Annotated in this window: 54 protein-coding genes and 8 tRNA genes; 43 read left to right on the top strand and 19 right to left on the bottom strand. The window is 73.0% G+C overall.

Annotated elements, in window-relative coordinates; translation table 11 throughout:
• The first annotated feature begins 147 nt into the window (after positions 1-147).
• The 5 genes from ACWCWD_RS19375 to ACWCWD_RS19395 all read left to right on the top strand — a co-directional run bounded on the left by ACWCWD_RS19375 (position 148) and on the right by ACWCWD_RS19395 (position 5724).
• Positions 148-1386, top strand: coding sequence for a cytochrome P450 (locus tag ACWCWD_RS19375; RefSeq protein WP_450774024.1), 1239 nt, complete (start codon positions 148-150; stop codon positions 1384-1386).
• 25 nt (positions 1387-1411) lie between these two features.
• Entirely contained in the window at positions 1412-1609 is a 198-nt protein-coding gene (locus tag ACWCWD_RS19380) for a ferredoxin (protein ID WP_450774025.1), read from the top strand.
• Positions 1606-2823, top strand: a complete 1218-nt coding sequence (locus ACWCWD_RS19385; protein ID WP_450774026.1) for an NAD(P)/FAD-dependent oxidoreductase — start codon at positions 1606-1608, stop codon at positions 2821-2823. Before ACWCWD_RS19380 ends, ACWCWD_RS19385 begins: the two co-directional genes overlap by 4 nt.
• A gap of 264 nt (positions 2824-3087) precedes the next feature.
• A complete protein-coding gene (gene argH, locus ACWCWD_RS19390; protein WP_450774027.1) occupies positions 3088-4527 on the top strand; it encodes an argininosuccinate lyase in 1440 nt (479 codons plus the stop codon).
• Positions 4528-4752: 225 nt separating this feature from the next.
• Entirely contained in the window at positions 4753-5724 is a 972-nt protein-coding gene (locus ACWCWD_RS19395) for an aldo/keto reductase (protein ID WP_450774028.1), read from the top strand.
• 39 nt (positions 5725-5763) lie between these two features.
• Here ACWCWD_RS19395 and ACWCWD_RS19400 read toward each other — a convergent pair whose 3' ends face one another.
• The 3 genes from ACWCWD_RS19400 to ACWCWD_RS19410 form a co-directional block, all read right to left on the bottom strand.
• Entirely contained in the window at positions 5764-6273 is a 510-nt protein-coding gene (locus tag ACWCWD_RS19400; protein WP_450774029.1) for a hypothetical protein, read from the bottom strand.
• Positions 6274-6372: 99 nt separating this feature from the next.
• The gene (locus tag ACWCWD_RS19405) at positions 6373-7113 is read right to left on the bottom strand and encodes a class I SAM-dependent DNA methyltransferase (protein ID WP_450774181.1); all 741 of its coding nucleotides are present in this window, start codon (positions 7111-7113) and stop codon (positions 6373-6375) included.
• 156 nt (positions 7114-7269) lie between these two features.
• On the bottom strand, positions 7270-7941 hold the full coding sequence (locus ACWCWD_RS19410; RefSeq protein ID WP_266702446.1) for a lysophospholipid acyltransferase family protein: 672 nt from the start codon (positions 7939-7941) through the stop codon (positions 7270-7272).
• Positions 7942-8182: 241 nt separating this feature from the next.
• Between ACWCWD_RS19410 and ACWCWD_RS19415 the strand changes: the two genes are divergently transcribed.
• The 3 genes from ACWCWD_RS19415 (at position 8183) to ACWCWD_RS19425 (ending at position 10729) form a co-directional block, all read left to right on the top strand.
• Positions 8183-9382 carry a glycerophosphodiester phosphodiesterase gene (locus ACWCWD_RS19415; protein WP_450774030.1) on the top strand — a complete coding sequence of 400 codons (1200 nt, stop codon included), beginning with the start codon at positions 8183-8185 and terminating at the stop codon, positions 9380-9382.
• A 292-nt stretch (positions 9383-9674) separates the two neighbouring features.
• Positions 9675-10184 carry a sigma-70 family RNA polymerase sigma factor gene (locus tag ACWCWD_RS19420; protein ID WP_450774182.1) on the top strand — a complete coding sequence of 170 codons (510 nt, stop codon included), beginning with the start codon at positions 9675-9677 and terminating at the stop codon, positions 10182-10184.
• A gap of 38 nt (positions 10185-10222) precedes the next feature.
• On the top strand, positions 10223-10729 hold the full coding sequence (locus tag ACWCWD_RS19425; RefSeq protein WP_450774031.1) for a GNAT family N-acetyltransferase: 507 nt from the start codon (positions 10223-10225) through the stop codon (positions 10727-10729).
• Between the two features lie 109 nt (positions 10730-10838).
• On the opposite strand, the gene ACWCWD_RS19430 is transcribed toward ACWCWD_RS19425, so the two are convergent.
• Complete coding sequence (locus ACWCWD_RS19430; RefSeq protein WP_390965551.1) at positions 10839-11288, bottom strand: hypothetical protein; 450 nt, start codon at positions 11286-11288, stop codon at positions 10839-10841.
• A 1-nt stretch (position 11289) separates the two neighbouring features.
• Positions 11290-11649 (bottom strand): hypothetical protein, encoded by a 360-nt coding sequence (locus tag ACWCWD_RS19435; RefSeq protein WP_387371947.1) that lies wholly within the window; start codon positions 11647-11649, stop codon positions 11290-11292.
• A 695-nt stretch (positions 11650-12344) separates the two neighbouring features.
• On the opposite strand from ACWCWD_RS19435, the gene ACWCWD_RS19440 reads away from it, so the two are divergent.
• The 8 genes from ACWCWD_RS19440 to ACWCWD_RS19475 all read left to right on the top strand — a co-directional run bounded on the left by ACWCWD_RS19440 (position 12345) and on the right by ACWCWD_RS19475 (position 23521).
• Positions 12345-13409: a methionine ABC transporter ATP-binding protein gene (locus ACWCWD_RS19440; protein WP_450774032.1), complete on the top strand. Its 1065-nt coding sequence runs from the start codon at positions 12345-12347 to the stop codon at positions 13407-13409.
• Complete coding sequence (locus ACWCWD_RS19445; protein WP_450774033.1) at positions 13406-14074, top strand: methionine ABC transporter permease; 669 nt, start codon at positions 13406-13408, stop codon at positions 14072-14074. The genes ACWCWD_RS19440 and ACWCWD_RS19445 overlap by 4 nt, the downstream gene beginning before the upstream one ends.
• Positions 14075-14197: 123 nt before the next feature.
• Positions 14198-15061, top strand: a complete 864-nt coding sequence (locus tag ACWCWD_RS19450; RefSeq protein WP_450774034.1) for a MetQ/NlpA family ABC transporter substrate-binding protein — start codon at positions 14198-14200, stop codon at positions 15059-15061.
• A gap of 134 nt (positions 15062-15195) precedes the next feature.
• A complete protein-coding gene (locus tag ACWCWD_RS19455; protein ID WP_450774035.1) occupies positions 15196-15834 on the top strand; it encodes a GNAT family N-acetyltransferase in 639 nt (212 codons plus the stop codon).
• Between the two features lie 259 nt (positions 15835-16093).
• A complete protein-coding gene (gene cbiE, locus ACWCWD_RS19460; RefSeq protein WP_450774036.1) occupies positions 16094-17350 on the top strand; it encodes a precorrin-6y C5,15-methyltransferase (decarboxylating) subunit CbiE in 1257 nt (418 codons plus the stop codon).
• A 334-nt stretch (positions 17351-17684) separates the two neighbouring features.
• Positions 17685-21092: a nicotinate-nucleotide--dimethylbenzimidazole phosphoribosyltransferase gene (cobT, locus tag ACWCWD_RS19465; protein WP_450774037.1), complete on the top strand. Its 3408-nt coding sequence runs from the start codon at positions 17685-17687 to the stop codon at positions 21090-21092.
• Positions 21093-21395: 303 nt separating this feature from the next.
• Positions 21396-22631: a uroporphyrinogen-III C-methyltransferase gene (gene cobA / locus ACWCWD_RS19470; protein WP_450774038.1), complete on the top strand. Its 1236-nt coding sequence runs from the start codon at positions 21396-21398 to the stop codon at positions 22629-22631.
• Positions 22632-22708: 77 nt separating this feature from the next.
• Positions 22709-23521 carry a TrmH family RNA methyltransferase gene (locus tag ACWCWD_RS19475; RefSeq protein WP_450774039.1) on the top strand — a complete coding sequence of 271 codons (813 nt, stop codon included), beginning with the start codon at positions 22709-22711 and terminating at the stop codon, positions 23519-23521.
• A 99-nt stretch (positions 23522-23620) separates the two neighbouring features.
• Here ACWCWD_RS19475 and ACWCWD_RS19480 read toward each other — a convergent pair whose 3' ends face one another.
• Positions 23621-25012: a protein kinase domain-containing protein gene (locus tag ACWCWD_RS19480; protein WP_450774040.1), complete on the bottom strand. Its 1392-nt coding sequence runs from the start codon at positions 25010-25012 to the stop codon at positions 23621-23623.
• Positions 25013-25594: 582 nt separating this feature from the next.
• Here ACWCWD_RS19480 and ACWCWD_RS19485 point away from each other — a divergent pair.
• From ACWCWD_RS19485 to ACWCWD_RS19495, 3 genes are all read left to right on the top strand, one after another.
• Complete coding sequence (locus tag ACWCWD_RS19485; protein WP_450774041.1) at positions 25595-25801, top strand: hypothetical protein; 207 nt, start codon at positions 25595-25597, stop codon at positions 25799-25801.
• A gap of 188 nt (positions 25802-25989) precedes the next feature.
• Positions 25990-26949 carry a phosphotransferase enzyme family protein gene (locus ACWCWD_RS19490; protein ID WP_450774042.1) on the top strand — a complete coding sequence of 320 codons (960 nt, stop codon included), beginning with the start codon at positions 25990-25992 and terminating at the stop codon, positions 26947-26949.
• A 66-nt stretch (positions 26950-27015) separates the two neighbouring features.
• Positions 27016-27300, top strand: coding sequence for a TFIIB-type zinc ribbon-containing protein (locus ACWCWD_RS19495; protein WP_327174743.1), 285 nt, complete (start codon positions 27016-27018; stop codon positions 27298-27300).
• A 156-nt stretch (positions 27301-27456) separates the two neighbouring features.
• On the opposite strand, the gene ACWCWD_RS19500 is transcribed toward ACWCWD_RS19495, so the two are convergent.
• The 6 genes from ACWCWD_RS19500 to ACWCWD_RS19525 form a co-directional block, all read right to left on the bottom strand.
• Positions 27457-27531, bottom strand: a tRNA-Val gene (locus tag ACWCWD_RS19500).
• Between the two features lie 23 nt (positions 27532-27554).
• Positions 27555-27626, bottom strand: a tRNA-Val gene (locus ACWCWD_RS19505).
• Positions 27627-27649: 23 nt separating this feature from the next.
• Positions 27650-27721: transfer RNA gene (locus tag ACWCWD_RS19510), tRNA-Val, on the bottom strand.
• 21 nt (positions 27722-27742) lie between these two features.
• Positions 27743-27814: transfer RNA gene (locus ACWCWD_RS19515), tRNA-Val, on the bottom strand.
• Between the two features lies 1 nt (position 27815).
• Positions 27816-27889, bottom strand: a tRNA-Cys gene (locus tag ACWCWD_RS19520).
• 38 nt (positions 27890-27927) lie between these two features.
• Positions 27928-28000, bottom strand: a tRNA-Gly gene (locus tag ACWCWD_RS19525).
• Between the two features lie 164 nt (positions 28001-28164).
• Here ACWCWD_RS19525 and ACWCWD_RS19530 point away from each other — a divergent pair.
• Both ACWCWD_RS19530 and ACWCWD_RS19535 read left to right on the top strand, forming a co-directional pair.
• Positions 28165-29187, top strand: coding sequence for a chorismate-binding protein (locus ACWCWD_RS19530; protein WP_450774183.1), 1023 nt, complete (start codon positions 28165-28167; stop codon positions 29185-29187).
• A gap of 77 nt (positions 29188-29264) precedes the next feature.
• Positions 29265-30107 carry a GNAT family N-acetyltransferase gene (locus ACWCWD_RS19535; RefSeq protein ID WP_450774043.1) on the top strand — a complete coding sequence of 281 codons (843 nt, stop codon included), beginning with the start codon at positions 29265-29267 and terminating at the stop codon, positions 30105-30107.
• Positions 30108-30137: 30 nt separating this feature from the next.
• Here ACWCWD_RS19535 and ACWCWD_RS19540 read toward each other — a convergent pair whose 3' ends face one another.
• Entirely contained in the window at positions 30138-30653 is a 516-nt protein-coding gene (locus ACWCWD_RS19540) for a DsbA family protein (protein ID WP_450774044.1), read from the bottom strand.
• A gap of 226 nt (positions 30654-30879) precedes the next feature.
• Between ACWCWD_RS19540 and ACWCWD_RS19545 the strand changes: the two genes are divergently transcribed.
• From ACWCWD_RS19545 to ACWCWD_RS19555, 3 genes are all read left to right on the top strand, one after another.
• Complete coding sequence (locus ACWCWD_RS19545) at positions 30880-31344, top strand: hypothetical protein (RefSeq protein ID WP_450774045.1); 465 nt, start codon at positions 30880-30882, stop codon at positions 31342-31344.
• Positions 31345-31544: 200 nt separating this feature from the next.
• Positions 31545-32564 (top strand): LacI family DNA-binding transcriptional regulator, encoded by a 1020-nt coding sequence (locus tag ACWCWD_RS19550; protein ID WP_450774046.1) that lies wholly within the window; start codon positions 31545-31547, stop codon positions 32562-32564.
• Positions 32565-32724: 160 nt separating this feature from the next.
• The gene (locus tag ACWCWD_RS19555) at positions 32725-32880 is read left to right on the top strand and encodes a hypothetical protein (protein ID WP_450774047.1); all 156 of its coding nucleotides are present in this window, start codon (positions 32725-32727) and stop codon (positions 32878-32880) included.
• A 191-nt stretch (positions 32881-33071) separates the two neighbouring features.
• Here the strand turns inward: ACWCWD_RS19555 and ACWCWD_RS19560 are convergent, their stop codons facing one another.
• Both ACWCWD_RS19560 and ACWCWD_RS19565 read right to left on the bottom strand, forming a co-directional pair.
• Positions 33072-33644 carry a CGNR zinc finger domain-containing protein gene (locus ACWCWD_RS19560; protein ID WP_450774048.1) on the bottom strand — a complete coding sequence of 191 codons (573 nt, stop codon included), beginning with the start codon at positions 33642-33644 and terminating at the stop codon, positions 33072-33074.
• Between the two features lie 240 nt (positions 33645-33884).
• On the bottom strand, positions 33885-34298 hold the full coding sequence (locus ACWCWD_RS19565; RefSeq protein ID WP_003987206.1) for an SsgA family sporulation/cell division regulator: 414 nt from the start codon (positions 34296-34298) through the stop codon (positions 33885-33887).
• Between the two features lie 190 nt (positions 34299-34488).
• Between ACWCWD_RS19565 and ACWCWD_RS19570 the strand changes: the two genes are divergently transcribed.
• The gene (locus tag ACWCWD_RS19570; RefSeq protein ID WP_450774049.1) at positions 34489-34944 is read left to right on the top strand and encodes a TIGR02611 family protein; all 456 of its coding nucleotides are present in this window, start codon (positions 34489-34491) and stop codon (positions 34942-34944) included.
• A 54-nt stretch (positions 34945-34998) separates the two neighbouring features.
• Positions 34999-35070: transfer RNA gene (locus ACWCWD_RS19575), tRNA-Val, on the top strand.
• 72 nt (positions 35071-35142) lie between these two features.
• Here the strand turns inward: ACWCWD_RS19575 and ACWCWD_RS19580 are convergent.
• Positions 35143-37644, bottom strand: a complete 2502-nt coding sequence (locus ACWCWD_RS19580; RefSeq protein ID WP_450774050.1) for an SCO7613 C-terminal domain-containing membrane protein — start codon at positions 37642-37644, stop codon at positions 35143-35145.
• Between the two features lie 106 nt (positions 37645-37750).
• Here ACWCWD_RS19580 and ACWCWD_RS19585 point away from each other — a divergent pair, with 106 nt between their 5' ends.
• Complete coding sequence (locus tag ACWCWD_RS19585) at positions 37751-38197, top strand: SRPBCC family protein (RefSeq protein WP_450774051.1); 447 nt, start codon at positions 37751-37753, stop codon at positions 38195-38197.
• Positions 38198-38282: 85 nt separating this feature from the next.
• A tRNA-Val gene (locus ACWCWD_RS19590) sits at positions 38283-38354 on the top strand.
• Positions 38355-38435: 81 nt separating this feature from the next.
• Here ACWCWD_RS19590 and ACWCWD_RS19595 read toward each other — a convergent pair.
• Complete coding sequence (locus ACWCWD_RS19595; protein ID WP_450774052.1) at positions 38436-39167, bottom strand: exonuclease domain-containing protein; 732 nt, start codon at positions 39165-39167, stop codon at positions 38436-38438.
• Positions 39168-39405: 238 nt separating this feature from the next.
• Between ACWCWD_RS19595 and ACWCWD_RS19600 the strand changes: the two genes are divergently transcribed.
• The 3 genes from ACWCWD_RS19600 (at position 39406) to thrS (ending at position 43422) form a co-directional block, all read left to right on the top strand.
• On the top strand, positions 39406-40002 hold the full coding sequence (locus tag ACWCWD_RS19600; protein WP_450774053.1) for a DUF4365 domain-containing protein: 597 nt from the start codon (positions 39406-39408) through the stop codon (positions 40000-40002).
• Entirely contained in the window at positions 40002-41312 is a 1311-nt protein-coding gene (locus ACWCWD_RS19605) for a hypothetical protein (RefSeq protein WP_450774054.1), read from the top strand. The genes ACWCWD_RS19600 and ACWCWD_RS19605 overlap by 1 nt, the downstream gene beginning before the upstream one ends.
• Before the next feature lie 133 nt (positions 41313-41445).
• On the top strand, positions 41446-43422 hold the full coding sequence (gene thrS / locus ACWCWD_RS19610; protein WP_450774055.1) for a threonine--tRNA ligase: 1977 nt from the start codon (positions 41446-41448) through the stop codon (positions 43420-43422).
• A gap of 37 nt (positions 43423-43459) precedes the next feature.
• Here the strand turns inward: thrS and ACWCWD_RS19615 are convergent, their stop codons facing one another.
• Positions 43460-44179 (bottom strand): potassium channel family protein, encoded by a 720-nt coding sequence (locus ACWCWD_RS19615; RefSeq protein ID WP_450774056.1) that lies wholly within the window; start codon positions 44177-44179, stop codon positions 43460-43462.
• A gap of 67 nt (positions 44180-44246) precedes the next feature.
• On the opposite strand from ACWCWD_RS19615, the gene ACWCWD_RS19620 reads away from it, so the two are divergent.
• Positions 44247-44807 (top strand): HIT family protein, encoded by a 561-nt coding sequence (locus ACWCWD_RS19620; protein ID WP_450774057.1) that lies wholly within the window; start codon positions 44247-44249, stop codon positions 44805-44807.
• A 67-nt stretch (positions 44808-44874) separates the two neighbouring features.
• Here the strand turns inward: ACWCWD_RS19620 and ACWCWD_RS19625 are convergent, their stop codons facing one another.
• Positions 44875-46545 (bottom strand): hypothetical protein, encoded by a 1671-nt coding sequence (locus ACWCWD_RS19625; RefSeq protein WP_450774058.1) that lies wholly within the window; start codon positions 46543-46545, stop codon positions 44875-44877.
• A 345-nt stretch (positions 46546-46890) separates the two neighbouring features.
• Here ACWCWD_RS19625 and pgsA point away from each other — a divergent pair, with 345 nt between their 5' ends.
• The 11 genes from pgsA to yajC all read left to right on the top strand — a co-directional run bounded on the left by pgsA (position 46891) and on the right by yajC (position 56028).
• The gene (gene pgsA, locus ACWCWD_RS19630) at positions 46891-47577 is read left to right on the top strand and encodes a phosphatidylinositol phosphate synthase (RefSeq protein ID WP_450774184.1); all 687 of its coding nucleotides are present in this window, start codon (positions 46891-46893) and stop codon (positions 47575-47577) included.
• Entirely contained in the window at positions 47574-48572 is a 999-nt protein-coding gene (locus ACWCWD_RS19635) for a phosphatidylinositol mannoside acyltransferase (protein ID WP_450774059.1), read from the top strand. The genes pgsA and ACWCWD_RS19635 overlap by 4 nt, the downstream gene beginning before the upstream one ends.
• Positions 48569-49792, top strand: a complete 1224-nt coding sequence (locus tag ACWCWD_RS19640) for a glycosyltransferase family 4 protein (protein WP_450774060.1) — start codon at positions 48569-48571, stop codon at positions 49790-49792. The genes ACWCWD_RS19635 and ACWCWD_RS19640 overlap by 4 nt, the downstream gene beginning before the upstream one ends.
• Before the next feature lie 108 nt (positions 49793-49900).
• A complete protein-coding gene (locus tag ACWCWD_RS19645; protein WP_450774061.1) occupies positions 49901-50446 on the top strand; it encodes a hypothetical protein in 546 nt (181 codons plus the stop codon).
• 205 nt (positions 50447-50651) lie between these two features.
• Entirely contained in the window at positions 50652-51581 is a 930-nt protein-coding gene (gene pdxS, locus ACWCWD_RS19650; protein ID WP_450774062.1) for a pyridoxal 5'-phosphate synthase lyase subunit PdxS, read from the top strand.
• A gap of 6 nt (positions 51582-51587) precedes the next feature.
• Positions 51588-52190 carry a pyridoxal 5'-phosphate synthase glutaminase subunit PdxT gene (gene pdxT, locus ACWCWD_RS19655; RefSeq protein ID WP_450774063.1) on the top strand — a complete coding sequence of 201 codons (603 nt, stop codon included), beginning with the start codon at positions 51588-51590 and terminating at the stop codon, positions 52188-52190.
• Positions 52191-52250: 60 nt separating this feature from the next.
• Positions 52251-53006 (top strand): YebC/PmpR family DNA-binding transcriptional regulator, encoded by a 756-nt coding sequence (locus tag ACWCWD_RS19660; protein WP_386890906.1) that lies wholly within the window; start codon positions 52251-52253, stop codon positions 53004-53006.
• A gap of 130 nt (positions 53007-53136) precedes the next feature.
• The gene (gene ruvC / locus ACWCWD_RS19665; protein ID WP_450774064.1) at positions 53137-53670 is read left to right on the top strand and encodes a crossover junction endodeoxyribonuclease RuvC; all 534 of its coding nucleotides are present in this window, start codon (positions 53137-53139) and stop codon (positions 53668-53670) included.
• Complete coding sequence (gene ruvA / locus ACWCWD_RS19670) at positions 53667-54290, top strand: Holliday junction branch migration protein RuvA (RefSeq protein WP_450774065.1); 624 nt, start codon at positions 53667-53669, stop codon at positions 54288-54290. The genes ruvC and ruvA overlap by 4 nt, the downstream gene beginning before the upstream one ends.
• A gap of 33 nt (positions 54291-54323) precedes the next feature.
• A complete protein-coding gene (gene ruvB / locus ACWCWD_RS19675; protein ID WP_450774066.1) occupies positions 54324-55418 on the top strand; it encodes a Holliday junction branch migration DNA helicase RuvB in 1095 nt (364 codons plus the stop codon).
• Between the two features lie 166 nt (positions 55419-55584).
• Positions 55585-56028 carry a preprotein translocase subunit YajC gene (gene yajC, locus ACWCWD_RS19680; RefSeq protein WP_450774067.1) on the top strand — a complete coding sequence of 148 codons (444 nt, stop codon included), beginning with the start codon at positions 55585-55587 and terminating at the stop codon, positions 56026-56028.
• Positions 56029-56044 lie beyond the last annotated feature (16 nt).

The raw sequence follows: 56044 nt of genomic DNA on the forward strand, positions 1-56044 counted from the left end.
CATCCAGTATCGGGGCGACCCTCCGCCTTGCGATCGCACGCACCGGACGCCGCCGGACCCGCCCTCCGGGCGGACGGCGCCACTTCCGACACACGACCTAGTTCCGCGAGGGATTCCGTCCGACGTCCTTCTGCCGAGGAGGCAGGCATGACCGAGACCGTGACCACCACCGCGACGACGCCGACCCCCCACACCGAGTATCCGATGGCCAGGGCGACCGGCTGCCCGTTCGATCCGCCCCCCGCGCTGCGGGAACAGCGGGACGGCGGGCCCATCTCGCGGGTGCGCCTGTGGGACGGCAGCACCCCCTGGCTGATCACCCGCCACGACCAGGTGCGCGCCCTGCTCGGCGATCCGCGCATCAGCGCCGACCCCGCCCGTCCGGGGTATCCCCACCGCGACGCCGGGGCGAAGGCCCGGGCCGGGACCCGCCAGACCTTCATCACCATGGACGACCCCGACCACGCCCGGCTGCGCCGGATGGTGACGGCCCCCTTCGCGATCAAGAAGGTGGAGGCGATGCGGCCCGCGATCCAGCGCATCGTCGACGATCTGCTGGACACCATGCTGGCCGCCCCCGGGCCGGTGGACCTCGTCGAGGCGTTCGCGCTGCCGCTGCCCAGCCTGGTGATCTGCGAACTGCTGGGGGTGCCCTACGAGAAGCACGACTTCTTCCAGAAGCACACCAAGGTCCTGGTCCGCCGCAACGGTGATCCCGAGGAGGTGATCGCCGCATCCGAGGCGCTCATCGACTACCTGGAGGGCCTGCTGACCGACAAGCTGGCCGAGCCCGGCGACGACATCCTCTCCGACCTGGCCACCAAGCGCGTGGCCACCGGGGAGCTGACGGCGCGCGAAGCCGCCGAGATGGGCTCGCTGCTGCTCGCCGCGGGCCACGAGACCACCGCCAACATGATCGCGCTGGGCACGGTCGCCCTGCTGCAGCACCCGGACCAGCTCGCCCTGCTCCGCGACAGCGACGATCCCAAGGAGGTCGCCGCCGCGGTGGAGGAGCTGCTGCGCTACCTCACCATCGTCCACTTCGGCCGCCTGCGCGTGGCGGTGGAGGACATCGAGATCGGCGGCGTCACCCTGCGCGCCGGGGACGGCGTGATCTGCGCCGCGGACATCGCCAATCGCGATCCGGAGCTCTTCCCCGACCCCGACCGGCTCGACCTCACCCGCGACGCCCGCCGTCACGTCGCCTTCGGGTTCGGCGTCCACCAGTGCCTCGGCCAGCCGCTGGCCCGGGTGGAACTCCAGGTCGTCTACAGCACCCTCTACCGGCGCATCCCCACCCTGGCCCTGGCCACCGGAGTCGACCAGCTCCGCTTCAAGCACGACGGCGTCATCTACGGCGTCTACGAGCTGCCCGTCACCTGGTAGTACCGACCACAGAAACGAGAAGCGCATGCGCGTCAAAGTCGACCAGCCCAAGTGCGTCGCGTCCGGGCAGTGCGTCCTGGCCGCCCCGGCCGTCTTCGATCAGGACGACGACGGCATCGTCCAGGTCCTCGTCGACCGGCCGGAAGCCGTGCACCACGAGGACGTGCGGGAGTCCGTGGCCGTCTGCCCGGCCGCGGCGATCTGGCTGGAGGAAGAGGAGTGACGTCGGCGCCGCCGCGCCGCATCGTGGTGGTGGGCGCCTCGGCGGCAGGTCTGTCGGCCGCCGAAACCCTGCGGCGCGAGGGGTTCGACGGCTCCCTCACGCTCGTGGGCGAGGAAGCCCACCCTCCCTACGACCGGCCGCCGTTGTCGAAACAGATCCTCACCGGGGAATGGCGGGCCGACCGCCTGCGGCTGCGCCGCCCCGAGGACCTGGAGGCCCTCGGGCTGGACCTGCGGCTCGGGGTACCCGCCGCCGCCCTGTCCCCGGCCGCACGGACGGTGACCCTCGCCGACGGCACCGAACTCCGCTACGACAACCTGGTCGTCGCCACCGGGGTCCGGCCCCGCCGCCTGCCGGAGTGCGGCACCCCGGGCGTCCACGTCCTGCGCGACCTGGGGGACGCCCTGGCGCTCCGTGACCGCCTGACGGCGGGCGGCCGGCTGGTCGTGGTGGGCGCCGGGTTCCTCGGTACGGAAGCGGCCGCCGCCGCCCGTTCGCTCGGCGCCGCGGTCACCCTCGTCGAGCCCGCCGACGTCCCGCTCGCCCATGTCCTCGGCCGGCGGATGGGCGCCCGCCTGGCCCGGCTCCACCGGGACCACGGCGTGGACCTGAGAACCGGTACGAGCGCCACCGGGATCAGGACGGTCGCGGGCCGGGCCGCGGGGGTACACCTGTCCGACGGCACGGAGGCCGAGGCCGACGACGTACTGGTCGCCATCGGCACCCGGCCCAACACCGAGTGGCTCGCGGGCAGCGGCCTCGACCTGACCGACGGGGTGGGATGCGACGCGTACTGCGCCGCGGCCCCCGGCATCCACGCCGCCGGGGACGTGGCCCGCTGGCACAACCCGCTCTTCGGTACCGGCATGCGGGTCGAGCACCGTACGAACGCCGCCGAGCAGGGCATGGCCGCGGCCCGCAACCTCCTGAACCCCGGCCGTCCCCGGCCGTTCGCACCCGTCCCCTACTTCTGGTCCGACCAGTACGGGCTGAAGATCCAGGCGTACGGGCACCTCCGCGACCACGACGAGGCCCGCCTCGTCGACGGGGACATGGCCGACGGCTCCTTCGTCGTCGCCTACCGCACCGGCCCCTTCCTGACCGGGGTGGCGGCGGTGGGCACGCCGCCGAAGGCGCTGCGCCCGTGGCGGGCGGCGATCGCGGCCCGTACCCCCTGGCAGGCATGGGCCGTTGAACCAGCGCCTGCCGCCTGAGGCATCCCGCACCTCCACCACCGGGGTGAGCGCCCGCCGTCGGCCGCGTTGACAAAACATACGGAGGATTGCATAGTTATACCGACGGTGGGTGCACCGCGGAGGATCTCCAACCCCCTCCGCGAAGACCGCCGCCGCCCGGCGTGACCCCGCCCCCTACGGCGCGCGCCACGCCCGCACCACGCGTACGAAACCGGCCTCCCCGATCCTCCGCGGCGGGGAGGCGGTCGCACATCCACCCCCTTGTTCTTCGAGGAGCACGCAGTGAGCAACGCCAACGGCAACGGCAACAGCGACGTACGCCTCTGGGGCGGCCGTTTCGCCGACGGACCGGCCGAGGCGCTGGCCAAGCTGTCCGCCTCCGTCCACTTCGACTGGCGGCTGGCTCCCTACGACATCGCCGGATCCCGTGCCCACGCGCGTGTCCTGAACAAGGCCGGCCTGCTCACCGAGGACGAGCTCACCCGCATGACCGGCGGACTCGACCAGCTCGAAGCCGACGTCGCCGACGGCTCGTTCACCGGCACCGTCGCCGACGAGGACGTCCACACCGCACTGGAGCGCGGCCTGCTGGAGCGCGTCGGCAAGGACCTCGGCGGCAAGCTCCGCGCCGGCCGGTCCCGCAACGACCAGGTCACCACGCTCTTCCGGATGTACCTGCGCGACCACGCCCGGATCATCGGCGGCCTGCTCGCCGAGCTCCAGGACGCGCTGGTCGGCCTCGCCGAGGCCCACCCGGACGTCGCCATGCCCGGCCGTACCCACCTCCAGCACGCCCAGCCGGTGCTCTTCGCCCACCACGTCCTCGCCCACGTACAGGCGTTCTCCCGGGACGCCGAGCGGCTGCGCCAGTGGGACGAGCGGACGGCCGTCTCGCCGTACGGCTCCGGCGCGCTGGCCGGTTCCTCCCTCGGGCTCGACCCGGAGGCGGTCGCCGCCGACCTCGGCTTCGAGCGCGGCTCCGTCGCCAACTCCATCGACGGCACCGCCTCGCGCGACTTCGTCGCCGAGTTCGCGTTCATCACCGCGATGACCGGGATCAACCTCTCCCGGATCGCCGAGGAGATCATCATCTGGAACACGAAGGAGTTCTCCTTCGTCACCCTGCACGACGCGTTCTCCACCGGTTCCTCGATCATGCCGCAGAAGAAGAACCCGGACATCGCGGAGCTGGCGCGCGGCAAGTCGGGGCGGCTCATCGGCAACCTGACCGGCCTGCTGGCGACCCTCAAGGCCCTCCCGCTCGCGTACAACCGCGACCTCCAGGAGGACAAGGAGCCCGTCTTCGACTCCTGCGACCAGCTGGAGATCCTGCTCCCCGCCTTCACCGGCATGATGGCCACGCTCACCGTCAACCGGGAGCGCATGGAGGAGCTGGCTCCGGCGGGCTTCTCGCTCGCCACCGACATCGCCGAGTGGCTGGTCAAGCAGGGCGTGCCGTTCCGGGTCGCGCACGAGGTCGCCGGCGAGTGCGTCAAGGAGTGCGAGCACCACGGCATCGAGCTCGACGAGCTGACCGACGAGCAGTTCGCGAAGATCTCCGAGCACCTCACGCCCGAGGTCCGTACCGTCCTCGACGTGCCCGGCGCGCTCGCCTCGCGCAACGGCCGCGGCGGCACGGCCCCGTCCGCCGTCGCGGTCCAGCTCGCCGAGGTCAAGCAGGACCTCGCGGTCCAGCACGCCTGGGCGACCGCCCGGAAGTAACCGGCCCCCCGTCCGGACCGGGCCCGCCCGCCCGGTCCGGACGCGTGGTCGCGGGCCGTCCCGGGGTTCTCCTGGAGTGGTCCCGGGCGGTTCCGGGCGGTTCCGGGTGAGGCAAGAGGTGTACGAACGGCACCGCGGGCTACGTTGACGGGGGAGGGGAAGCACCGCCCCCCCGCACAACACCGCCCCCGCACAGCACCGCCCCCGGACCACGAGGAGCCCGCGATGCCGTTCGACCGCCTGACCGCGGCCACCGCCTCGACCGCCCACATCGGGCTCGGCCTGGCCGCCGTCGGCAGGCCCGGCTACATCAATCTCCACCGCGACCTCGACCTGCCCGAGGACCGCACCCCCGACGCCCTGCGCGACCGCACCCATGAACTCCTGGACGCGGCCTACGCCCAGGGCGTCCGCTACATCGACGTGGCCCGCTCCTACGGCCGCTCCGAGGCGTTCCTCGCCGAGTGGCTGACCGCCCGCCCCGCCCTCACCGACGTGGTGGTCGGCAGCAAATGGGGCTACACCTACACCGCCGACTGGTCCGTGCGGGCCGAGGCCCACGAGGTCAAGGACCACGGGGTGGGCACCTTCGACCGCCAGCGTGCCGAGACCCGCGCCCTGCTCGGCGACCGGCTCGACCTCTACCAGATCCACTCGGTGACCGCCGACAGCCCGGCCCTCACCGACAAGGAACTGCACGCCCGGCTCGCCGACCTGGCCGCCGAGGGCGTCACGATCGGCCTCTCCACCAGCGGCCCCGGCCAGCGGGACGCCATCCTGGCGGCCCTCGCCGTCACGGTCGACGGCGAGCCTCTCTTCCGTACCGTCCAGGCCACCTTCAACGCCCTGGAGACCTCGGCGGGCCCGGCGCTCGCCGAGGCCCACGAAGCCGGACTCACGGTGATCGTCAAGGAGGGCATGGCGAACGGGCGGCTGGCCGGTACGCAGGCCCCGGCGCTGATCCGCGAGATCGCCCTCGACCGGGAACTCGGCAGCGACGCGGTGGCCCTCGCCCATGTGCTCCACCAGCCCTGGGCCGGGGTCGTCCTCTCCGGCGCCGCCACGGTCGGCCAGCTCTCCGGCAACCTGCACGCCGTCACGCTCGACCTCGACGAGGAGGAGCGCGCCCGGTTCGGCAGCCTGGTGGAGGACCCGGAGGCGTACTGGCGGTACCGGGCCACCCTCCCCTGGAACTGACGCCCCCGGAGCTGACGGCCGCCCCGGGCCCGACGCGCCTCAGGCCGCCCAGGCGGCCAGCGCGTCGAAGTCCGGCCGCTCCAGGCCGACGGCCGGATCGATCCGACGCAGCAGCGCCGGGCCGGGGTGGTGGGCCGCCACCCAGGCCCGGTCCGGCTCGCCGACCTCGTCGTCGATCCAGGCGAACGGCCGCCCGGCCGCGTACGCCACGACGTGCGGGGTCTTCCAGAAGACCCCGTCGCCCGCGGTCCCGCCCACCACCGGCCAGTCGACGAAAGGCAGCGGCGGCAGCCCCAGCGGCGGGCCGACCCACTCGTTGGCCTCGTCCTTCCAGGTGGTCGCCCAGACCAGTTCGTACCGGTCGGCCAGCGCCAGCAGCTCGCCGCCGTGCGCCGGATTGAGCAGCACCGGCAGGCCCTGCCCCATCTCCCACCCCGTCGGACGCATCCGCAGACGCCGGTACCCCTCCGGGTTCCGCGCCCCGGCCAGCGCCATGTACGGGTTGAGCGGACCATCGATGTCGATCAGCAGCAGCGGCTTGGTGCCCATGCCCCCATGCTGCCGCCCGGCGGCCCGGAGCGGTAACGAAGTACGGCCGTCGGGTCCCCCGGGGCCGCCTGCCCCGGGGTGTGTCCCGGGGCGGCGCGGTCAGCCGGCCGGCTTCTCCCACACCGAGACGTGCCGGGAGCTCTCGTTGCCGAACGGGCTCCGGTCCCAGTCCTCGAAGCGCTCCCGCAGCCGCATCCCCGCGAGCTGCGCCATCAGGTCGAGCTCGGCCGGCCACACGTAGCGGAACGGGATCGAACGGAAGTCGCCCCGCCCGTCCACGACGTCCACGTAGTTCGAGCTCACCGACTGGGTGGCGACGTCGTACTCGTCGTACGCCCAGCGCGTCGGACTCGTGTGGAAGGGCACGATCCGCTGACCGGGCGGGAGCTTGCGCAGCTCGGGGACCATCACCTCGATCACGAAGACGCCGCCCGGTTCGAGATGGTCCGCGACGTTGCGGAAGCAGGCCACCTGATCCGCCTGGGTCGTCAGATTCATGATCGTGTTGAAGACGAGGTAGGCGAGGGTGAAGGTGCCGTCCACCTTCGTCCCGGTGAAGTCCCCGAAGGTCACCCCGATCGCGTCGCCGCCCGGCTTGGCGCGCAGCCGCTCCACCATCGCCCGGGACAGGTCGATGCCGTGCACCGGGACCCCGCGCCGCGCCAGCGGCAGCGCGATCCGCCCGGTGCCGATGCCGAGTTCGAGCGCCCGGCCCGTACCCGCCAGCCCGGCCAGGAACTCCGCCGTCGCCGCCACCAGATCCGGCGCGAACATGCCGTCCGAGGGATCGTCGTACCTCGCCGCGATCGGCTCTCCGAAGTAATCCGTCTTGTCGGTCACGTTCTTGTCGGACACGTTCTTGTCGGTCACGCCGGGACCGTACCGCCCGGCGGCCCGCCGCGCCCGCGATTTTCCCCGCGGGCGTCCGGGCATGCGAAGGGCCCGCCGCCCGGGAGAGGAAGCTCTCCCGCCCGGCGGGCCCGGAAGCCCGTACCGCTACGCGGCCTTCGCCTTCGTCGCGTACATGTCCACGTACTCCTGGCCGGAGAGGCGCATGACCTCGGACATCACCGAGTCCGTCACCGCGCGCAGCACATAGCGGTCGCGGTCCATGCCCTCGTACCGGGAGAACTCCATCGGCTCGCCGAAACGGACCGTCACCTTGCCGGGGCGCGGGATCCCGGCGCCGCCCGGCTGGAGCTTGTCGGTGCCGATCATCGCGAACGGAACCACCGGCGCGCCCGTCATCAGGGTGAGGCGCGCGATGCCCGTACGGCCGCGGTACAGCCGGCCGTCGGGGGAGCGGGTGCCCTCCGGGTAGATGGCGAAGGCGCCGCCCTCGTCCAGCACCCGGCGGCCCGTCATCAGCGCGGCGACGCCGCCCCGGCCACCGTCGCGGTCCACCGGGATCATGCCGCTGCCGGTGAAGAACCAGGCCATCATGCGGCCCTTGATGCCCTTGCCGGTCACGTACTCGTCCTTGCCGATGTAGTACACCGGCCGGTCGCAGCAGATCGGCATGATCAGCGAGTCGATGAAGGTGAGGTGGTTGCCCGCGAGGATCACCGGACCGGTTCCGGGGATGTTCTCGGCGCCCTCGATCTGAGGCCGGAACATCAGGCGCAGGATCGGTCCGAGCACTGCCTTGATGACCGTGAGTCGGGACAACGGTTCCTCCGGTGTCGTGGCCGGGCCGGCCGGGGCGGTGACGCGATGGTCTGTGCAGGTGAGGACGATACTCGCGGCGACCCGCCGACCGCACATCGGGTTCACTCACTGGATACGCAGTGTTGACATGTGTTCGCCGTGCGTTGGCCCGCCTGCCGCCCCCGGTACGGCACCGCTGCCTACGCTCGGGGCCGCGCCGGAGCCCGGTGCCGCCGCCGAACATCACATGCGAGGAGCGTCCATGACAGAGCGTACGCGCAAGAGCCCCGGCCGCCGGGCCCTGCTCGGAGCCGCGGTGCTCGGAACGACCGCTGTCGGCCTGTCGGCCGCCGGTACCGCCGCGGCCGCCGACCGCGGCCGTGACGACGACGCGCGCGGGAACGCCGGGCACCAGGGCGAGGGCCGCGGCGCCGGACGCTCGCTGCGGGACCTGCCCGTCCCCACCGTCGTCGGCCACCGGGGCGCCAGCGGCTACCGCCCCGAGCACACCCTCGGCTCCTACCAGCTCGCCCTGGACCTCGGTGCGGACATCGTGGAGCAGGACGTCGTCCCGACCAAGGACGGCCACCTCGTCTGCCGCCACGAGAACGACATCAGCGGCACCACCGACGTCGCCTCCCACCCCGAGTTCGCGGGCCGCAGGACCACCAAGACGGTCGACGGGACCGCGCTGACCGGCTGGTTCACCGAGGACTTCACCCTCGCCGAGCTGAAGACCCTGCGCGCCACCGAGCGCATCCCCGGCAACCGCCAGAAGAACACCCTCTACGACGGCCGCTGGGAGATCCCCACCTTCGAGGAGGTCCTGCGCTGGGCCGACGCCGAGGGCCGCAAGCGCGGCAAGCCGGTCTGGCTCTACACCGAGACCAAGCACCCCTCGTACTTCCGGGGCCTCGGCCTCGCCCTGGAGGAGCCGCTCGCCAAGCTGCTGCGCAGGTACGGACGCGACCGTGCCGACGCCGCCCTCATCCTCCAGTCCTTCGAGCCCGACTCCGTGCGGCGGCTCTCCCGGCTGGTCTCCACCCCGCGCATCGTGCTGCTCGCCGGCGCGAACTCCCGCCCCTGGGACTTCACCGAGGCGGGCGACCCGCGCACCGTCGCCGACCTCGTCACCCCGGCCGGACTGAAGTGGATCGCCTCCTTCGCCCAGGGCATCGGACCCACCCTCGACCTGGTCGTCCCGAGGGACTCCGCCGGCCGTCTCGCCGCCCCGACCACCCTGGTCCGGGACGCGCACGCGCAGGGGCTGATCCTCCACCCGTACACAATGCGCAACGAGAACACCTTCCTGCCCGCCGAGTTCCGCCGGGGCACCGACCCCAACGCCTACGGGGACGCCTTCGGGGCCTTCCGCGCGTACTTCGCCACGGGCATCGACGGCATCTTCTCCGACAACGCCGACACCGCGCTCCTCGCGGCGGCCGATGCCCGCCGCGCCTGACGGGCCCCTCCACCCGGCCGGGGTGCGGCCGCCCCGCCTCCGGGGCCGCGTCAGCCCAGGGCCCGCCGTGCCCCGGTCGGGTGGGACTTCCCGCGCACGGCAACCAGCCGTGCGCGGAAGCCGTTGAGCGGGCGTGACCCCCGCCGGCCACCGCGCCGCTACCCCTGCCGACCAACGCGTCGACCACCGCGTCGACCGCCGTGCCGATCAACCCGCCGCGGGCGCCGCCGATTGTGCCGACCGTGCCGACCGTGCCGACCGCGGGCCGGCCGCTCCCACCGCGTACGCCGTCGTGGTGCTGACGGCCCTGCATCCGCTGGTCCGCGCGGAGGTGACGGCCGAGGCCCCGGCGGCCGGAACGGACCCGGCCGACCTCGAACAGACCGTCTGGCTCCGGCTGCTGGAGCGCCTCGCCTCCGGCGCCCCGCTGCCCGACCCCGCCCGCTGGGTGCGCGACACCGTACGTGCCGATGTGCGCCGGGCCCGGCGCGCCGCCCTGCGCGAACACCCGCACGCGGACGGCGGACCCGACGCCGGACCGGCCGGCTGCCCCGAGCTCGCGACCCTCGGCGCCGACGAGCGCAGGGCGTTGCGCGCGGCCGTCGCCCGGCTGCCCGGCCGCTGCACCGGACTGCTGACCGCGCTGCTCGACCCGGGCGACCGCACCTACCGCGAGATCGCGGGGGAGTTGGGTATGTCACAGGGGAGTCTGGGGCCGATGCGTTCCCGATGTCTGGGATGTCTCCGCACAATCCTCGCGGCGAAGGTTGCCGCTCCCCGTGCACGGGGAAAGGTGCGTTAGACAAACCGGCCTATCAGGTGAGCGGGAGGCATGCACACATGGGCATGAGCGTGATCATCTCGGCGGCGACCCCGGACGACGCCGAACAGCTCTTCAGGCTCCAGTACCTCTGTTTCCAGAGCGAGGCGGAGCTCTACGGGAACTACCGGATCGACCCGCTCGTCCAGACCCTGGAGTCCGTCCAGGCCGAACTCGCCACCGACCTGGTCTTCGTGGCCCGGCTCGGCGACGAGGTCGTCGGCGCGGTCCGGGGATCCACCGCGGACGACGGCACCGGCCGGATCGCCAAACTCTGCGTCCACCCCCGGCTCCAGGGCCACGGCCTCGGCGCCCGGCTGCTGCGCGCCGCGGAGGCCGGACTCGCGTCCGACCGCGCCGCCACCCGCTTCCGGCTGCACACCGGGCACCGCAGCGAGAGCAATCTGCGCCTCTACCGCCGCGCCGGATACGCGCAGGTCGGCGCGGAGACGGGTGAGGACGGGGTACGCCTGATCCTGCTGGAGAAGGAAGTCCCGGCGGCCCAGGAGTACCTGGCGAGCGCGTAACACCCCCGGGTCGCCGGCCGTCGAGAAACGCGAAGTCCCGCCCGGACGCACGGTGCGGGGCGGGACCGCGCGATCTCCTCAGGACGCAGGCCCCGGAACGGAGCCTGGCTCAGGCCCGCTTGGCCCGGCGCAGCCAGAGCAGTCCGGTGATCGGGAGGATCACCGGGATGAAGACGTAGCCCATGCCGAAGTCCGACCAGACGGTGGCGTCGGCGAAGGCGGAGGGCTCCACCATCGTCCACGTACCGACGATCAGAACGCCCGTCAGCTCGGCGGCGCAGCAGACCAGGGCGGCCCGACGGGCCTTCTCCCCGCCGCGCACCAGGGAGTACGTGATGAACCCGTACACCAGGGCGGCGACGGCCGACAGCGCGTACGCCAGCGGCGCCTTGCCGAAGTCCAGAATGATCTGGACGATCGCCCGCGAGGCGGCGGCGACCGTGAACACCCCGTAGAACCAGACGAGTACGCGTCCGGGGCCGGTCCCCAGGTCGAACGACGGCTTCTGCGCCGTCGCTCCGGCCGACGCGGGGGTCTCGGTGCGATCGGTGTCGGTCACGTCAGTTTCCCCAGATGTCGTAGAGCCGTACTTCGAGCACGGCCAGCACCACCGCGCCGGCGGCCACCGTCGCCGAGCCCCAGCGGGTCCGCTCGGTCAACGAGAGGAAACCGGCGGCGGGCACGGCCGCGAAACAGCCGATGAGATAGCAGATGAAGATCGTCATGCCCTGTTCCGGGCGCTCGCCGCGCGCCAGTTGCACGATCCCCACCACCAGCTGGGCGAGCGCCAGCAGCGTGACGACCGCCATACCGATGAAGTGCCAGTCCTTGGTCGGCTGGTCCCGGTATGCGGCGAATCCGCACCAGGCGGCGAGGGCGAGCGCGGCCACGGCGAGCGTGACCGTCAGGGCGTCGAGCATGTGCCGAGGGTATTACGGCCGGCCCCCGTGCCCGCCCCCGGCCCCGGCTCCCCGCGGTCGTATACGAAGGAGGGCGGACGGGCTCCACGAAGGAGGGCGGACGGCCCCCGACGGCCGGTGGCGGGCCCCCGCGGCTCTCCCCCGGAGGCCGGTGCGCGGTCCCGCAGAGGGGTGGGGCCGTGGCGTCCGCCACAGACGCCCCGACCGGGCGAAGACGCGGACCCCGGCCGGCCGGGTCCGGTCCGGCCTCACGTTTGCGCAGGTCAGCGAGGTGTACGGGGAAAAGGTGGCGGCGGTACGACGGGGAGCGGCGGTCCCCGTCCGGGAGTCCGGTATGCGGACGCGCCGGTTCCGCGTTCTGTTACGTCTGTTTTACTTGGGACATGACCACGACGAGCAGCCGCACCCTTGCGACCGAGGCGATCAGTACGCCCGGTGCTCGTTGTATGTGTCGAATGCGCGCCATCTGAGGGCCCCCGCCAGTGTCTCGCGCCCCGAAGCGAGAACCCGCCGACGCCGTCGCCTCCCGGTCGCCCGGGCAGGAACGCGTCGGCCCCGCACGGCCTCGACCGGCACCCCTGTGCCGCGGCCGTGCCGAGACCCCGGCCGACGAGGGCCGGTGAGTCTCCCTCGGACGAATGCCCCGTGCCCGGCGCACAACCACGCCGCGAGCACTCGACAGTGACGGAAACCCTGTGATCACCACTTCGGGCCTCACGAAGGTCTACCAGTCGCGCGACCGCGAGGTCACCGCGCTCGACGGAGTCGATCTGCACGTCGAGGAGGGCGAGGTCTTCGGCGTCATCGGCCAGAGCGGCGCCGGCAAGTCCTCCCTCATCCGCTGCGTCAACCTGCTGGAGCGCCCCACCTCCGGCACCGTGACCGTGGCCGGCCAGGACCTCACCGCCCTCGCCGGCCGGGGTCGCCGGGCGAGCAAGGAGCTGCGCGAGGCGCGCAGCCGTATCGGCATGGTCTTCCAGCACTTCAACCTGCTGGCCTCACGCACCGTCCAGGGCAACGTGGAACTCCCGCTGGAGATCCTCGGCGTGCCCGGCCGCGACCGCTCCCGCAAGGCCCTCGAACTGCTCGACATGGTCGGCCTCGGCGACAAGGCGAAGGCGTACCCCGGACAGCTCTCCGGCGGCCAGAAGCAGCGCGTCGGCATCGCCCGCGCCCTGGCCGGCGACCCGAAGGTGCTCCTCTCCGACGAGGCGACCTCGGCGCTGGACCCCGAGACCACCCGCTCCATCCTCCAGCTGCTGCGCGACCTCAACCAGCAGCTCGGCCTGACCGTGCTGCTCATCACCCACGAGATGGACGTCGTCAAGACGGTCTGCGACTCCGCCGCGCTGATGCGCCATGGCCGCGTGGTCGAGTCCGGCACGGTCGGCGAACTCCTCGCCACCCCCGGCTCCGAGCTGGCCGACGAACTCTTCCCGGTCGGCGGCGGCACCTCCGGCCCCGGCCGCACGGTCGTCGACGTCACCTTCCACGGCGAGGCCGCCGGCCGTCCGGTGATCTCCCAGCTCTCCCGTACGTACAACATCGACATCTCGATCCTCGGCGCGGCCATGGACACCGTGGGCGGCAACCAGATCGGCCGGATGCGCATCGAGCTGCCCGGCGGATTCGAGGAGAACGTCGTGCCCATCGGCTTCCTGCGCGAGCAGGGGCTGCGGGCCGAGGTCGTGGACGAGGCGGCCGCCACCGCGATCCCCGTACAGACCACCGCCCCGCTCACCAAGGAGGCCGCGAAGTGACCTGGTCCGAAATGCAGCCCCTGCTGACCCAGGGCACCGTCGACACCCTCTACATGGTGCTGTGGTCGGCGGTCATCACCGTCGCCGTCGGCCTGCCCCTCGGTGTACTGCTGGTCCTCACCGACAAGGGCGGACTGCTCCAGAACACCGCGGTCAACAAGATCGTCGGCGCGGTCGTCAACATCGGCCGCTCGCTGCCCTTCATCATCCTGCTGATCGCGCTGATCCCCTTCACGACCTGGGTCGTCGGCACCTTCATCGGCCCGACCGCGATGATCGTCCCGCTGGCCGTCGGCGCCATCCCCTTCTTCGCGCGCCTGGTGGAGACCGCCGTCCGCGAGGTCGACCACGGCCTCGTCGAAGCGGTCCAGTCGATGGGCGGCTCCATCCCCACCATCGTGCGGAAGGTCCTGCTGCCGCAGGCACTGCCCTCGCTGATCTCCGGCATCACCACCACCGTGATCGTGCTCATCGGCTACTCCGCGATGGCCGGCGCCGTGGGCGGCGAGGGGCTCGGCTCCAAGGCCGTCACCTACGGATTCCAGCGCTTCGACAACCAGTTCATGATCGTCACCGTCGTGCTGCTCATCGTCATCGTGATCGTCGTGCAGCTCATCGGCGACCTCGCCGGACGCCTGCTGGCCCGCCGGGGCCGCACCGCCTGACGCGCCTTCCGGCGCCGGCCCACCGACTCCGTCCCGCGCCCGCTTTCCGCAGCCACGCGCGGCGACGGCCAAGCCCGCACTCCTTGTCCGGGCGCTCCACCCCACCCGAAAGAGGCACTTTTCGTGCGCAAGACCATCAAGCTCTCCGCGGCAGCCGCCGCCACCGCCGCCCTCGCCCTGGGCCTGAGCGCCTGCGGTACGGACTCCGACCCGTCCGCCGGCGGCACCGGTGCGGACGCCGACACCTCCAAGGCGCTCGTCGTGGGCGCGTCCCCGACGCCGCACGCCGACATCCTCGACTTCGTGAAGAAGAACCTCGCGGCGAAGGCCGGCCTCAAGCTGGAGGTCAAGGAGTTCACGGACTACGTCCTGCCGAACACCGCCACCGAGAACGGCCAGATCGACGCCAACTTCTTCCAGCACAAGCCCTACCTGGACGACTTCAACAAGAAGAACGGCACCCACCTCGTGCCGGTCGTCAACGTCCACCTGGAGCCGCTCGGCCTCTACTCCAAGAAGGCCAAGTCCGTCTCCGACATCAAGTCCGGCCAGACGGTCGCGGTGCCCAACGACACCACGAACGAGGGCCGCGCGCTCCTGCTCCTCGCCGACCAGGGCCTGATCACCCTCAAGGCCGGTGTCGGCACCGACGCCAAGCTGAGCGACATCACCGACGCCAAGGGCCTGAAGTTCAAGGAGCTGGAGGCCGCCACCGTGCCCCGCGCCCTGGACGACGTCGACGCCGCCGTCATCAACGGCAACTACGCGATCGAGGCCAAGCTCACGCCGTCGAAGGACGCGCTCGCCATCGAGAAGGCGGAGGGCAACCCCTACGCCAACATCCTGGTCGTCAAGAAGGGCGGCGAGAACGACCCCCGCGTCAAGAAGCTCGCCAAGCTCCTCAACAGCGACGAGGTCAAGAAGTTCATCGAGGACACCTACAAGGGCTCGGTCATCCCCGCCTTCGGTACCCCCGCCGCTTCCTGACCCCCCGCACGCCCACGGAGCCCCGCACCTCCCGCCGAGGAGGTGCGGGGCTCCGCCGTACGGACCCGCCCATGCACGGCGCGCGCCCGATACTGCATGCTGTGCCTTTACCGGTCTTCGGCATGGAGCTGCGCATGACTACCACGTTTCCGTCGATCTCGATCAGCACGGACCGACTGGTGCTGCGCCCCTACGACATGTCGGACCTCCCCGCGCTGACCGACATGATGAACGACGAGGCCGTCACCGCCTGGACGGACGCCCCGCACCCGTACACGCAGCTCGACGCCGAGCGCTGGATCCGGCGGATCGCCCCCGGCGAGCGCACCCAGGGCCACGGCATCGTCTTCGCCGTCCACGAGTTCCTCACCCAGCGGCTCGTGGGCTCCGTACGGCTGCTCAACACCGACTGGCGCACCCGCTCCACCGAAGTCGTCTACGTCACCGCCCACTGGGCGCGCGGCGAGGGGTACGCCACCGAGTCCGTGCTGGCGCTCGCCGAGTGGCTCTTCCGCGACCAGGCCTTCGAGCGGATCGAGTTGCGCACCCAGGCCGACAACACCGCCTCCCAGCAGGTCGCCCAGAAGCTCGGCTGTATCAGCGAGGGCGTCCTGCGCAACGCCCGGATAGCGCGCACGCAGACGGAGGACGGCGGCTGGGTCGACTTCCGTACCGACCTGATCGTCTGGGGGCTCCTCCCGGAGGACCTCGAAGGCGTCGCCGAGCAGCTCGCGGACGCGGGCGGCTACGGCACGTACAACGACTGGAACTGACGGGGGGCCGCCGGCCGCGTCTCCGCCGGACCGGACCGGCGAACGACCGGACCGCACACGCCGAGGACCGGACCGGCGAACGACCGCACGGGCGGAGGACCGGACCGCACACGCCGAGGACCGGACCGCGGCGGACCGCCGCCCGTTCCCCTTCCGGAGCGACCCGATAACCTCTACCCGGTCCACCACGCGGGCGCGGCCCCACCGGCGGACACGCCCCCTCACGCACCCCCCCCACAGCTCCAGGAGACGGACGACGATGGCCGACCGGGTCACGGTGATCGGCTGGGACGGCTCACCGCTGACCAGAGCGGCCACCGCAGCGCTCTCCGCCGCCACGCTCGTCGCCGGCGCCGCGCACCACCTCGCGCTCGCCGAAGTCCCCCGGGACGCCGAGCGCATCCGCCTCGGCAGCGTGGACCTGGCCGCCCGCCGCATCGCCGGACACCGGGGGAGCGCCGTGGTCCTCGCCGACGGCGACCCCGGCTTCTTCGGAGTCGTACGCACCCTGCGCGCACCCGAACACGGCCTGGAGGTCGAGGTCGTGCCCGCGGTCTCCTCCGTCGCCACCGCCTTCGCCCGCGCCGGGATGCCCTGGGACGACGCCCAGGTCGTCGTCGCGCACCCGAAAACCCTGCGACGGGCCGTCAACGTCTGCCGGGCCCACCACAAGGTCGCCGTCCTCACCTCGCCCGGCGCGGGCCCCGCCGAACTGGCCCTGCTGCTCGACGGCATCCACCGCACCTTCGTGATCTGCGAGGAACTCGGCACCGCCCGCGAGCGCGTCACCGTCCTCACCTCCGACAAGGCCGCCGACCACGCCTGGCGCGACCCCAACGTCGTCATCGTCGTCGGCTCCGGCCCCACCACCGCGTCCGCCGGCTGGATCGGCGGCCGGGATCCCGCCCGCCCCGACGGCGTACGCGGCTGGGCGCTGCCCGAGCACGCCTACCGCCGGACCGGCCGCTCCACGGCCGGAGACGACCGGGGGCGTACGGCGGAGAGCACCGAGGGCGAGTCCGCCGGGATGCGCGCCGCCCAACTGGCCCGGCTCGGCCCGCGCACCGGCGACCTGGTCTGGGACATCGGCTCGGGCACCGGCGCGCTGGCCGTCGAAGCGGCCCGCTTCGGCGCGGCCGTCATCGCCGTCGACCGCGATCCCGCCGCCTGCGCCCGTGCGACGGCCGCCGCCCGCTCCTTCGGCGTGGCCGTCCAGGTCGTCCAGGGCCTCGCCCCGCACGTGCTCGAACGGCTTCCCGAGCCCGATGTCGTACGCATCGGGGGCGGCGGCGTCCCCGTGGCCCTCGCCGTCGCCGACCGGCGCCCGGAACGGATCGTCACCCACGCCTCCACCCGGGACCAGGCGGAGGCCCTCGTCACCGCGCTCTCGGGCAGCGGCTACACGGTGGAATGCGCGCTCCTCCAGTCCGTGGACCTGGACACCTCGGCCTGGCGGGAACGCGAACGGTCCGTCGCGTTCCTGCTCTGCGCGGTGCGTTCGGACCTTGCCCCGTGACCAGGTCGCTACAGCGCGGAAGGTAGGCTGGCCGATTGTTGTACCGAACCCGGTCGTTCGTCGCTTCGTTCGTCAATGTCCGGATAAGGGAGTTGTTTTGTTTCTCCCTGTGGTACGGCACGACCGGGCACGCGCGAAGTGGCGCAGTCCACAGCGAACCGCGGCGCAACGACCTGTCGCTGCGGCGAACGGCCGCGAGAATATGTAGAGGTCTGCGGGCGTTTCGTGCCGCGCGGCGAGCCCGCTCGTTCTTGATGACGAGCATCGGCCTGCCGTGACGCGGGCGTCCCGGGAGACGGGCCGAAGGAGCACTGACGATGGGCGAGGGGTACGCATGACTGACACCGGCCAGGTCCCGGGCGAGGGACAGCCGGAGAACGCAGGCATGGTGGAGCAGCCGGGCGTCCTCGCCCCGGATGCCTACACCTACCTCGACCCCTCCGAGCAGGCACCCGACGAAGAAGATCTGCTGCTGATGCCCGCCGCCCAGGGCGGCGCGTGGGGTGACCCGCAGATCGTCCCGCCGCCCGCAGGGGACGCCTACCAGCAGTTCCCCCAGCAGAGCGCCTACCCGGCCCAGGAGCTTCCGGCACAGGGTCCCGCGAGCCACGACTCCGGGGCCTTCGACCTCGGCGGCGTACGGATCCCGGCCCCGACGCCCGCCGCCGCGCACGCCGCGGCCCCCGCCCCGTCGCGCCGTCCGCTGCACCGCGGGCCCTCGGTCGACGGCCCGTCCTACGGCGGGCAGAGCGGCGTCGTGCGCTCGCTGGCCGACCGGGGCCCGGCCGGGTCCCCGCAGCCCCAGGCACCGGTCCGCACCCCGGCTCCGGCCCCCGTCGCGCCCGAGTACCCGGCGCCCGCCGAGGCCCCCGCGCACACCGAGGCTCTCGCGCCCGTCGAGGCCCCCGCGCACACCGAGGCCCCCGCATACACCGAGGCCCCCGCCGCTCAGGAGCCCGTGCTCCCCGGCCCGCAGCTCGGCGAGATCCCGCTCCAGGGCGCCTCCCCGTGGGGCGCGCCCGAGACGGTGGCCGCCGAGGAGCAGCCCGTCGCGGCCGTCGAGGCCGTGGTGGCCGAGCCCGTGGTGACCGAGCCCGCGCCCGTGGACGCCGCTCCGGCGGAGTTCGTACCGGCCGAGGCGCTCCAGCAGCCCGCACCGGAATTCGCGCCCGCGCCCGAGGCGGCGCCGGACTTCGAGCCGGTCGCCGCCGCCCAGGACCTCGCGCCGGGGCACGCCCCCGCCGAGGAGCCGGCCGGGCCCGCGGTGGAAGACCCGGCAGAAACGGTCGTCCCCGAGGCGCCGGCCGAGCCCGCCGCCCACGCACCGGTCTTCGTGCCGGAGGCCGCCTCGGAGCCGTACGCCCCCGAGGCGGGCCCGGTGCCCGCCGCCGAGTCCACCGGCACCCGGCTTCCCGAGCAGGTCCAGGTCTTCGTGGAGGCCCCCGCCCCCGTGGCGCAGGCCCCGGCGGAGCACACGGTCGCCGAGCCGACCGCCACCGAGCCGATCGCCGTCGAACCGCTCGTCACCGAGCCTCCGGCCGCCGGAATCCTCGTGACCGAGGAACCGGCCGCCGAGATGCCGGCCGCCGGGATGCCGGCCGAAGAGCCGGCCGCCGAGGAGCCCGCCGTCGAACCGGCACCGCTCGCCGAGCCCGTCGCCTTCGACGAGGTCCCGGCCGCGCTGCCGGAGTCCGGCACGAGGACCGGCAGTGCCCCGGAGTCCGACGCGCCGCAGGCCGCCGGAGCGCCCTGGGTCGTCGAACCCCCCGCCGCCGAACAGGGCGCCGGGCCGCAGTACACGGAACCGGAACACCAGAACGTGCGACAGGAACAGCCCCACCCCGCCGACGCCCCCGAGGCTGCCCCGGTCTTCGAGGCCGTCGAGCCCGTCGAGCCCGAGCCGCTCGTCCCCGCCGGGCCCGCCGCCGTCCCCGCCCGGGCCGTCGCGGCACAGTCCGCCGCCGAGGAGCCGGAGGCCGAGTACGCCGCCGCCCCCGAGGAGCCGGCGACCGACCCGGCCCCCGGATACGACGAGGCGGAGCGCGAGGCCGTACTGCGCGTCATGCGTGAACGCCGCGACATCCGCAACGGCTTCCGCAGCGACCCGATCCCGCACGAGGTGCTGCTCCGCGTGCTGGAGGCCGCGCACACCGCGCCCAGCGTCGGCCACTCGCAGCCCTGGGACTTCGTCGTCATCCGCTCCGCGGAGACCCGGCGTTCCATGCACGAGCTCGCCCAGCGGCAGCGCGACGCCTACGCGAAGTCGCTCCCCAAGGGCCGCGCGAAGCAGTTCCGGGAGATGAAGATCGAGGCCATCCTCGACACCCCCGTGAACATCGTCGTCACCGCCGACCCCACCCGCGGCGGGCGGCACACCCTCGGCCGCCACACCCAGCCGCAGATGGCCCCCTACTCCTCCGCGCTCGCCGTGGAGAACCTGTGGCTCGCCGCCCGGGCCGAGGGCCTCGGCGTCGGCTGGGTCAGCTTCTTCGACGAGCGCGAGATGGTCCGGGCCCTCGGCCTGCCCGAGCACCTCGAAGTCGTCGCGTACCTCTGTGTCGGGTACGTCGACGAGTTCCCCGAGGAGCCCGAGCTGATGCAGGCGGGCTGGTCCAAGCGCCGCCCGCTGTCCTGGGTGGTCCACGAGGAGACGTACGGCCGCCGGGCGCTGCCCGGTGAGGAGCCGCACGACCTCCTCCAGGAGACCATCGCCAACATCCGCCCGCTGGACGCCAAGGCGCTCGGCGAGGCGTGGGAACGCCAGAAGCGGATGACCACGCCCGCCGGCGCGCTCGGCATGCTGGAGATCATCTCCGCGCAGCTCGCCGGGCTCTCCCGGACGTGCCCGCCGCCGATCCCGGAGCCCGCGGCCGTCGCGATCTTCGCCGGCGACCACGGCGTGCACGCCCAGGGGGTGACCTCCTGGCCCCAGGAGGTCACCGGCCAGATGGTTGCCAACTTCCTGGCCGGCGGCGCGGTCTGCAACGCGTTCGCGAGTCAGGTCGGTGCCGAGGTCTGCGTCGTGGACGTCGGTGTCGCCTCCGAACTGCCCGCCACCCCGGGCCTGCTGCCCCGCAAGGTGCGGCCCGGTACGGCGGACTTCACCACCGGCCCCGCGATGAGCCGCGAGGACGTCCTCGCCGCGATCGAGGTCGGCATCGAGACCGCCCGCGACCTCGTCGCCGCAGGCAACAAGGGCCTCCTCATCGGCGAGATGGGCATCGCCAACACCACGGCGTCGGCCGCCCTCATCTGCGTCTACACCGGCGCCGACCCGTCCGAGGTCACCGGCCGGGGCACCGGCATCAACGACGAGATGCACGCCCGCAAGGTCGACGTGGTGCGCCGCGCCCTGGAACTCCACCAGCCCGACCCCTCCGACCCGATCGGCGTGCTCGCGGCCGTCGGCGGCCTGGAGCACGCGGCCATGGCCGGCTACCTCCTGGGCGGCGCCTCGCTGCGCACCCCGGTGATCCTGGACGGCGTGAGCGCCGGTGCCGCCGCCCTGGTCGCCCGCGCCATCGCCCCCGAGGCGCTGGCCGCCTGCATCGCGGGCCACCGCAGCGCCGAGCCCGGCCACGTAGCCGCGCTCAACAAGCTGGGCCTGCGCCCGCTGATCGACCTCGACCTCCGCCTCGGCGAGGGCACGGGCGCGCTGCTCGCGCTCCCGATCGTGCAGAGCGCCGCGCGCGCCATGCACGAGGTCGCGACGTTCGACTCGGCCGGCGTCACGGAGAAGTAGTCCCCGGGCCCCGGGGTCTTTCGTTCGGATCATGCCGGGCTCCAGCCCGATCCGAACGAAAGACCCCGGCCCGCCCGGGGGCGGCCCCGTGCTTCCCGGGGCTCTGCCCTCCGGCGGCCCCACCCCGTATGGTGGTCCCCGCCCCACCCTGCTGAACCCGCACGTCACAGCCGCTCCAGAGCCGCAGCGGCAGCCCCGTCCGCAGCCGCCGCGTCCCGTACGCCGGACCGGACTCGACCGGACTCCCCGTACGGCGCCCCACCGCGCCGCACGCACGTTCCCCGCCGAGGAGCCAGCACCGCCATGGCCGAGCACGTCGATCACCCCGCGTACCCCGTCGGACTGCGCCTGCACGGGCGCCGCGTCGTCGTCCTCGGCGGCGGCCAGGTCGCTCAGCGCCGCCTCCCCGCGCTCATCGCGGCCGGAGCCGACATCACCCTCGTCTCGCCGTCCGCCACCCCGTCCGTCGAGGCGATGGCCGACGCCGGGGAGATCCGCTGGGAACGCCGCCGGTACGCGGACGGCGACCTCGCCGACACCTGGTACGCGCTCGTCGCGAGCAGCGACCCCGCGGCCAACGCCGCCGCCTCCGCCGAGGCCGAGCGCACCCGCACCTGGTGCGTCCGCAGCGACGACGCCGAGGCGGCCACCGCCTGGACCCCCGCCACCGGGCGCAGCGAGAACGTCACGGTCGCCGTGCTCACCACCACCTCCGAGGGCCGCGACCCCCGCCACTCCGCCGCCGTGCGCGACGCCATCGTCGAGGGCCTCCGCGACGGCACCCTCGCCGCCGCGCACCACCGCACCCGTACCCCCGGCGTCTGGCTCGTCGGCGGTGGACCCGGCGACCCCGACCTGATCACCGTGCGGGGCCGCCGCCTGCTCGCCGAGGCCGACGTCGTCATCGCCGACCGGCTCGGCCCCCGCGACCTCCTCGACGAACTGCCCCCGCACGTCGAGGTCATCGACGCGGCGAAGATCCCCTACGGCCGCTTCATGGCCCAGGAGGCGATCAACCGGGCGCTCATAGACCACGCGAAGGCGGGCAAGGCCGTCGTCCGGCTCAAGGGCGGCGACCCGTTCGTCTTCGGCCGCGGCATGGAGGAGGCCCAGGCGCTCGCCGCCGAAGGCATCCCCTGCACCGTCGTCCCCGGCATCTCCAGCTCCATCTCCGTGCCCGGCGCGGCCGGAATCCCGGTCACCCACCGGGGCGTCGCCCACGAGTTCACCGTCGTCAGCGGCCACGTCGCCCCCGAGGACCCCCGCTCGCTCGTCGACTGGGAGGCCCTCGCCCGCCTCCGCGGCACCCTCGTCCTCCTGATGGCCGTCGACAAGATCGGCGCCATCGCCAAGGCCCTCGTCGCCCACGGCAAGGACCCGGCCACCCCGGTCGCCCTCGTCCAGGAGGGCACCACCTCCGCACAGCGCCGCGTCGACGCGACGCTCGCCACCGTCGGCGAGCGGGCCGCGGCCGAGGACGTACGCCCGCCGGCCGTCATCGTCATCGGCGAGGTCGTCGGCGTCGGCACCACCGCGTGACCGACGCCACCGCGACCCCCACCGCGTAAGACCGGCGGCCCCGCCGCCACCCCCACCCCGGACAAGGCAGCACTCCTGTGGCAGAGATCATCACCGTCGAGGACCCCGACGACCCGCGCCTGCACGACTACACGGGCCTCACCGACGTCGAACTGCGCCGCAGACGCGAACCCGAGGAGGGCCTCTTCATCGCCGAGGGCGAGAAGGTGATCCGCCGCGCCGGTGACGCCGGATACGCGATGCGCTCCATGCTCCTCACCCCCAAGTGGACCGAGGTGATGCGCGACGTCATCGAGGCGGCCGAATCCCCGGTGTACGTGGTCACCCCCGAACTCGCCGAGCGGGTCACCGGCTACCACGTGCACCGCGGCGCGCTCGCCTCCATGCGGCGCGAGCCGCTGCCCGACGCGGCGGGGCTGCTGGCCGGTGCCCGCCGGGTCGCCGTCTTCGAGGACATCGTCGACCACGCCAACATCGGCGCCGCCTTCCGCAACGCGGCCGCGCTCGGCGTCGACACCGTGCTGCTCACCCCGCGCTGCGCCGACCCCTTCTACCGGCGGGCGGTGAAGGTCTCCATGGGCGGCGTCTTCCAGGTGCCGTGGACCCGGCTGGAGTCCTGGCCCGCGGACGTCGGGGTGCTGCATTCCGCGGGCTTCACGGTCGCCGCGCTCTGCCTCAGCGAACGGGCGATCACCCTGGACGAGCTCGCCGCACGGAAGGACGAGCGGCTCGCCCTCGTCTTCGGCACGGAAGGGGCGGGCCTCACCCCGAAGACCCTGGCCGCCGTCGACGACCACGTCCGCATCCCGATGGACGCAGGAGTCGACTCGCTCAACGTGGCCGCCGCCTCCGCCGTCGCGTTCTACGCCACCCGCCCGCGCCCGGCCTGACCCGGCCGGAACCGGTCACGGCACCGGGCCGACGGAATCAGGGCGACCGGACCGGGGCGACCGGATCACGGCGGCGGAGTCGAGGACCGGCCGCGCGTCCTACTGCCGGTCGGGCTGCTGAGCTTCGTGCCGCTGTGCGTCCTGCTGCTGAGCGTTCTGCTGCGCGGGCGAACCGCCCAGCCCGCGCGCCGGTCCCTGGCAGCCCTGGGCGGCCGCGATACCGAGCGCCACCAGCAGCGTCACCACCACGAAGACGAAGAGGCGCTGCCGCAGCAGCCGGGGGTTCGCCGGACGCCGCCCGGTCCCGGTCGGCCTGGCCCCGGGACGGGTGCCCGGCCTGCCGTTCGTACCGTTGGTCGGGCTCGGCCGGCGGCCCGGCGGCACCGCGCCGCGCGCCGGCCGGGGCCGGGCGCCACCGGGCCGGGACGCCCCCGAGCCCGGCCGGGAGGCGGAGACCGACGCCGAGGACGTGGAGCCGGACGCCCCCGGCGAACCGGACGGGCCGGACGCGGAGGCCGGCGAGGGGCGGCGGGCCTGCGGCGAACGCCCCGTGGACGGGCCTTCGGACCTGCGCGTCTGCTGCTCGGTGTACGGGCCGTCGAGCCGGCCGGTGGGCCGGTCGGCCTCGTGCGCGGAACGCTGGACGGGCGGACGGCTCTCGTGCAGCCCATGCGCCTCGCGCGCCGCGATCTCCTTGAGCCGCATCGACAGCTGCAGGGTGCTCGGCCGCTCCTCCGGGTCCTTCGCCAGACAGGCCCGCACCAGCGGAGCGAGCGCGTCGTGCACCTCGGCCAGGTGCGGCTCCTCGTGCACCACCCGGTACAGCATCACCTCGGAACTGCCGTGTCCGAAGGGGGAGTCCGCCGTCGCCGCGTACGCGAGGGTGGCACCCAGCGAGAAGACGTCCGTGGCGGGCGTCACCGCCGCGCCGCGCACCTGCTCCGGCGCCAGGAACCCGGGCGACCCGACCGCCGTACCGACATGGGTGAGGGTGCTCGCCCCGGTCGCCCACGCGATGCCGAAGTCGATGATCCGCGGGCCCTTGGGGGAGAGGAGGATGTTCGACGGCTTGAGGTCCCGGTGCACCACCCCGGCCTCGTGGACCGCGACCAGCCCCTCGGAGAGCGCGGCCCCGATCGAGGCCACCTCCGAGGCGGACAGCGGACCCTCCTCGGCGACCTTGTCGTGCAGCGAGGGGCCCGGTACGTACTGCGTGGCGAACCACGGCCGTTCGGCGTCCAGGTCGGCGGCCACGAGACGGGCGGTACAGCCGCCCCGGATGCGCCGCGCGGCGGACACCTCGCGCGCGAACCGGGACCGGAACTCCTGATCCTCCGCCAGGTCGGGGCGGATCACCTTCAGGGCGACCCGCTGCCCCCGCCGGTCCGAACCCAGATAGACGACACCCATCCCGCCGGCCCCGAGCCGCCGGTGCAGCCGGAACGAGCCGACGAGACGCGGGTCCTCGCGCCGGAGCCGCATCATCGCCATCGTCTGCCCATCCCCGCTGCCTGGTCCGCCTGACGAGGCACAGCTTACGTACCCGGCGCCCAGCGCGCTCAGAGGCCGCGCCTTCCCCCGGGAATCGATTGTCCGTACCGAACCGGACGTGTGAAGCACGGTCAGCAGTACGCCGATCCGGGCGATTCCGTACCCCTCCGGGCCCAAAGGGGCATCCCCGCACGGGGATTGGCGCACCGCCGCCGGGCACCGGCCGGACGGACGTCTCCCGCGGGTCCGCCCGGTGGTGCGACCGGGCAGGTCCCGGCCCGCCTCTCCCACCGCCGGAGAAGCGGCTTTCCCGCCCGATCCGGCGTGAGTGATGTCACCCGTTCCGCCGCTTTCCGGACGAACCCCACCCGGACACCCGTGGCCCGGCTCCACCCCCGTACGCCCGGTCTCCACCCAGGGGAGTACTCCGGCTACCCACAGCTCATCCTCCCGTAGGCCCGCCGATCGGTACGCGGGCATGACGCCCGCCCCGCACCGTCTCCCTAGGCTGGGAACGAACGGGGGCGGAACCCTCCCGGCCGGGACCGGTCGCCGACGTTCGCACCGGTCAGGAGAGGAACCATGTCGGACACGGCCACGCGGACCACGCTCCGCGCGCAGGGACGCAAGGCGTACGGAGCGTTCGGCGGCCGTCCGTCCGGCACCCGCCACCCCCTGGTGGCGGCGGCCATGGTCCTTCCCCTGGCGGCACTGCTGGTGGTCGTCTTCGGCGGCTGGGAATCAGTGGTCACACAGGCGTCGTCCGTGGGCGTGATGATGGGGCGCTGAACAGCGCCCCCCGGGTCCGGAAGAGCGGTCCGGACCGGGACATCCGGCCAACAGCCCCGTGGGGACGGGGGTACGGCGGACGACAGCGTTTGTCCGGCCGGCTGGGGAGCCGGCCGGACATCGCGCATTCCGGGACCCGGCACCCCCCGTAACCTGGGGCTTTGTCACGACTCTCCCCGGGGGACCCCTTGAGTGGCACCGAGGTCGTCACCACTCTGGGCGGCCTGCTCCACGCAGCCGCCCACCCGGCCGACGGTGGCTGCGGCTGCCCGCCGCCCCGGGTGCTCGCCGACCGCGCGGACGGCACCGTCGTCCGCAGCGGCCAAACGGTCGCGAAGGCCCACGCTCCGGGCACCGGCGGACCGGAGTTCGCCGCCCGCCTCGCCCTCGCCGCCTCGCCCGCGCTCGCCGGGGTCCTGCTGCCGCCCGTTCCCGTACCGCACCCCCTCCCGCGCGCGGACGGACGACCCGTCACCCTCTGGCCGTACGGGGAGCCCGTCGACCCCGCCGACCCGGAGGCCGCCCCCTGGGAGGAGGCGGCCCGCCTCCTCGCCCGCCTCCACCGCACGGCGCCCCCGGTGCCGTTGCCGCCGATGCGCGGACCCGCCAAGGCGGCCCTCGCCGTCGCCCGGATGCGGGCGGCACGCCCCGCCGGCCCCGGCCGCGACGAGGTCCTCGCCGCCTGGGCGACGCTGCCCCGGTGGGCCCGTGACGAGGCGCCGGCTCCGCCCGGCCGCGCGGGGTTCCTCTGCCACGGCGACCTCCACCTGGGTCAGCTGGTCCGTCACCCGGTCCCGCACGGCCCCTGGCTGCTGATCGACATCGACGACACCGGCACGGGTGACCCCGCCTGGGACCTCGCCCGGCCCGCCGCCTGGTACGCCGCCGGGCTGCTGCCCGACACCGTCTGGCGGCGTTTCCTGGACGCCTACCGCGCGGCGGGCGGCCCGGCCGTCCCCGCCACCGGCGACCCCTGGCCCGAACTCGACGTCCCCGCCCGGGCCCTCACCGTGCAGACCGCCGCCCTCGCCCTCGCCAAAGCGGCGGACGAGGGCCGGGAACTCGACGAGGTCGAGCGGCTGATGACCGACGCGTGCGCCCGTATCGCCTCGCTCCCGCCCGAGTTGGCACCACCGCGCACGTCGTAGGGTGAACCGACCGCCATCGGGCAGGAATTCCGATGGTGTACCACCGAACGGCGAGGAGCCGAGCCGATGATGCAGTGTCCGAAGTGCCACGCGCAGATGCACACGTACAACCGCAATGGTGTCCAGATCGAGCAGTGCAGCGGCTGCCGGGGGATATTCCTGGACTTCGGCGAGCTGGAGGCCCTGACGCGGCTGGAGTCGCAGTGGACGCAGCAGGCACCGCCCGCGCCGCCGGCCCCGCAGGCGTACCCGGCCGCAGGCCCCGCCTGGGGCGCCCCGCAGCACGGCGGTGGCCACTACGACCACCACCACCGCCAGAAGAGCTTCGGCCGGATGCTCTTCTCCTCCTGAGCCGGCGCCGCCGCCCGCCGGTCACGCCGGGCGGCGCTCCCCGGAACCCCCGAGCGTTCCGGACCTCAAGCGATCCGGCCCCCCGACGCGTTCAGGACGCGACCCGGCCGCGGGCACAGCGAAAACCCCGGTCGTGGGGACGACCGGGGTTTTCCGTGGTGCGCGATACTGGGATTGAACCAGTGACCTCTTCCGTGTCAGGGAAGCGCTCTCCCGCTGAGCTAATCGCGCAGGGTGAACCTGCGTGTACTGCGTGCGCGATACTGGGATTGAACCAGTGACCTCTTCCGTGTCAGGGAAGCGCTCTCCCGCTGAGCTAATCGCGCGGGGCTGACCTGCGTGTACTGCGTGCGCGATACTGGGATTGAACCAGTGACCTCTTCCGTGTCAGGGAAGCGCTCTCCCGCTGAGCTAATCGCGCGGGAATATCCTTGCGGACGAGTGGACGATACTGGGATTGAACCAGTGACCTCTTCCGTGTCAGGGAAGCGCTCTCCCGCTGAGCTAATCGTCCTTGGAGGTGGAGACGGGATTTGAACCCGTGTAGACGGCTTTGCAGGCCGTTGCCTCGCCTCTCGGCCACTCCACCAGAAGCAGGGGGTTCGGGAAGATCCCCCATTTCCTGCGAGCGGACGACCAGGTTCGAACTGGCGACCTCAACCTTGGCAAGGTTGCGCTCTACCAACTGAGCTACGTCCGCTTGTCTTTCCCGTTCCGCTTGCGCGTCCCGGCGACGTGTTGAACTCTAGCGGATTCCTGGGCCAGCACAAAAACGCGTTTGCGCAGCGTGCTGCGGCCCCCTCGCTCCACCCCGGTCCGAGGGCCCACGGACCTACACTCGACCGCGTGTCCGACATTGCCCCCATGGCCCGCTTCGGCGGCCTCGTCGCCTCCGGTCTGCGGGACGTGACCAGCGATCCCGCCGCTCTCGACTCCGCGGGCTTCTGGGCCGTATCCGCCGACTTCGAGGGGCGTGTCGTGTGCGCGCGCTTCTCCTCCGTACGCGAGGAGCCGGTGCCCCCGCCCGTCCCCGGAGCCTGGCGCGGCCCCGGTGAGGGGGAGTGGACCTCCTCGCTGGACCGCGAGGCCTACCAGGAGGCCGTACGGCGCGTCCGCGCGCACATCGCGACCGGCGGGGTCTACCAGGCGAACCTCTGCCGGGTGCTCTCCGCGCCACTGCCCGATCCGGACCACGCAGACGTGGACGCGCTGACGGCCCTCCTCGCGCGCGGCAACCCGGCTCCCTACGCGGGCACGCTCCGGCTGCCCGGCCACGGGGTCGAGATCGCGACCGCCTCCCCCGAGCTGTTCCTGTCGCGCGACGGGCGCACCGTCGAGTCCGGGCCGATCAAGGGGACCGGGCGCACCGAGGCGGACCTGCTGGAGAAGGACCACGCCGAGAACGTGATGATCGTCGATCTGGTCCGCAACGACCTGGGACGTGTCTGCGCCACCGGCACCGTGACCGTCCCCGACCTCTGCGTGGTGGAGAAGCACCCCGGACTCGTCCACCTCGTCTCCACCGTGCGCGGGGAGCTCGCGGAGCGTGCGGGCTGGCCGGAACTGTTCGGTGCCGCCTTCCCGCCCGGTTCGGTGAGCGGGGCCCCCAAGTCCAGCGCGCTGCGGATCATCGAGGAACTGGAAACCGCGCCGCGCGGCCCCTACTGCGGCGCGGTCGGCTGGGTCGACGCCGACCGGTCGGCCGCGGAGCTCGCGGTCGGCATACGCACCTTCTGGATCGACCGCACCGGGCCCGTGCCGCTCCTGCGCTTCGGCACCGGGGCGGGCATCACCTGGGGTTCCGACCCCGCGCGCGAGTGGGCCGAGACCGAACTGAAGGCGTCCCGGCTGCTGGCCGTGGCGTCCGGAGCGGAGTTCGCCTCCTGAGGGCCGCTGCCGCGGGGCGGTACCGCTTCCGTGTGCAGGGGTGACCCGGAGGCCCTCGGGCCGGTAGAACAAGTCCGGTGACCACGACCCTGCGGCCGACCGGGCCGACCCAGCAGAGCGCCGACGGCGCGCGGACCCGTAGTTACGACGTGTGCGACAACGGGCGCCCCGTCGGTACCGTCACCCTCTCCACCGACCCGTCCTTCGGCCCGGCCACCGGGGTGCTCGGCGGTCTCCGCATCGAGGAGTACCGCCGCAGGCGGGGGCGGGCGATCATCGCCTCGCTCGCCGCCGAAGAGGTGCTGCGGGACTGGGGGTGCGTGGAGGCGCGCGCCCGGATCCCGGCGGGGAACGAACCGGCGCTGCGGCTCGCCGCCGTACTCGGCTACACCGAACGCAGCCGCAACATGGACCGGCCGACGCCCGCGCACGCCCCCGCGCTGCCGCCCGGCCTGGTGGGGCGGCCGATGACGGCGGAGGAGTTCGCGCCGTGGCTGGCCGGCCGCCACGAGGAGTACGCGCGGGAGTGGGCCGAGCGCGGTGTCCCCCCGGAGCGGGCCCGCCGCAAGTCCGAGACCGACCACGCCCAGCTCCTCCCGCAGGGCCTGGCCACCCCGGGGGTGTACATCGACGTCCTGGAGCGCGAGGAGGACGGCCGGGCCGTGGGCCACGTCTGGCTCTCGGGACGCCCCACGGAAACCGGCACGACGATCGGGTACGTCTTCTACGTCGAAGTCGACCCGGCATTCCGGGGCCGGGGGTACGGCCGCGCCCTCATGGGGCTCGCCGACGGCATGGCGCGGAGCGCGGGGTACGACCGGATCGCGCTGCACGTCTTCACGTCGAACGTGCCGGCCCGGAGGCTGTACGAGTCGATGGGATACGAGCCCACCGCGCACAACCTGGTGAAAGCCCTGTAAGCGGCGGCGAATGGCGCGGGGCCGGACCGGTCAGCCCCGGGCCGCGAGCAGCCCGTCGACGAGGGACTCGATCCGCTCGCGCAGGCCGTCCTGGCTCTTCCCGCCGTCCAGACGCTCGCCGCCGACGACGTAGGTCGGGGTGCCGGTCACCCCGATCGCCTTTCCCTCGGCCTGGTCGGCGTCGACGATCAGCATGTGCCGGCCGTCGATCAGGGCCGTGTCGAACTCCTCCGCGTCCAGGCCGAGTTCACCCGCGACCTCCAGGAGCAGCGGCTCGCCCGCGCGGGACAGCTCGGCCGTGCGCCCGAGGACCGCCTCGATGTACGCCCAGTCCTTGCCCTGGGCCGCGGCCTCCTCGGCGGCCTGGGCCGCCGCGTACGCGTGCTTGTGCTTCTCCAGCGGGAAGTGCCGGAGCCGGATCTCGACGCGGTCGCCGTACCGGGCGCGCAGGGCGTGCACGTCGGTGAGGGCGCGGTGGCAGTCGGGGCATTCGAGCTCGCACCAGAGATCGACGACGACAGGGCTTGCGGGGGTGGAATCGCTCATGCGGCCAGTCTTTCAGCAGGTACGCCGACGGCCCAATCGGCGGCGCCCGAGTCCGCTCCGCCCGGCACCGAGCCGCCGCCCGGTCGGCTCCCGGCCGGCGTCGGGTCCCTCCCGGAGGAGGAGCCGGACCCCGAAAAGACCCTGACGCACGGCCGACGGCATGGCCCCGGTCACCCCGGGCGGTGCACGATGGAAGGGACGCCCGTTCCTGCCGCTGGAGGCTCCGATGATTGCCGAGACCATTTGTTCCGCGGCTTCGGCGGCGGGCCTGGGGATCGCCGCGGTGACGGCGTACCGCAAGCGGTTCCTCGCCGCGGCCCGGATCGCCGCGTACTCGCTCGTGCCGATCGGCCTCGTCCTGACGGGGGTCGTGGAATGGGTGGCCGGCATCGCGTTCGATCCGAGCGTGTGGATCGGCTTCCTGCTGCTCGGCGCCGCCTGGCTGCTCTTCGTCACCACACGGGCGGTGGAGCGCCGCCGCGGGCTGACCCGCGAGGAGCGCAAGGCCGCCCGCCGGGGCGGTGAGGACGAGCGGATCGCCCCCGCGGCCTCCGCGCCCTCCCTCCGGCAGGCGCCCACCGGACAGCGCCCCGCCACCCGCCCCGGCGAGAAGCCCGGCGGCACGGGCAGGACGGAGCCGGGGGACGACTTCAGCGACATCGAGGCCATCCTGAAGAAGCACGGCCTCTGAGCCCGTCCCCGGCCGCGCGAGCCCGTCCGCCCCTGAATTGATTCAGGCGGGGCTCCGGGGGTGCGCGGCCCGCCGCCGATTGAATCAATTCATGCGCCCGGCCCGGGTCCCGCTCCGACGCTGGTCCTCCGTACGATGGGCGGATCCGTCGACCGGCACGGCGGCCTAAGGCAGCAGTCGGCATCAGTGGGGCAGGACAAGTGGCGCGTGTGGCAGGGATCAAGGATGTGGCCCGTCGGGCCGGCGTCTCGGTGGGCACGGTCTCCAACGTCATCAACCGGCCCGAGGCGGTGCTGCCGGAGACGCGCGCCCGTGTGCTCGCCGCCATAGAGGAGCTGGGCTACGTACGGAGCGAGTCCGCACGCCAGCTCAGGGCCGGCCGCAGCCGCATCATGGCGCTGCTCGTCCTCGACATGGGCAACCCTTTCTTCGTGGACGTGGCCCGGGGCGCCGAGCGCGCCGCGCGGAAGGCCGGCCTGGGGGTCATGGTCTGCAACAGCGACCAGAACCCGGCCGAGGAGGCCGAATACCTCGGTCTCTTCGCCGAACAGCGGGTCTGCGGGGTGCTGGTCACCCCGGCGGACGCGAGCGGACGGAACCTGGAGTCGTTCGGCCGCCACCGGATTCCGTTCGTGCTGGTCGACCGGGTCGCCTCCGGTCCGGACTCCTGCTCCGTCTCCGTGGACGACGTGCGCGGCGGCGCGCTGGCGGTGGGCCACCTCGTCCAGGCCGGCCACCGGAGCGTCGCCTACGTCAGCGGCCTCGGCGACCTCCATCAGATCAGGGACCGCAGAGTCGGCGCCCTCGCGGCCCTCGCCGAGGCGGGCCTGCCCCCCGAGGCGCTCGTCGAGATCTCCTCCGACCGGCTCGACGTCGCCGCCGGCCGCGACGCCGGGGCCCGGCTGCTCGGTCTGGTACCCCGCCCCACCGCGGTCTTCTGCGCCAACGACCTGCTCGCCCTCGGCGTCCTGCAGGCGCTCTACGCGGCCGGGGTGCGGGTGCCTCAGGACGTCGCCATCGTCGGGTACGACGACATCGAGTTCGCCGCCGCCGCTGCCGTACCGCTCACCTCCGTCCGTCAGCCCGCCGTCCGGATGGGGCAGCTCGCGGCGGAGCTGCTGCTGGAGGAAGCGGACGACGACTCCGGCACCCACGAGCACCGGAGCGTGCTGCTCCAGCCCGAACTCGTCGTGCGCGCGTCCAGCGCCTCCGCCCGCTGACGGCGGGCCGCCCTGCGGCGGGGCCGGACCGCCGTCTTTCGAGCGCCTGGGGGAGGCTCGCACGGTCAAGCGATTTTCACACTTCTTCGAGGTGAACTCCCGGACCCAAAAACGGGGTTGATCTCCGGGGCGGCTCCGCCTGGGTCATGATCGCTACGAAATGTTGGACACATCCCGGGGCGAAGCCCCCGCACAGACCGTCGAAGAGCCCCGTGGCTGCCTCTTCGCTCTCTCCCAGCCCCCACTGATGATCTTCCTCACCGTGGTCGGCACCCTGCTGCTCATGGCCGCACTGCACGATCTCTTCCTGCTGTGAGCCGGGAACGACCCGTGAACCGGGAACGACCCGTGAACCGGGGGCGGCCCATGCGCCGGGGGTGCCCCGTGCGCCCGGGGCGGCCGACGAACGGACGGGGGCGGACGCGCGGACGCCCGCCCCCTCGCACGCTCCGCCCCCTCGCACTCTCCCGCGCGCCGAAGCGCCGCGAACCCGTTCCCGGACCACGCTCAGCCGGTCGCTTCCTTGCGCCGGGCCCGGTACGCCGCGACATGGAGGCGGTTCCCGCAGGTGCGGCTGGAGCAGTAGCGGCGGGAGCGGTTGCGCGAGAGGTCGACGAACGCCCGGCCGCAGTCGGGGGCCTCGCAGCGCCGCAGCCGCTCCTGCTCGCCCATGACCACGATGAACGCCAGGGCCATGCCGCAGTCGGCCGCGAGGTGGTCGGCGATCGAGGCGCCCGGCGCGAAGTAGTGGATGTGCCAGTCGTACCCGTCGTGATCGGTCAGCTGCGGAGTGGTGCCCGCCGCGGCGACCAGCTGGTTGACGAGATCGGCCGCGGTCCGGGCGTCGGTGGCCGCGAAGACGGCCGCGAACTTCGCCCGCACCTCCCACAGCGCCCGCAGGTCCTTCTCGCCGAGCCGGCCGACACCGCTGACGCGGTGGTGCGCCGCGAAGGCGTACAGCTCCGTGGTGCCGGCGATCCCGTCCGTGGGCCCGCCGTCGGGCGATCCGCTCTCCGGGGCGGTGTTCACCAGATCGACCACCGTGTCGAGGGCGATGCGGGTGTCGTGTGGGATCAGCACGCTTTGCTCCCTGGCCTCCGGCGGGCGCCGTGCCCGCAGATGCGGGCAGACTCTACTGGCTCGTACCGCCCGCGCGGGGGCCGGGACCGGCGGGCGGTACGCCGTCCGTACCCGCGTGCACGCGCCGGCGCCGCCACCGCGGTGGGTTCCGCGGTGACGGCGCCGGTTCCTGCCCTATGAGGTTGTCCGCGCGACGCCGTCTCCCCGAGTCGGACGGCGTCCCGCAGTTCGTCGCCTGGCTCAGTTTTCGGCCAGGATGTGTGAGAGCTCGGTGTCGAGGTCGAAGTGACGATGCTCGGTGCCCGGCGGAACCGCGGCGTCGGTCCTCTTCAGGAACGACTCCAGGGCCCGCGCCGGGGCTTCGAGCAGGGCCTCTCCCTCCGGAGAGCTCAGTGCGATACAGACGACGCCTTGGCCGTGACTACGAGATGGCCAGACGCGGACGTCTCCGGTGCCGGTGGGCCGGTGCAGCCCCTCGGCAAGGAGGTCACGGGCGAAAACCCACTCGACCGTCTCCTCCGCTCCGGTGTGGAAGGTGGCGTGCACGGCATAGGGATCGGCCGTGTCATACCGCAGGCCCGCGGGTACAGGCAGTGAGGACTCGCTCGACACAACGAGGCGCAGGTGCAGCTCGCAGCTGACCGTGGTGTTCATAAGCGCCAGGGCCTTTCGCTCAGTGTGCGCTCGGGGATTCGCACGTCGGCGAAATCGACATGCCACCTACGGTGGCGTTGTAAACCCCTCTGACCGTTTTGTGATGCTTCGAGTCCCCCGTGCAGCGGTGTGTAACTTTCCGTCATGCACCCATTCCAGTGACGGAGAGCGGTCGGGTAGGTTGAGCCCCATGAATGCGCAGAGTGACGAACGGGACGGAGCCGCGTCGGTCGCGGAGCCGGATTCCGTGACGGGGGACGTGACGGAACCGGAGCGCGAGCTGGGCTCCCGGGCTCCGGCCTTCATCAAGGCGTCGAAGCCGCTCCACCTGAGCTGGCAGGTGGGCGTTTTCGCCGTGGGCCTCGCCGTCGTGGCGGCGGGTGTGGCGATGCTGGTGCTGCCCGGACCCGGGTGGCTGGTGATCTTCGGCGGCATGGCGATCTGGGCGACCGAGTTCGTCTGGGCGCAGCTCGTGCTCCGCTGGACCCGGCGGAAGGTCACCGAGGCGGCGCAGAAGGCGCTCGACCCCAAGGTGCGGCGCCGCAACATCATTCTCACCGTGGCCGGGCTGGTGATCATCGCGGCGCTGGTGGGGGTCTACCTCTGGAAGTTCGGCCTCAGTCTGCCGTGGAACATAAGCGAGTGAACGCGGGGTGGTCCAGGAGCACCGCTGACATGCGGTAATGTTTGCGGTGCGCCCGGGCGATTAGCTCAGTGGGAGAGCGCTTCGTTCACACCGAAGAGGTCACTGGTTCGAACCCAGTATCGCCCACCCGGACGGAAGGCCCGAGAAACCGCAAGGTTTCCCGGGCCTTCCGCGTACGCGCGCCCGGAACGGCGGCCGTCACCGCATCCGGCCCAGGGCCTCCTTCACCCGCCGGGCGTCCCGCAGCCGCTTCTCGTACGTCGCGCCCACCGTGAGCAGCAGTACCCCGGCAGCCGCGGGCACCAGCCACCTCGGCAGCGCTCCCACCACCTGCACCACGTACGGGGCGAGCTCGTGCAGCCCGAGCAGGGCCAGCACCGCGCCGGCGAGGAGCAGTGGCGCCTGGAGGCGGGCCCGGGCCCCGGCCAGCGTCACCGCGAGAGCCGCGAGCCCCAGCAGCAGCGGGCGCACCCACCCCGGGTCGCCCCAGGCCGCCAGCAGGCTCGGCACCAGGGTGACCGCGAGCCCCGCGCCGTACGCCGTCCAGGAGGAGACCTCGTCCCCGGGGGTGGCGCGACGGCGCCGCAGCACCCCCACCGCCAGCGCCGGGACCGTCACCGGCAGGGTGTACGCCTCCGGGGCGGTGACCTCCGACGCCGCCAGCCGCACCCAGGACGCCAGCACGAAGAGCATCACCGCCAGGGCGCCCGCCACCTTCCGGCGTTCCGGCCGTACCGCCGTACCTGCGGCAAGCACCCCGGACAGCCCGAGCACCAGGGCGAGCGACGCGGGATCCGTGATGGCCAGGCCCACCGCCACCAGTGCGCCGAAGGCACCGGTCAGCTCCACCGGCACCGACACCGGGCGGCGCCGGAGCACCGCGCCGAGCAGCGCCGTGACCGCCGGGCCGGCCAGCAGCAGCGGCGCCCCGCGCGAGGCGGAGAGCCCCAGCGACCCGACGGCGGCGGCGGTCAGCGCGATCCCGCCGAGGACGGCGGTGCAGGCGGCCACCGAGCGCACCGGGCCCTCCGGCAGCCGGAGGGCCGTCGCGGCGAACAGCACCGTCAGCGCCGCCACCACGGCGTAGGTGGCCGCCTGGGAGGACAGCGCCAGTGCGGCCACGCTCGACGTCACCGCCAGCGCGCAGCCGAGCGCGGCCGCCCCGGCGGTGGACCGGGCCCGGCCCCGGGAGAGGCGCACCAGCAGCTCCAGCGCCCCCGCGACCAGCAGGATCTCCAGCACCGCCCCGGCGGCGTACGGGACGTTCGCGACCGCCGCCGCGACCAGCACCGCGCCGCCCGCCAGAGCCGGTACGGCCACCGGGGCCGCGCCCCGCCACCACGTCCAGAACGTCCCCGTCCGCGCGGCGGCCTCGGCGCCGTCCGTCCCGGTGGGCCGCACGGCCCACCGGTGGGCCGTCGCCCCCAGGGCGGCCACCGCCGCCAGGACCACCGGCGCGGCCATCGTCCACGACGGGAGGACCGGCCCGCCGAGCGCGTCCCGCAACCCCTCCGGGGCGCCCGCCCACACCCGCGTACCCGCCGACAGCGGGCCCATCAGGACCGCGGCCGCCCAGGGCACCGCCCAGAGCAGCGCCCCCGCGACCACGGCCGCCACCGCCGCGTCCACACCCCGTCCGGCTGCCGCCACGGAGAGCACCCGGCCCACCGGCAGCACCCGGGCCGCCGTCAGGAGCGCGATCCCCGCGAGCAGATAGGCCACGACAGCCCACTCCGACGGCAGCGCCGCCCGCACCACCCCACCGGTGCCGGCCACCCCGGCGAGGCCGCCGACGAGTCCGCAGGCCGTCGCGAGGCCGGCCGGTGTCCGCCGCACGGCGAGCAGCGCGGCGGCCCCCGCGAGCACCAGCAGCGCCCCCGGGGCGATCGCCGCGACCGGGTCCCCCGCCATCAGCGACCGGGCCAGAGCCAGCAGCAGCGCGCCCGACCCGGTGACCGCGAGGCAGACCAGGGCGGTGATCCGCACCCCGGACCGGACCGCCCGGACCGCGAGCACCCCGTCCAGCACCGCCGTGACCAGCAGCGCCCACCCGAAGGCGAGGGCCGGGGCGCCGGCGGCCACGCAGCCCAGCACCAGGGGCAGCTGACCCGCCACCACCGCCGCCGGAACCGGCAGCACCGGCCGGCCCGGCGTCAGGCCGTACCCCGCCCAGAGCGCGGCGAGCGCGGCCGAGGCCACGGCGGCGAACGCCGCGCCGTCGGTGCCGGGGAGCGCCACCGCGTGGAGGGCGTAGGCGTCGAGGAGTGTCAGCACGAGCCCGAAGGCGCCCAGTGCCTCCGCCGTGGCCCGCAGCCCGCGCCGCCGCAGCGGGACCGGGGCGACGAGGGCGGCGGCCGTCACGGTGGCCAGCACGGCCGAACGGCCGCCGATGCCCATCGAGCCCCAGCTGAACAGCGTGAACGCGATGGCGGCGACCGCGAGCAGCAGCCCGCCGAGGGCGAGCAGTACGTTCTGCGCGCCGCGCCCGGACGGAGTCCGCGCCGGGACGGGCGGGCCCCACGCCGGCGGCGGGGAGGCGAAGGCCGTGTGCGCGCGGGCGGGGCCGGCGCCGGCCGAGGCGCGCACGGCTTCGATCAGCCAGGCGCGGCGCTGGAGCAACTGCGCCCGGCGGGCGTCCAGATGGGCCAGTTCACGGTCGAGGAGCGCCAATTCCTCGGCAGGCGGCGGGACATGTTCCATGCCCGGAGTGTCCGGCCCGGACCGGGGTGCGTACATGTGTTCAGGTACTCACTTCTGGGAGTGAGTACCCGGGGCGGTCGCTCCCGGAGCGCGCCAGACTGGCTCCATGAATCCGAACCACTACCGGTTCACGAGCCTGTGGGACCTCCCCGCGCCGCCCGCCGCCGTCCTCGCGGTGCTGGAGAGGGGGGAGGAGTATCCGCGCTGGTGGCCGCAGATCCGCGAGGTGGCCCAGGTGGACTCGACCACGGGACGGGCGCGCTTCCGCTCCGTCCTGCCCTACGACCTGGTCGTCACGCTGGAGCAGGGCCGCAGCGATCCGGCGGCCGGAATCCTCGAAGTGACCATGCGGGGTGATCTGGAGGGCTGGGCCCGCTGGACCGTCACGGGCAGGGGCGACGGCAGCCGGGTGCGGTACGACCAGGAAGTCGAGGTCCACAAGCGGCTGATGCGGCTGCTGGCGCCCGTCGCCCGGCCGGTCTTCCGGGCCAACCACGCCCTGATGATGCGTGCGGCGAGGCGCGGGCTGACCGCCCGGCTCGACGGTGTCTGAGGGCCCGGTCCGGCGCGGGCCGACCGCCCGGCGCGACGCGGTTTGAACGAAGCCCGCCGGGCCCTGTATTGTTCAACCCGTTCCCGGGCGATTAGCTCAGTGGGAGAGCGCTTCGTTCACACCGAAGAGGTCACTGGTTCGAACCCAGTATCGCCCACCGGGAAAAGCCGGTCCGTCAGTCATGACGGACCGGCTTTCGCGCGTTCCGGCCCGCACCGGGAGGCGGCGGCCCGGCCGTTCACGCCGCGGCGGCCACCTCCGGGCGCGGACGCAGCGGCCACGCGGGGTCGACCCGCTCCGGGGTGCCGCTCCGGGCGAACCACGCCTCCAGCCCCCGCGCCTGCGCCGCGTGCCAGGCCACCTGGAGCGTGTGCAGCTCCGCCGGGCTCAGCCGCTCCAGCCGCGAGGTGAACCGACGGCCCACGGCGCGGACCAGCTCCATCGAGGCCGCGGCGTCGGCCGCCGCGTCGTGGGCCCCGTCCAGCACCACCCCGTACAGCTCGCAGAGGTCGGTCAGGGTGCGGCGGCCCTTGCGGTAGCGGTCCAGGTGCTTGTCGAGCACCCGCGGATCGACCACGCACAGCGGCACGTGCTCCAGATAGCGCGTGAGCGAGGACGCCCGGTGCCGCTTGAGTTCGCGGTCCAGCAGCGTCAGGTCGAAGGGCGCGTTCATCACGACCAGCGGACGGCCGGTCGCGCACTGCTCGGCGAGTGACCGTGCGATCTCCTCCACCACCGGAGCCGGCCACCGGCCGTTGCGCTGCAGGTGGTCGTCGGTCAGGCCGTGGATCTCGGTGGCCCCGGGCGGCACCGGTATCCCCGGATTGATCAGCCAGCGGGTCACCCGGGCCCGTCCGCCGGCGGTGTCCTGGACGACCAGGGCGGCCGAGACTATCCGGTCCTCCTCGACGTCGACCCCCGTCGTCTCCGTGTCAAATGCGGCCAACGGCCCCTCGAACCAGTGCATCATCCCCGAACTCCTCGCACCCGCACGGCAGATGGCGTGATCCCCCTGCCCGATATCGGTGATACCCGCAGTGTTTGCCTGATACGCCGTTTGCGGGCCGTCTCCTTCGGTGACAACACTTCTGACGGGAAAGGGAGTTGACCGGAGCCGTTCCGCGGTGCCGGTTGTCGTGCCGGCCCCCGTCGGAGTTGAAGCACGCCCACGACCGGAGAACTGCACAGCCCGGAAGGCATACGGAGCCATGGCGCTCGCGCAGCCCGACCCGGGGAGCACCGCCCGTGCCGCGGACCGCGAGAGAGGTCTGCCGGCCGGGCGGACCGCCCCCCTGCGGGGCACCCTCGCCACCACCGCCTGCATGGAGACCCTTCAGGTGGGGTATCTCCACGCCGTGGCGGCAGCGGCCGGCTGCTCCCTCTCGCAGCCGTTTCCCGACAACGGCGTCGACTGGCACCTCAGCCACGGCGCCCCGGCCCACACCGTCGACGACGAAGTGACCGTCAAGGTGCAGCTCAAATGCACCTACCAGCTCCCGCCGCACCCCCAGGGCGGGACCTTCCCGTTCACCCTCGACAACGCCCACCTCGTGAAACTCGCCCGGACCCCCGTGTCCGTGCACCGGATCCTGGTCGTGATGATCGTGCCGCGCGCCCAGGACGACTGGCTGCGCGCCGGACACGACCGGCTCGACCTGCGGCACTGCTGCTACTGGATCAACCTGGCCGGCCACCCGGTGACCGGCCGGCTCAGGACAACCGTGCGCATCCCGACCTCGCGGATCTTCGACGACCGGGCGGTCTGCGAGATCATGGCCCGGGTCGGGGCGGGAGGGAGACCCTGATGCACCGGTCGATGGACGAACCCGTCGGCGGCGGGACGGAGCCGGACACCCGGGCCCATCCGGCCGAGACCCCGGAGGTGCCGGTGCTCCGGGAAGCGGGGGAGACGCGGGAGGCGCCGGACCAGGGCGCGTCCGGTGCCCTGCCGGACCCGTCCGCCGTGGACCCCGCCGTCCTCGGGGCGCTCCTCGCCCGCCACGGCTGGTGCCTGCGCGGCGGGGCCGCCGGGCGCTACACCCGGTGGACCCCGCCCGGCCCGGCCGGCGGGCCCGCCAGCCTGCTGGTGCCCGCCACCACCGCGTTCCACGACAGCGAGGAGCTGCTCGCGGAGGCGGTCGCGGCCCTCGCCCGCAGCGCCGAACCCTCCGCCCGGGACGTCCTCGTCGCCCTCGCCGTACCCAGCGACGAGGTCCGCTGGCGGCGCGAGGTCCCCGAGCGGGCGCCGGCCGCCGCCGGTGCCGCCGGTGCGGTGGGCTGGGGCGAGGCGGAGGCGCTGCGCTCGGCGGCCCTGCGCGTCCTGCTGGCCGGCTCGCTCGCCGTACGCGGCCCCGCGGGCCACCACGGGGCCCGCCACCGCCGACGGGCCCGGGCGGCGCTGGACGACGTGCTGATCGGCCCGGCCCCGGGCGGACGCCGGCTCACCGCCTTCCTCCCCGTCGCCTCCGGCCGCGCCGTCGCGGGCCGGCTCTACCGGGCGCTGCACGCCGCCCGCGAGGCCGTCGACTACCAGCGGGCCACCGGCCGCATGGAGGCCTTCGACGCCGCCGTCCCGGCCGGCGTCAGCCGCGAGCTCACCGAGGCCCTGGTCGCCCTGGTCCGCGGCTCGGAGGGGGCCAGGATCACCGTCGACTGGGCGCCCGCCCGCGGTGCGCCCGACGACTGCCCGGCCCGTCCCGAACCGGTCGACTTCTCCCCGGGCGACCTCCCCGCGCTCCGGCTGGCCGGCACCCGCTACCGCCAGGAGGAGCCCTCCTTCCCGGTCCGGATCACCGGAGCCGTCGTACGGATGCGCCGCTCCGGGCCGCGCGGCCCCGGGACCGTGCGGCTGCGCGTCCTCGCGGGCGCCGAGGTGGCGCACGTGCGGGTCGAGCTGGACGAGGAGGCGTACCGCATCGCCGGTCACGCCCACCTCGTCGGACTGCCGCTGCGGGTGGAGGGGGTGCTGGAGAGCCGGGGCGGTTTCCGGCGCCTCACCGGCGCCACCCAGGTCGCACCGGTCCAGGTCGACGAGGCGGAGCGCGACCGCCTGATGAAGGCGCTCCAGGAGAATCTGGACTGGTTCGAGGAGGCGTGCGCGGGCGACGAGGGATAGCCCGCCGCTCCGGCCCGCCGGGCCGTCCTCGTTCGCGGGAGAAGAACGCAATGTGAATTAGCCTGCCCGGCTCGGTACGATCCCTGGAGCACGCGCAAGCAATGCGGTGCGCCCCCTGAGTCAGGAGAGACCGGTGTCAGACGTCCGTGTGATCATCCATCGCGATTCCGAGCGGGAAGAGCACGTGGTGACGACGGGCACGACGGCCGCGGAGCTCTTCCCCGGACAGCGCTCGGTCGTCGCCGCCCGCGTCGACGGCGAACTGCGCGACCTCGCGTACGCCCTCCAGGACGGCGAGACCGTCGAGCCCGTGGAGATCTCCTCCGAGGACGGCCTCAACATCCTGCGCCACTCCACCGCGCACGTGATGGCCCAGGCCGTGCAGGAGCTCTTCCCGGAGGCCAAGCTCGGCATCGGCCCGCCGGTCAAGGACGGCTTCTACTACGACTTCGACGTCGAGAAGCCGTTCACGCCCGAGGATCTCAAGGCCATCGAGAAGAAGATGCAGGAGATCCAGAAGCGTGGCCAGCGGTTCTCCCGCCGCGTCGTCACCGACGAGGCGGCCCGCGAGGAGCTGGCCGCGGAGCCGTACAAGCTGGAGCTCATCGGCATCAAGGGCTCGGCCTCGTCCGACGACGGCGCCGACGTCGAGGTGGGCGGCGGCGAGCTGACCATCTACGACAACCTGGACGCCAAGACCGGCGACCTGTGCTGGAAGGACCTCTGCCGCGGTCCGCACCTGCCGACCACCCGGTTCATCCCGGCGTTCAAGCTGATGCGCAACGCCGCCGCGTACTGGCGCGGCAGCGAGAAGAACCCGATGCTCCAGCGCATCTACGGCACCGCGTGGCCGACCAAGGAAGAGCTCAAGGCGCACCTGGAGTTCCTGGAGGAGGCCGCCAAGCGCGACCACCGCAAGCTCGGCAACGAGCTGGACCTCTTCTCCTTCCCCGACGAGATCGGCCCCGGTCTCGCCGTCTTCCACCCCAAGGGCGGCATCATCCGCCGGGCCATGGAGGACTACTCGCGGCGCCGCCACGAGGAGGAGGGCTACGAGTTCGTCTACAGCCCGCACGCGACCAAGGGCAAGCTTTTCGAGAAGTCCGGTCACCTGGACTGGTACGCCGACGGCATGTACCCCCCCATGCAGCTCGACGACGGGGTGGACTACTACCTCAAGCCGATGAACTGCCCGATGCACAACCTGATCTTCGACGCGCGTGGCCGTTCCTACCGTGAACTCCCGCTCCGCCTCTTCGAGTTCGGCACGGTCTACCGCTACGAGAAGTCCGGCGTGGTGCACGGCCTGACCCGCTCGCGCGGATTCACCCAGGACGACGCGCACATCTACTGCACCAAGGAGCAGATGGCCGAGGAGCTGGACCGCACGCTCACCTTCGTGCTGAACCTGCTCCGCGACTACGGCCTGACCGACTTCTACCTGGAGCTCTCCACCAAGGACCCGGAGAAGTTCGTCGGCTCGGACGAGATCTGGGAAGAGGCCACCGAGACGCTGCGCCAGGTCGCCGAGAAGCAGGGTCTGCCCCTGGTCCCGGACCCGGGCGGCGCCGCCTTCTACGGCCCGAAGATCTCCGTGCAGTGCAAGGACGCCATCGGCCGCACCTGGCAGATGTCGACCGTGCAGCTCGACTTCAACCTGCCGGAGCGCTTCGACCTGGAGTACACCGGCCCGGACGGCACCAAGCAGCGCCCGGTCATGATCCACCGCGCCCTGTTCGGTTCCATCGAGCGCTTCTTCGCGGTGCTCCTGGAGCACTACGCGGGCGCCTTCCCGGTCTGGCTCGCGCCCGTCCAGGCGGTCGGCATCCCGATCGGCGACGCCCACATCCCGTACCTCCAGGAGTTCGCCGCCACGGCGCGCAAGCAGGGGCTGCGGGTCGAGGTCGACGCCTCCTCCGACCGCATGCAGAAGAAGATCCGCAACCAGCAGAAGGCCAAGGTGCCCTTCATGATCATCGCGGGCGACGAGGACATGGCCAACGGCGCCGTCTCCTTCCGCTACCGCGACGGTTCGCAGGAGAACGGCATCCCGGTCGACGAGGCCATCGCCAAGATCGCCAAGGCCGTCGAGGACCGCGTCCAGGTCTGATCCCCGGCACCACACGAGTACGGCCCCCGGTACGGCGTCAGCCCGTCGGGGGCCGTTCCTCGTCCTCCCGCCGGAACACCTGGAGCAGCCACGACGAGAAGGAGCCCGTCACCGCACCCAGCAGGGCCAGCCCGCAGGCCATCAGCCCCGCCGCGACGATCCTGCCCTCCGGGGTGACCGGCACCGCGTCCCCGTACCCCACCGTCGTCAGGGTCGCGCACGCCCACCAGGCCGCGTCGCCGAACGTGCGGATGCTGGCGCCCGGCGCCGTGTGCTCCACGTGGTAGACGGTGAGCGCGGCGGTGACGCCGAGCAGGATCGCCGAGAGCCCGGCGTACGACATCACCCGGGCGTAGAGGCTCAGCCGCGGCTCGGCCCGGCGCTGCTGGACCGCCGTGTACACCTTCACCACGCGCAACGGCCGCAGCAGCGGCATCACCAGCACCAGGGTGTCCAGCCAGTGCGACCGTACGAAGCGGTGGCCCTGGCCGCTGAGCCGCACGCGTACGCCGTAGTCCACGACGAAGAGCGCCCAGGTCCCGTACACCAGCGCCAGGCCCACGTCCGGCCACGGGGCGCGGTCCCGGCCGGCCAGCACGTGCATCGCGTACCCCGAGAGGAAGAACAGCGAGGCGATCGCCATGGGCACCTCCGCGCGCTCCTCCCACCGGCCGAGCCGGGTCGGCGGGCGGGAGGCGGCGGAGCGGTCGCCCGTGGGGGCGGGGCGGTCGCTCGGGGACTCGGGGCGGTCGCTCATGGCCGCAAGCATCCCGCCGCCGCCCGGGGCCGGGCCCCGGCGACACGCACGCCGGGGGTGACGCCATATGCTGAACCGCATGACGAGTGAGCCCGAGCAGCAGATCGGAGTGGGGACGCCCGACGCGTTCCAGCGCCTGTGGACCCCCCACCGGATGGCCTACATCCAGGGTGAGAACAAGCCGAGCGGTCCCGGCGCGGACGACGGCTGTCCGTTCTGTACGATCCCGTCCAAATCGGACGTGGACGGGCTCATCGTGGCACGCGGCGAACACGTCTACGCGGTGCTCAACCTGTACCCGTACACCGGCGGCCACCTCATGGTCGTGCCGTACCGGCACGTCGCCGACTACACCGAGCTCGACGGCCCGGAGACGCTCGAACTCGCCGACTTCACCAAGAAGGCGATGGTCGCGCTCCGCGCGGCCTCCGGGGCGCACGGCTTCAACATCGGCATGAACCAGGGAGCCGTCGCCGGCGCCGGCATCGCCGCGCACCTGCACCAGCACCTCGTCCCGCGCTGGGGCGGCGACACCAACTTCATGCCCGTGGTGGGCCACACCAAGGTGCTCCCGCAGCTCCTCGGCGACACCCGCGCACTGCTGGCCGACGCCTGGCCGGCCGCCTGACGGACCGCGCACGAAGAGGAGGGGCGCCCCCGATCCGGGGCGCCCCTCCTCTTCGTACGTACAGGGCTCAGGCGTCGTAGGTGTCGGCCTTCTTCGGCGCCGCGTCCTGGACCGCGCCGCTCAGCGACATCGAGCGGCTGCTGAAGCGCTCCGTGTCGACGCCGTTCTCCTTCAGCACCCGCAGCGCCGCCGAGTGGACCACCCGCAGCACCGGGGTGGCGGCGCGCAGCGCGTCGTCCGCCATGAAGCGGTGGTTCCACGGCTGCGAGGCCCAGGCGTGCCGCATCCCGAACGGCTCCGGCAGGCTGATCTTGCCGCCGAGGTAGTCCAGCAGCGGCGGGTACCAGGTCAGCGGGGCGCGCAGCGCGAGGCGGACCACCTCCTCCGGCTCGACCAGCGGCAGGTTGATCTTGCGGGTCTCCCAGAAGCGGACCGTCTTGTTGACCGTCTTCGTCTTGGCCGCGGGCTTCGAGAAGAAGAGCGAGTGGACCGGACCCAGCGCGTGCCCGGTGACCTCGATGCGCAGCGTCTCGTGCAGCACCGTCACCGTGATCATCATCGTCAGCACCAACTGGCCGTCCCAGAGCGTGAACTGCACGCCCAGGTAGTGCCGGGCGCCGCTGCCGAACTGCTGGTGGTTGCAGATGCGCTGTATCTCGTGCGGCTTGACCTGGAAGGTCGCCACGTCCTCGCCGGCGGGCCGGGAGACCGAGTCCGCGTTCTCGCCCACCGGGGAGACGATCCAGTGCTTCACCGAAGGCTTCGGGAAACCACCGCTGTTCAGCGGGCCGCGCTCCAGCATCTGCAACTGGTCGTGGATCGCCCGGATCACGTCCCAGCTGCGGAACTGGTGGAATTCCTTGGTGGGATCGGCCGAGACCAGCTCCTCCGCCAACTGCCAGCTGCCCCAGCGGGTTCCCATGCCGAGGATGCCCTTGGGGCCCGCGTAGAACACCGAGTTCGACTGCTGCTCCGCGGCGAGCTTCTCCAGCGACTGGCGGAGCGCCTCACGGGCGGTCTCGTTCGGGTTCTTCGGCACCGCGTCCGGGATCTTGGCGCTGATCCCGCCGCCCGAGAGCAACCCCTCCCAGCGGACCCGCATGTCCTTCGCCGACGTCTCCGCGATCCGCTTGGCGATCAGCCAGCCGACCACCGGGGCGACGATCGCCCCGCGCAGGTAGAGGCCCAGGAGGCCGCCGACCGGCAGCGCGATCAGCGCCACCACCGCCAGACCGCCGATGACGACCAGCACGACCGTGCCCAGCGCCTTGAACGCCGTGTCCTTGGACTTGTCGAGGGAGTCCCGCAGCCGGAAGGCGATGATCCACAGCAGCAGTCCGGGCAGGAACAGCACCCCGCACACCAGCGTCACCAGCGTCAGCCGGGTGTCGCGCTCCTTGCGGAGCCGGGACGCCGACAGGCAGTGCTCCACGACGGTCTGCGGGTCCATCCCGAAGGACTGGATCAGCGCGCCGCGCGCCCCGCCCAACGTGCGCTCCTGGACCGCGCGCGAGAAGGCCTCGCCCAGATTGGGCTTGAAGTAGTTGGCCTTGAAGAACTTCGAGGAACCCTCCGACACCGAGGACTTGTGCCACTCGTTGTCCGCCTTGAGGATCTCCTCCACCGGGCTGTCCCGGTACGCCGCCGAGGCCAGGGCGTTCGTCGCCACCGCCCCCGCGCTCGCGCCCTGGATCGGGATCTGCGCTCCGGGAGAAAAGTCGAATCCGTCGCTGGCCACTTGTTCGCCCCCACTCGCCGCATGGTCTGCTCCTGCGGGTGTGCCCAACTTCCTTACGCGGCATACCTTCTGAGCTGCGCCCACAGCGTAGCGTCCGAACACCCCGCACCGCCCGTCACCGGCGCGGCGCCGAGGGTGATTGCGACAACGCGCCGTCCGAGCGCCCCCTGGGCCGCGCCCGGCCATTCCCGCCGGGCGATCCGACGCGCAGGGTCGGACACGGCCCGGCGACGCGCAGGAACCGCAGGACGGGTGCCCGTCCGATGGAGCGGCCGCGTGGTGACTACGATGGGCCAGCCGGTGGCCGAAGGGGCCGCACGGCCCACCGACCCCTCAGGGAAGGCCATGCTGAACAAGTACGCGCGTGCGTTTTTCACGCGTGTCCTCACGCCGTTCGCCGCTCTGCTGCTCCGCCTCGGGATCAGTCCCGACGCGGTCACCCTGATCGGCACGGCCGGAGTGATGGCCGGTGCGCTCGTCTTCTTCCCCATGGGGGAGTTCTTCTGGGGCACCATCGTCATCACCGTCTTCGTCTTCTCGGACCTGGTCGACGGGAACATGGCACGGCAGGCCGGGATCTCCAGCCGCTGGGGCGCGTTCCTCGACTCGACGCTCGACCGGGTCGCCGACGGCGCCATCTTCGGTGGCTTCGCCCTCTGGTACGCGGGCAACGGCGACGACAACATCCTGTGCGCCGTGGCGATCTTCTGCCTCGCCAGCGGCCAGGTCGTCTCGTACACCAAGGCGCGCGGTGAGTCGATCGGTCTGCCCGTCGCCGTCAACGGCCTCGTGGAGCGCGCCGAACGCCTGGTGATCTCGCTGGTCGCCGCCGGCCTCGCCGGACTGCACGGCTTCGGCGTCCCCGGCATCCAGATCCTGCTCCCGATCGCGCTGTGGATCGTCGCGGCGGGCAGCCTGGTGACCCTCGTCCAGCGCGTGGTCACCGTGCGCCGCGAGTCCGCCGAGGCGGACGCCGCGGCCGCCGCGGCGGAGGCGGGCCCGGCGGGTCGGGGGACCGAGGACGGCCGGTGAGCGAAACCGGCACCGACCTCAGGGAACGACTGACCGACGGGCTCTACGGGCTCGGCTGGGGCGCGGTGAAGAAGCTGCCCGAGCCGTTCGCCCGCGCCCTCTTCCGTACCCTCGCCGACCAGGTGTGGAAGCGGCGGGGCAAGAGCGTGCTGCGGCTGGAGTCGAACCTCGCCCGCGTCGTCCCCGACGCCTCCGGGGCCCGGCTCGCCGAACTCTCCCGGGCCGGCATGCGCTCGTACATGCGCTACTGGATGGAGTCCTTCCGGCTGCCCGCCTGGAGCCCGGAGCAGATCAAGGAACGCATCGACGTCACCGACGCCCACCTCCTCACCGAGGGCCTGGACGCCGGACGCGGAGTCGTCCTCGCCCTGCCGCACCTCGGGAACTGGGACCTGGCCGGAGCCTGGGTCACCACCGACCTCAAGGTCCCCTTCACCACGGTCGCCGAACGCCTCAAGCCCGAGACCCTCTACGACCGCTTCGTCGCCTACCGCGAGAGCCTCGGCATGGAGGTGCTGCCGCACAGCGGCGGCGCCGCCTTCGGCACGCTGGCCCGCCGGCTGCGCGCGGGCGGCCTGGTCTGCCTGGTGGCCGACCGGGACCTGTCCGCCTCCGGCGTGGAGGTCGACTTCTTCGGCGCCCGCGCCCGGATGCCCGCGGGCCCCGCGCTGCTCGCCCAGCAGACCGGGGCGCTGCTGCTCCCCGTCACCCTCGGCTTCGACGACACCCCCGTCATGCGGGCCCGGGTCCACCCGCCCGTCGCGGTGCCCGAGGAGGGCACCCGGGCCGAGCGGACCGCCGCCATGACCCAGGCCCTCGCCGACGCCTTCGCCGAAGGCATCGCCGCCCACCCGGAGGACTGGCACATGCTGCAACGGCTCTGGCTCGACGACCTCGACCCCGCGGGCGGTACGGCCGGGGGGAAGCCCCCGTCGGGCGGTACGGCCGGGGGGAAGACCCCGTCGGGCGGTACGGCCGGGGGGAAGACCCCGTGAAGATCGGCATCGTCTGCCCGTACTCCTGGGACGTCCCGGGCGGTGTCCAGTTCCACATCAGGGACCTCGCCGACCACCTGATCCGGCTCGGCCACGAGGTCTCCGTACTCGCTCCGGCCGACGACGACACCCCGCTGCCGCCGTTCGTCGTCTCGGCCGGCCGGGCCGTGCCGGTCCCGTACAACGGCTCGGTGGCCCGCCTCAACTTCGGCTTCCTCTCGGCGGCCCGGGTGCGCCGCTGGCTGCACGACGGCACCTTCGACGTCATCCACATCCACGAGCCGGCCTCGCCCTCGCTGGGACTGCTCGCCTGCTGGGCGGCGCAGGGGCCGATCGTCGCCACCTTCCACACCTCCAACCCGCGCTCCCGCGCCATGATCGCCGCGTACCCGATCCTCCAGCCCGCGCTGGAGAAGATCAGCGCCCGCATCGCGGTCAGCGAGTACGCGCGCCGGACCCTGGTCGAGCACCTCGGCGGCGACGCCGTGGTCATCCCCAACGGCGTCGACGTCGGCTTCTTCGCCGACGTCGAGCCGAAGCCCGAGTGGCAGGGCGGCACCCTCGGGTTCGTCGGCCGCATCGACGAGCCGCGCAAGGGCCTGCCGGTCCTCATGAAGGCGCTGCCCGCGATCCTCGCCGCCCGCCCCGACACCCGGCTGCTGGTGGCCGGCCGGGGCGACGAGGAGGAGGCCGTCGCCCAGCTCCCCGAGGAACTGCGCTCCCGGGTCGAGTTCCTCGGCATGGTCAGCGACGAGGACAAGGCCCGGCTGCTGGCCAGCGTCGACGTGTACGTCGCCCCGAACACCGGCGGCGAGAGCTTCGGGATCATCCTCGTCGAGGCGCTGTCGGCGGGCGCCGCGGTGCTCGCCAGCGACCTCGACGCGTTCGCGCAGGTACTGGACCACGGCGCGGCCGGGGACCTCTTCGCCAACGAGGACGCGGAAGCGCTGGCCGCGGCGGCGATCCGGCTGCTGGGCGACCCGGAGCGGCGGGCGGGGCTCAGCGAGCGGGGGAGCGCGCACGTACGCCGCTTCGACTGGTCGACCGTCGGCGCCGACATCCTCGCGGTGTACGAGACGGTGGCCGACGGCGCCGCGTCCGTGGCCGCCGACGAGCGCGCGACCGGACTGCGGGCCCGCTTCGGGCTCGTCCGGGACCGGGACGCCGCCCAGCCCAGGGACCGCGACGCCTCCCAGCCGTTCGGACCGGCGGGGGACTGACGCCCGCCCGGACCGGCAGGGCCCCGGCCGGTCTTCGGCGGGGTGGTCGGCCGGTCGGGGCGCTCGGCCGGTCGGGGCGGCTGCCGGGCGCCGGTAGCCTTTGCGCCCGTGACCGCAACCTTGATCTGGACCGTCGTCGCACTCGTCGCGATCGGCCTGTACCTCAGCTGGACCGCCGGACGCCTGGACCGGCTGCACGCGCGCATCGACGCCGCCCGGGCCGCCCTGGACGCGCAGTTGCTGCGCCGCGCCTCGGTCACCCAGGAAGTGGCCACCTCCGGCCTCCTCGACCCCGCCGCCTCCCTCGTCCTGTACGAGGCCGCGCACGCCTCCCGCCAGGCCGAGGAGGACCACCGCGAGGTCGCCGAGAGCGAGCTGAGCACCGCCCTGCGCGCGGTCTTCGGCGAGAGCGCCCAGGTGGAGTCCGTACGGGAGGCCCCGGGCGGCGAGGAGGCGGCGGACGAACTGGCCGCAGCCGTACGCCGGGTGCCGATGGCGCGGCGGTTCCACAACGACGCGGTGCGCGCCGCGCGGGCCCTGCGCGCGCACCGCACGGTCCGCTGGTTCCGGCTGGCGGGGCACGCGCCCTTTCCGCTCGCCTTCGAGATGGACGACACGCCGCCCGCCGCGCTGGCCGACCGCCCGGGCACCTGAGACGGGCCGCGGGGGCTCCAGGCGACCCGCAGGGGCGGTGAGAGGCCGGGCGGGCGGTGCCGGGTGGCCCGCAGGGGCGGCGAGAGGCCCGCAAGCGGTCCAAAACGATCCACCGCCTCCCCATTGGCCCTTGCTGTGGACTGCTTCCGGGGCGTTTGCTCGGCGGTGCAGGAAACCAGTAGTCCTTTTCACCGAGTGAGGTCCCGTGTCCACGCTTCCCAGCACCCCGCAGTCCGCAGTGTCCGACGGTTCCCCCGCCACCGGCACCGCCCGCGTCAAGCGCGGCATGGCCGAGCAGCTCAAGGGCGGCGTGATCATGGACGTCGTCGACGCCGAGCAGGCGAAGATCGCCGAGGACGCGGGCGCGGTGGCCGTGATGGCCCTGGAGCGCGTGCCGGCCGACATCCGCAAGGACGGCGGCGTGGCCCGGATGTCCGACCCCAACATGATCGAGGAGATCATCGGGGCCGTCTCCATCCCCGTCATGGCCAAGTCCCGCATCGGCCACTTCGTGGAGGCCCAGGTCCTCCAGTCCCTCGGCGTCGACTACATCGACGAGTCCGAGGTCCTCACCCCGGCCGACGAGGTCAACCACAGCGACAAGTTCGCCTTCACCACCCCGTTCGTCTGCGGCGCCACCAACCTGGGCGAAGCCCTGCGCCGTATCGCCGAGGGCGCCGCGATGATCCGCTCCAAGGGCGAGGCCGGCACCGGCAACGTCGTGGAGGCCGTCCGTCACCTGCGCCAGATCAAGAACGAGATCGCCCGGCTGCGTGGCTACGACAACAACGAGCTGTACGCCGCCGCCAAGGAGCTGCGCGCCCCGTACGAGCTGGTCAAGGAGGTCGCCGAGCTCGGCAAGCTCCCCGTGGTGCTCTTCTCCGCCGGTGGTGTCGCCACCCCCGCCGACGCCGCGCTGATGCGCCAGCTCGGCGCCGAGGGCGTCTTCGTCGGCTCCGGCATCTTCAAGTCGGGCGACCCGGCCAAGCGCGCCGCCGCCATCGTGAAGGCCACCACCTTCTACGACGACCCGAAGGTCATCGCCGACGCCTCCCGCAACCTGGGCGAGGCCATGGTCGGCATCAACTGCGACACGCTGCCCGAGACCGAGCGCTACGCCAACCGCGGCTGGTAGCCCCCGATGAGCGACACACCCGTGATCGGGGTCCTGGCCCTCCAGGGCGACGTACGCGAACACCTGATCGCCCTGGCCTCGGCGGACGCCCTGGCCAGGCCGGTCCGGCGCCCCGAGGAACTCGCCGGGGTCGACGGTCTCGTCATCCCCGGCGGCGAATCCACCACCATGTCCAAGCTCGCCGTGCTCTTCGGCATGATGGAGCCGCTGCGCGAGCGGGTCCGGGCGGGCATGCCGGTCTACGGCACCTGCGCGGGCATGATCATGCTCGCCGACAAGATCCTGGACCCGCGCGCGGGCCAGGAGACCGTCGGCGGGATCGACATGATCGTGCGCCGCAACGCCTTCGGCCGCCAGAACGAGTCCTTCGAGGCCTCCGTCACCGTCCGGGGCATCGAGGAGGACCGGGAAGGACCGGTGGAGGGCGTCTTCATCCGGGCTCCCTGGGTGGAATCCGTCGGCGCCTCGGTGGAGGTGCTCGCCGAACACCGCGGTCACATTGTCGCGGTACGCCAGAAAAACGCCCTGGCGACTTCCTTCCACCCGGAATTGACCGGCGACCACCGGGTCCACGCGCTCTTCGTCGAGATGGTGCGCGCAGTGCTCTGACCGATCCCGGTAGGATCTCTCGGGTTCGGATCGATTTTGGTGACGCGAAGGAGAAGGCAGATGTCCGGCCACTCTAAATGGGCTACGACGAAGCACAAGAAGGCCGTGGTTGACGCCAAGCGCGGCAAGCTCTTCGCGAAGCTGATCAAGAACATCGAGGTCGCGGCCCGCTCCGGCGGCGTCGACCCCGACGGCAACCCGACGCTCGTCGACGCCATCCAGAAGGCGAAGAAGAGCTCGGTCCCGAACAAGAACATCGACTCCGCGGTCAAGCGCGGCGGCGGCCTCGAAGCCGGCGGCGCCGACTACGAGACGATCATGTACGAGGGCTACGGCCCCAACGGTGTCGCGGTGCTCATCGAGTGCCTCACCGACAACCGCAACCGCGCCGCTTCGGACGTGCGCGTGGCGATGACCCGCAACGGCGGCTCCATGGCCGACCCGGGCTCCGTCTCGTACCTGTTCAACCGCAAGGGCGTCGTCAACCTGCCCAAGGGCGAACTGACCGAGGACGACGTGCTGGGCGCCGTGCTCGACGCGGGTGCCGAAGAGGTCAACGACCTCGGCGACACCTTCGAGGTCGTCAGCGAGGCCACCGACATGGTCGCGGTCCGCACCGCGCTCCAGGAGGCGGGCATCGACTACGACTCCGCCGAGGCCAGCTTCCTGCCCACCATGCAGGTCGAGCTCGACGAAGAGGGCGCGCGCAAGATCTTCAAGCTCATCGACGCGCTGGAGGACAGCGACGACGTGCAGAACGTCTTCGCCAACTTCGACGTCTCGGACGAGGTCATGGAGAAGGTCGACGCCGCCTGATCCGGACGACCCGGAAGCGGTACGCGGCACGGGCCGACGGGGACACACCCCCGTCGGCCCGTCGCGTTGTCAGAGCCGCCCGATAGCCTGCCAGAACAGTTGACCGAGCGGTGAGGACAGGGGGCGTTCCGTGCGCGTACTCGGCGTGGACCCGGGGCTGACCCGGTGCGGTGTCGGCGTTGTCGAAGGCGTCGCCGGCCGCCCGCTGACCATGATCGGCGTCGGCGTGGTGCGCACCCCGCCCGAAGCCGAGCTCGGCGACCGCCTGGTCGCGATCGAGCGCGGCATCGAGCAGTGGCTCGACGAACACCGCCCCCAATTCGTCGCCGTCGAGCGCGTGTTCAGCCAGCACAACGTCCGTACGGTCATGGGTACCGCCCAGGCCAGCGCGGTCGCCATGCTCTGCGCCGCCCGCCGCGGCATCCCCGTCGCCCTGCACACCCCCAGCGAGGTCAAGGCCGCCGTGACCGGCTCCGGACGTGCCGACAAGGCGCAGGTCGGCGCCATGGTCACCCGGCTGCTCCGGCTCGACGCCCCGCCCAGACCCGCCGACGCCGCCGACGCCCTCGCGCTCGCGATCTGCCACATCTGGCGGGCCCCCGCGCAGAACCGGCTCCAGCAGGCCGTCGCCGCCCATCGCACGCTGAAAGGCCGCACCGCATGATCGCCTTCCTCTCCGGCCCGGTGGCCGCCCTCTCCCCGGCCACGGTCGTCATCGAGGTCGGCGGCGTCGGCATGGCCGTCCAGTGCGCCCCGCGCACCCTGGCCGATCTCCGGATCGGCCAGCAGGCCAGGCTCGCCACCTCCCTCGTCGTGCGCGAGGACTCCCTCACGCTCTACGGCTTCGCCGACGACGACGAGCGCCAGGTCTTCGAAATGCTCCAGACCGCGAGCGGAGTCGGCCCCCGGCTCGCCCAGGCCATGCTCGCCACCCACAGCCCCGACGCCCTGCGCCAAGCCGTCTCGACCGGCGACGAGAAGGCCCTGATGGCCGTCTCCGGCATCGGCAAGAAGGGCGCCCAGAAGCTCCTGCTGGAGCTCAAGGACCGGCTCGGCGCCCCCCGCGGGGCCCACATCGGCCAGCAGGCACCCGCCGCCGCCGTCGCGGACTGGCGCGAGCAGCTCCAGGCCGCCCTGATCGGCCTCGGGTACGCCGCCCGGGAGGCCGACGACGCGGTCTCCGCCGTCGCCCCGCAGGCCGAGGCGGCCCTCGCGGACGGCGTCCGGCCCCCCGTGCCGCAGCTGCTGCGCGCCGCCCTCCAGACCCTCAACCGCACCCGCTGACCCGGCGCCGACCCCCGAGGCAGGACTGACCCGATGAACTGGGACGAGACCGGACCCGACACCGACGAGCGGGCGGCCGACGCGGCGGCGGCGTACGACGACCGGCTGGTCACCGGCGTCGCCGACGGCGAGGACACCGCCGTCGAAGCCGCCCTGCGCCCCAAGGACCTCGACGAGTTCGTGGGCCAGGAGAAGGTCCGCGAACAGCTCGACCTCGTCCTCAAGGCCGCCCGCGCCCGGGGCGCCACCGCCGACCACGTGCTGCTCTCCGGGGCACCCGGTCTCGGCAAGACCACTCTTTCGATGATCATCGCCGCGGAGATGAACGCACCCATCCGGATCACCTCCGGGCCCGCCATCCAGCACGCGGGCGACCTCGCCGCGATCCTCTCCTCGCTCCAGGAGGGCGAGGTGCTCTTCCTGGACGAGATCCACCGCATGTCCCGGCCCGCCGAGGAGATGCTCTACATGGCGATGGAGGACTTCCGCGTCGACGTCATCGTCGGCAAGGGCCCCGGCGCCACCGCCATCCCTCTCGAACTGCCGCCCTTCACCCTGGTCGGCGCCACCACCCGGGCCGGCCTGCTGCCGCCCCCGCTGAGGGACCGTTTCGGCTTCACCGGCCACATGGAGTTCTACTCCCCCGCCGAGCTGGAACGGGTCATCCACCGCTCCGCCGGACTCCTCGACGTGGCCATCGACACCGCGGGCGCCGCCGAGATCGCCGGCCGCTCCCGGGGCACCCCCCGCATCGCCAACCGCCTGCTGCGCCGGGTCCGCGACTACGCCCAGGTCAAGGCGGACGGTGTGATCGACCGGGACATCGCCGCCGCCGCCCTCCAGGTGTACGAAGTCGACGCCCGCGGACTCGACCGGCTCGACCGGGCCGTCCTGGGCGCCCTGCTGAAGCTCTTCGGCGGCGGTCCCGTCGGCCTCTCCACCCTCGCCGTCGCGGTGGGGGAGGAGCGCGAGACGGTCGAGGAGGTCGCCGAGCCCTTCCTCGTACGCGAAGGACTGCTGGCCCGCACCCCGCGCGGAAGGGTGGCCACACCGGCCGCCTGGGCCCATCTGGGACTCGTTCCGCCGCAGCACGGAGCAAAGGGACAAGCGGGCCTGTTCGGGGCGTGATGCGTCACAGCTTGACCATTTGCGGAACCGGGGTGCGATGCTGGGCGTTGTTCCAGCGATGCGGACTCGCTTAGACTCCGCCGATGCCGCCCTTAAAGGTCGGTGTACCCACCCCCGTAGATACAGGCCGCATTTTCAGCGCGGTCGTGCGAAGGAAATCCGTCCTGTGAGCATCCAACTTCTTCTCCCCGTCATCCTGATCTTCGGCGTCATGTTCATGATGACCCGGTCCCAAAAGAAGAAGCAGGAGGCCGCGTCCCAGATGCGCAACGAGATGCAGCCGGGGACCGGCGTGCGCACGATCGGTGGCATGTACGCCACGGTCAAGGAGATCCAGGAGGACACCGTCCTCCTGGAGGTCGCTCCCGGCGTTCACGCGGTCTACGCGAAGAACGCCATCGGCGCCGTCCTGGACGACGCGGAGTACAACCGCATCGTCCACGGCGACACCGAGGAGCTCGACTCCCCGAGCGTTCCGGACGACGCCTCCTCGATCACCGACGGCGACGAGAAGATCGACCTGGAGAAGAAGTTCGCGGCCGACGACTCCGACGCCGAGGACACCGCGGTGAAGGACGCCAAGGACGACGGCGACACCGGCGCGAAGTAGTCGTACGACACGGGGA

Source organism: Streptomyces sp. NPDC001493 (assembly GCF_053597235.1).

Excerpts from the sequence above, each read along its gene's own strand:
- ACWCWD_RS19580 (WP_450774050.1), bottom strand. The coding sequence starts at position 37,644 with ATGGAACATGTCCCGCCGCCTGCCGAGGAATTGGCGCTCCTCGACCGT.
- ACWCWD_RS19600 (WP_450774053.1), top strand. The coding sequence starts at position 39,406 with ATGGCGCTCGCGCAGCCCGACCCGGGGAGCACCGCCCGTGCCGCGGAC.
- ACWCWD_RS19570 (WP_450774049.1), top strand. The coding sequence starts at position 34,489 with ATGAATGCGCAGAGTGACGAACGGGACGGAGCCGCGTCGGTCGCGGAG.
- ACWCWD_RS19425 (WP_450774031.1), top strand. The coding sequence starts at position 10,223 with ATGGGCATGAGCGTGATCATCTCGGCGGCGACCCCGGACGACGCCGAA.
- ACWCWD_RS19565 (WP_003987206.1), bottom strand. The coding sequence starts at position 34,298 with ATGAACACCACGGTCAGCTGCGAGCTGCACCTGCGCCTCGTTGTGTCG.
- ACWCWD_RS19595 (WP_450774052.1), bottom strand. The coding sequence starts at position 39,167 with ATGATGCACTGGTTCGAGGGGCCGTTGGCCGCATTTGACACGGAGACG.
- ACWCWD_RS19540 (WP_450774044.1), bottom strand. The coding sequence starts at position 30,653 with ATGAGCGATTCCACCCCCGCAAGCCCTGTCGTCGTCGATCTCTGGTGC.
- ACWCWD_RS19395 (WP_450774028.1), top strand. The coding sequence starts at position 4,753 with ATGCCGTTCGACCGCCTGACCGCGGCCACCGCCTCGACCGCCCACATC.
- ACWCWD_RS19660 (WP_386890906.1), top strand. The coding sequence starts at position 52,251 with ATGTCCGGCCACTCTAAATGGGCTACGACGAAGCACAAGAAGGCCGTG.
- ACWCWD_RS19455 (WP_450774035.1), top strand. The coding sequence starts at position 15,196 with ATGACTACCACGTTTCCGTCGATCTCGATCAGCACGGACCGACTGGTG.
- ACWCWD_RS19615 (WP_450774056.1), bottom strand. The coding sequence starts at position 44,179 with ATGAGCGACCGCCCCGAGTCCCCGAGCGACCGCCCCGCCCCCACGGGC.
- ACWCWD_RS19480 (WP_450774040.1), bottom strand. The coding sequence starts at position 25,012 with ATGGCGATGATGCGGCTCCGGCGCGAGGACCCGCGTCTCGTCGGCTCG.
- ACWCWD_RS19400 (WP_450774029.1), bottom strand. The coding sequence starts at position 6,273 with ATGGGCACCAAGCCGCTGCTGCTGATCGACATCGATGGTCCGCTCAAC.
- ruvA (WP_450774065.1), top strand. The coding sequence starts at position 53,667 with ATGATCGCCTTCCTCTCCGGCCCGGTGGCCGCCCTCTCCCCGGCCACG.
- ACWCWD_RS19555 (WP_450774047.1), top strand. The coding sequence starts at position 32,725 with ATGTTGGACACATCCCGGGGCGAAGCCCCCGCACAGACCGTCGAAGAG.
- ACWCWD_RS19380 (WP_450774025.1), top strand. The coding sequence starts at position 1,412 with ATGCGCGTCAAAGTCGACCAGCCCAAGTGCGTCGCGTCCGGGCAGTGC.
- ACWCWD_RS19495 (WP_327174743.1), top strand. The coding sequence starts at position 27,016 with ATGATGCAGTGTCCGAAGTGCCACGCGCAGATGCACACGTACAACCGC.
- ACWCWD_RS19585 (WP_450774051.1), top strand. The coding sequence starts at position 37,751 with ATGAATCCGAACCACTACCGGTTCACGAGCCTGTGGGACCTCCCCGCG.
- cobT (WP_450774037.1), top strand. The coding sequence starts at position 17,685 with ATGACTGACACCGGCCAGGTCCCGGGCGAGGGACAGCCGGAGAACGCA.
- ACWCWD_RS19435 (WP_387371947.1), bottom strand. The coding sequence starts at position 11,649 with ATGCTCGACGCCCTGACGGTCACGCTCGCCGTGGCCGCGCTCGCCCTC.
- ACWCWD_RS19415 (WP_450774030.1), top strand. The coding sequence starts at position 8,183 with ATGACAGAGCGTACGCGCAAGAGCCCCGGCCGCCGGGCCCTGCTCGGA.
- ACWCWD_RS19620 (WP_450774057.1), top strand. The coding sequence starts at position 44,247 with ATGCTGAACCGCATGACGAGTGAGCCCGAGCAGCAGATCGGAGTGGGG.
- pdxT (WP_450774063.1), top strand. The coding sequence starts at position 51,588 with ATGAGCGACACACCCGTGATCGGGGTCCTGGCCCTCCAGGGCGACGTA.
- ACWCWD_RS19545 (WP_450774045.1), top strand. The coding sequence starts at position 30,880 with ATGATTGCCGAGACCATTTGTTCCGCGGCTTCGGCGGCGGGCCTGGGG.
- ACWCWD_RS19530 (WP_450774183.1), top strand. The coding sequence starts at position 28,165 with ATGGCCCGCTTCGGCGGCCTCGTCGCCTCCGGTCTGCGGGACGTGACC.
- ACWCWD_RS19485 (WP_450774041.1), top strand. The coding sequence starts at position 25,595 with ATGTCGGACACGGCCACGCGGACCACGCTCCGCGCGCAGGGACGCAAG.
- ruvB (WP_450774066.1), top strand. The coding sequence starts at position 54,324 with ATGAACTGGGACGAGACCGGACCCGACACCGACGAGCGGGCGGCCGAC.
- cobA (WP_450774038.1), top strand. The coding sequence starts at position 21,396 with ATGGCCGAGCACGTCGATCACCCCGCGTACCCCGTCGGACTGCGCCTG.
- ACWCWD_RS19605 (WP_450774054.1), top strand. The coding sequence starts at position 40,002 with ATGCACCGGTCGATGGACGAACCCGTCGGCGGCGGGACGGAGCCGGAC.
- ACWCWD_RS19375 (WP_450774024.1), top strand. The coding sequence starts at position 148 with ATGACCGAGACCGTGACCACCACCGCGACGACGCCGACCCCCCACACC.
- pgsA (WP_450774184.1), top strand. The coding sequence starts at position 46,891 with ATGCTGAACAAGTACGCGCGTGCGTTTTTCACGCGTGTCCTCACGCCG.
- cbiE (WP_450774036.1), top strand. The coding sequence starts at position 16,094 with ATGGCCGACCGGGTCACGGTGATCGGCTGGGACGGCTCACCGCTGACC.